Genomic DNA, 57,671 nt, shown 5'->3' on the forward strand with positions numbered 1-57,671 from the left:
TTCGAAGACGACGAGGTTTTCACCGGTGACCCGGTTAACAACCGCGAGAGTTTCGAGAGTTGAATGCCCTGCGAGGGCGGCGAGGCCGTGTGGCCCGCCAACGAGGCTGTTTAAACAATATCCGGCCGCCGGTGTCAACACCGTGTTTGAAATTTCTTCGAAGAATTTCGCTGGATGCAAAAAACTGCGAGAATTCAGCGGCTTAGCAGAAACGAAGAGTCTAACCCGAGGCCGCCTCCCAATCTATGCTCAAGCTGCCAGACCTCAAACGCGCAAACCCGTCATTCCGATCCCTGCAGAAGATGGGGACCCCAGGGCCTGATTTCCAGGCCTTGCCTTGACCACGCCCCGATTGTCTCACAAACGTGTTCAGGTGTACGCCGCCGCGCCATAAGGGCTTTTGCCCATTTCACGGTCCGGCGGCTGGTCGTCTCGACATGCGTTCAACGGCGTTTTTGCCTGCCTTCCAGGGTCTCGCACCCGCGAAAGCGCGCTAATCCGCCAAATAGCTTGTAAGAGAGACCTCGCGGGGCTGTGGGGGACCTGCCGGGAGTGCTTCAGACGAGGAAGAAGATTTCGGCCGCGACCGAGGGGGCTTTTGCCGCCGACGACGATGCGCGCCTTCTTCCCACCAACGCCTACGCCGGGCGCGGCGGCAGTTTCTTTCAGCACATCTACGAGACCGACAACCATATCGAAGCGCCGGCCGGCGGACGCTTTCGCTGGATCTTGAGCACTTGCCTCGCCGCCGCCATCGGCGCTGTCGCCATTCTCATCGTCGTCTACGGCTCTTCCGACGACGGGGATCGCACCGGCGACGGCCTTCTCCCGGCACTAAAGAGCTTGGGCGAAGGCGCACTCGTCCCGCAGGTCGCACTCACGCCTAAAAATGCCGACGGCCTGAAATGGGTCATGCCCAAGTCCGATCGCCTGCAGCTCACGACCGGCGCGCTCTCGACCCGCTACATCATCCACGAGTCCTCCAAGAGCCGGCGCGACAGCCGCGAATACGTTCGCCAGAAGCCCTATGCCCGCATCGTCGCGCGCCTGGCGCCTGTACCGGCAGACAAAAAAACTGAAATTCCGGCCTTCAATCCGTTCAAGCTCTACGGCAGCGGCCTGCCTTCCGAACTCGGCCAGGATCCCGACGAGAACGCCGGCAGCGGCCTGTCCCGTTCGGACGTGACGACGAAGGTCGTCGAGCTTCTGGGCGGTATCCTACCGGAAGAGGACGGCCAGGAACTCGATACACAAGAAGTCCAGGACATCATCGAACGGGGCACCAGCGGCACCGAAAACCTCGTCGAGGGATCTGGCCTGCCTCTCGACGGTGTCGCCGGCGCCGGACCCGCCATGCCAGCCCAGGGCACCGACTCCTGGCAGCCGAAAGCCGCAACGGCGGACAATCTCAACACAACCGACATCTTCAAGTCGACGGAGGCCCAGGACGAGCCCTCGGACGATCTCGAAGGCGGCCAGGTCCTCGTCGTCAAAGTCGGGCCGCAAGACACGCTCGCAAAAATTCTCTCGCGCGCCGGCGCCCCCGACTGGGACGTCAACGGCATGATCGACGCCGGCCACAACATCTTCTCGGAAAATGCGCTCGTTCCCGGCCAGGAAGTCCGCATCACGCTCATTCCGTCTTTGTCCGATCCGAGCAAGCTCGAGCCCGCGCGCTACTCGATCTTCTCCGACGGGCACGATCATCTCGTCACCGTCAGCCGCAGCGCCGCCGGCGAATTCGTCGGCTCATCGCAGCCGCCGTTCGACACCGAGCTGCAGCACATCGTCAACAACGACGGCGACGATCCGCAGAATGCCAGCCTCTACGCCAGCATCTATCTCGCGGGCCTGACGCAGGATCTGCCTGCTGAGACGATTTCGAAGGTGCTGAGCATCAATGCCTTCGACACCGACTTCCGCCGCCGCGTGCGGCCGGGCGATACGCTCGAAATGTTCTTCGACATGAAGGACGATCAATCGGTCGATGGCCCGCCGGGCGAACTGCTCTATACGGCGATGTCGAGCGGCGACAGCGTCTACAAATTCTATCGCTTCCGCTCGTCCGACGGCGTCGTCGACTACTACGACGAGAGCGGCAACAATTCGAAAAAGTTTCTCGTCCGCAAGCCGGTGCGCGGCGACGACGTGCGCCTCACCTCAGGCTTTGGCGTCCGTTTCCACCCCTTGCTCAACTCGCGCAAAATGCACACCGGCGTCGACTGGGCCTGCGCTCCGGGAACGCCGATCATCGCCGCCGGCAACGGCACGATCGAGGAAGTCGGACACAAGGGCTATTACGGCAACTACATCCGCGTCCGCCACGCCAACGGCTATCAGACCGCGTATGGCCACATGAGCCGCTTCGCGAAAGTCACGCCCGGCATGAAAGTCCGCCAGGGCCAGATCATCGGCTACGTCGGCTCCACCGGCCTATCCTCGGGTCCGCACGTCCACTTCGAAGTACTCGTCAACAATCGCTTCGTCGATCCGATGTCGATCCAGGTGCCGCGCGAGAGAAAGCTCGACGGCAAGGATCTCGCGGAATTCCAGAAGGAACGTGCCCGCATCGAAGACCTGATGCGCCGCGCGCCGGTCATGACTCAGAACAAATAACGCGCTTGTCCGAATGGCATGGCGGAACTGGACGCGTTCGCTCGCCGCAGAGCATAAGCGCACGCAAAATCGCCAGAAACCATTTGTGAATTCCGTGCTGCAAAGCTGAGTCGCCACCGATTCTCGAATCGCTGAGAATGCTGGCGGAGTTCAACGAGCGTCCGCGGGGGACGAAATCACTGAGGGAACAAGAACAATGAAAACGTTAGCAGGATGTGCGGTCCTCGCCGCGGGACTGATCCTGGCGCCGGTCGCAGCCAGCGCAAACGAGCGCGTCACCGACGCGGCTTTGGGCGGATTGGCGGGAGCCGTCGTATTCGGTCCAGTCGGCCTCGTCGCCGGCGGCGTCATCGGCTACACCGCGGGCCCCAAGATCGCCTGCAAGATCGGCGCGAAAGACTGCCGCCGCCGCAAGTATCGCCGCGACCGCGCGCGCAACTAATTCAAACTCCGCAATCGGCGGCCAGCGCGCAGCGCAGTCGCCGATTGTACATCGCAAAGCATCGGCGAAGAGCTATCGCCGATCGCGATCAAAAACTTTTCAATTATTGCTGGCCCGCTTGGTGTCCGCCTTCAGGAACGCAATGATCTTCGCGCGCTCGCCAGCATCCGAAAGCCCGCTGAAAATCGCGCCCATGTTGTTGCCCGGTATGACCGCGTTCGGATTTGCGATCCACTGATCGAGCGTTTTCGGGTCCCACGTGATGCCCGAACCTTTGAGCGAGTCTGAATAGGCAAAGCCCGGAACGGTCCCAGCCTTGCGCCCCACGACGCCATACAGCGTCGGACCCAATCGATTGTCACCCTTGTCGAACGAATGGCACTCGCGGCAATGACCGTTGAACGCGAGTTCGAGATCGTCGTCGGAGCCGCCTTGCGCGAGGACCGACGCGGCCGAGGCAAGGCTCACGAGCGCGACAGCCGTTGCGGCGAGCACCGCGCCGGCCTGAAGAGACATCTTTTTCATGCGACCTGCTGAGAATGTTTGAGAAGAACTGACGCCAGCCGAAACTTAAAAACAATCCTCAGTGTTCCGCACTAATCCTTTACAAATTGGTCAAGTCTTGCCTCGAACGCACTTGTGAAACTTCGATCAGACGCGTGCGCAGGCGCGTTGCGCGCGGCATCAGCCGGCTTGATGTCAGCCTAGTTGGAGGTCAGCGAGGCTGCTCTGTCCGCCGGTCCAGCCGGTCGCGGTTGCGATGTCACGTAAGCCGCCACGTCCCATGCCTCCTGGACGCCGAGACTGGGGTTGTGCGCTTCCGTCGTCCGGTACGGCATGTTCGCACGAATGAAGGCCGCGGCTGTTGTGAGACGGCTCATGCCCGCTGCCGAATTGAAAGAGTCATCGCCCCAGAGTGGCGGCACCAGGAAGCCGACCTGCGGCGCCGAATTGCGCTGGCCCTGCCCGTTCGCTCCATGGCAGCTGGCGCACGAGTGCGCGTAGACTTTCTCGCCGCGCGCACGGTCCGGCGGCTCAGGCGCCGGCGCGACCGGAAACAATCCCATCCCGGTGACTCGCACGCCTTCCGGCGAGCCTTCTCCTATGAACCGCATGTAGGCAAGGAGCGCCTCCATCTCGCGACTGCTTTCCGGCAGCGGCTGCCCGTTCATGCTGCGGGTCATGCATCCATTGATGCGATCCGTAAGCGTCAGAACCTCGTCATTCACCATCATCGGAAACGATGCGAACGTGGAGACGAACGGCGCAGCGAAGGCCTTGTTGCCGGCCTTCAGATGACATTGCGTGCACGCCAGATCGTTGCCGGCGTAACGCAGCGAAGGATCCGAGGCACTCTTGCCAATCAACCGCGGCGTCTCCGTTACGAGCTGCCAGCCATATTGGATCAGCTGATTTTCAGGCGTAGCGGGAAGCTTGAAGACATCGCGCGCCGCGTACCAGTTCGCCGGCCAGCCCCACAGGATGTATCCGCCCCCGAGGCCGATCAGCCCTGCCGCCAATACGGCGAGCAGTAACATTCCTTGAACAGTCCGTCTGCGCATTCGCCCCCCGTCATGTGTTGAGAGACTAAATACCCTCCCAAGCGTTAACGGCCACGAAATGCTTGGCCATAACGGCAGTCCGCACGGCGGCCGGTGGCGAGCGCTTCGTCGATCGCAACAAAAACATCGGCTCTCACGAAATGCGTGTTGCCGTGCACAAACAGAAACACGCAGTGCACCAAACAAAAAAGAAGCTGCGCGGCCTCCCTGCGCGCGTGCCGGAACATCCCGGGCCGATTTGCCAAGCCTGCCATTGATAAAACGCCGCAGGAAGGCGCCCGTTACATGCCGCCGGAAACGGACAGTGATCCGATGCTCACTGTAACGACCGTCGGCGTCATGACGATAAAACAACGGATGTTAGGGAGAAAACGCAATGACCAAAAAATGGGTCGCTTTCGCCTCGGTATTTCTTTTCTCGGGAACGGCCGCCCTGGCCGAAGGCTGGGCCGACAAGTTCAAAATTCTAGACGCTGATGGCAGCGGCTCGATCAGCCGTCCGGAATATGATGCGAACGTCGCGAAGCTGAAGGTCGATCCGGCGCCCACCTTCACGGCGATGGACACTGACGTGAACAACAGCATCGATGAGGACGAATGGAAGTCGGCCGAAAAGATGGTCATAGCCTTCCCGAAGGGATGTAAGTCGGCCACGTCTTCCTGGTGTGAGAAGCAATACTAAGCCGTCCGTCCCCGGCGGCAGGCGACGCGAAGCGCGGTCGCCGGGGACGATCAGAAAGATTGCAAAGGCCCGCGCGCGTGACCTGCTTCCCCGGATGGGAGTTCGCACACGATCGATCGAGCCGCAGCTTGAGACGTCTATCTGACGAGAAAGAAAAACATTCCCAAGAGGAGCACTGCGATCGATGCGAGACACAGTCTCGCGATGCGCAGCGCGCTTTTATAAAAGCGCACATGCTCGTCGAAGTCTTGGGCATTGGGGACATGCCCCAAAGCGCCACGCCGCTCACCCTCACGGATCAGAATACCCAGAGCAGAATCAGCCATGAACCATCTCCCCAATGAAAATTGGCCGGAATGCTTCGTGCTTTTCGCGCAGAGAATGCCTGGAGTTCACACGGCGGAGTAAGCGAGTCGAAATTCTGGAAATTGCTTCTGCAGTGCAGTGACTGATGCGCTCGCCCCGTCGTTTAGCGTCCAGATTGCCAGTTTCCGGGCCGCCGTTCAACGCGCTCCGCAGAGGCTCGCAAGAAAATTCATTGCCCGCTGACCCGAAGGGTGAACTCCGAACAGCAAAACCGCCTTTTGTCAGTGTTGTACGATGCGCGGAGTTGCACTTTTCACGGAGCAAACGCGATAGTTTCTTGAACGGGTGCAACCGGCTTCGCGGACCGCAGACATAGCGCATAGTGCCCATTGTCGTGGATCCCGGCCTCGGCCGGGATGACGGGGTTGTGGCTCTGGCGTGGGCCATGGCGACATCCCCGCTTTTTCTTTGCGTGAGGTCGCACGGGACCAATCCTATGTATCAGACCCATTCTGATCATCAGCTTGTGACGGAGCGTGCCGATGCTTGGCGCGGTTCGAGTTTCTCTGCGCTTCTTTTCGGTCGCTCCGATCACAAGCTGCTGCCGCTTGTCCCTGCTCGTCTCCGCACCGTCATCCCGGCGGAGGCCGGGATCCACGACAAGCTTCAGCAAGCGCCACATCAGCTCACCGCTCCAGGCGATCCACATCACTCGGCAGCGGGATTATTTCTCCCGTGGCAGGGTCGAACAGGTTCCGCCACTCAGGATTTCCCATTTCGATCAGTCGCACCTTCCAAGCGCGCTGCCATTCCTTCAACTGCTTCTCGCGCGAAATCGCTTCCGGCATCGTTTGGAAGAACTCGTAGTAGACGAGGTGCTTCACCCCATATTGCTTGGTGAAGCCGCCAACCAGTCCCTGATCATGTTGCGCCATTCGCAGGTGCACGTCGCTCGTGACGCCGATGTAAAGAATGCCGTTCGGCGCGCTGGCAAGAATGTAGACGCACGGCGCTTTGGTTTGACTTGCCATCTTGGAGTTTGAGATTCCCGCCAGTCCGCTTGCAATCGTTACTGAACACCGATCTCAGTGCAAGCTACTTCGCGTGCCGCAGGCCTCGGACCCATCACGCGCATGCGGCCCATTCCGAGCGGACAGCAAACACCGCGCACACTGCTCGTTGTCGTGGATCCCGGCCTTCGCCGGGATGACGTTTGAGGGACGAGCCGGGACGACAGGAAACGCGCGAAGATTGACGCCAGAGACCGCGCTATCGTCATCGGGTGAGATTCAGAAGGAACCGACAAGGCGGACCGTTGCGAAAGCGGGAAAGTCGCTATGGCGCTGTTTACCAGCCAATGAACCGTCATCCCGGCGGCGGCCGGGACCCACGACAAGCTTCAGCAAGCGCTATGTCCGCTCACCGCTCCCCGCGATCAGCGTGCCCATTTAAGAAAGATCGAAGCAGCAATGCTTCCCCGCCGGCTGCGCGGAGCGCAGTCGCCGGGGATCAGACTTTTATCTTGGAAGAATCAGCAGGCCCGCGCGGGCGGCCGACACGACTTCGTCGAGCCGGCCGGCAGCGCCGTCAAATTAAGCCGCTTCCTTCGCGGGCCAGCCGTTGATGGTCAGCGATCCATCGCGCACGGAGATGTGCACCGTGTCGCCGTCCTTCACGGCACCCGCCAGGATCTGCTCGGCGAGCGGGTCCTGCACGTTCCGCTGAATGACGCGCTTTAGAGGCCGCGCGCCGTAAGCGGGATCGTAGCCGCGATTGGCGAGCCACTGCCGCGCCTGATCGTCGAGTTCGATCTTGATCTTGCGGTCGGCCACGAGCTTCCGCAGACGGTCGATCTGGATATCGACGATCTTGGCCATCTCGCTCCGCTGCAAGCGGTGGAACAGGATGATGTCGTCGAGACGGTTCAAGAACTCCGGCCGGAACCGCGAGCGAACCTCCGCCATCACCTCTTCGCGCACCGTCTCGGTATCCTCGCCTTCCTTTAGGTTGACGAGATATTCCGCGCCGATGTTCGACGTCAGCACGATGAGCGTGTTCTTGAAATCGACCGTGCGGCCCTGCCCGTCCGTCAGGCGCCCGTCGTCGAGCACCTGCAGCAGCACGTTGAAGACATCCGGATGCGCCTTCTCGATCTCGTCGAACAGGATGATCTGATACGGCCGTCGCCGCACCGCTTCCGTCAGCGCGCCGCCTTCCTCGTAGCCGACGTAGCCCGGAGGCGCACCGATCAAGCGGGCGACCGAATGCTTCTCCATGTATTCCGACATGTCGAGGCGGATGAGCGCCGTGTCGTCGTCGAACAGATATCCGGCGAGCGCCTTCGTCAGCTCCGTCTTGCCGACGCCGGTGGGGCCGAGGAACATGAACGAGCCGATGGGCCGGTTCGGATCCTGCAGCCCGGCGCGCGCACGGCGAACCGCGGTGGAAACGGCAACGACCGCTTCGCGCTGACCGATGACGCGCTTCGACAGAGCGTCTTCCATCTTCAGAAGCTTGTCGCGCTCGCCTTCCAGCATCTTGTCGACCGGCACACCCGTCCAGCGCGACACGACGGCCGCGATCTGATCCGGCGTGACGGCCTCTTCGACGAGAGCGCCCTTGCCTTGCTCCTGCTCGACCTCCTGCAGCTTCTTTTCGAGTTCCGGAATGCGCCCGTAACGCAGCTCACCCGCGCGCGCGAGATCGCCCTTGCGCTGCGCCTGTTCGAGGGCGTTGCGCAGGTTGTCGAGCTCTTCCTTGATCTTCTGCGCGGAGCCGAGCTTGCTCTTCTCGGCTTCCCAGCGCGCCATCATCGCCTTCGATTTCTCTTCCAGATCCGCGATCTGCTTTTCGATGCGCCCGAGACGATCCTTCGAAGCGGCGTCCGTTTCCTTCTTCAGGGCTTCCCGCTCGATCATCAGCTGCATGAGATCGCGATCGATCGCGTCCAGCTCTTCCGGCTTGGAATCGACCTGCATGCGCAGACGCGATGACGCCTCGTCCACGAGGTCGATCGCCTTGTCCGGCAGGAAGCGGTCCGTGATGTAGCGGTGCGAGAGCGTTGCCGCCGCGACGAGCGCACTATCTGTGATGCGCACGCCGTGATGCAGCTCGTACTTCTCCTTCAAGCCGCGCAGGATCGAGATCGTATCCTCGACCGTCGGCTCGGAAACGAAGATCGGCTGGAAGCGCCGCGCCAGCGCCGCATCCTTCTCGATGTGCTTGCGGTATTCCTCAAGCGTCGTCGCGCCGACGCAGTGCAGCTCACCGCGCGCGAGCGCAGGCTTCAAAAGGTTGCCGGCATCCATCGAGCCTTCCGTCTTGCCCGCGCCGACAATGGTGTGCAGCTCGTCAATGAAGAGGATGATGTTGCCGCCCTCGGCTTCGACTTCGGAGAGCACGGCTTTCAACCGCTCCTCGAACTCGCCGCGATATTTGGCGCCAGCGATCAGCGCGCCCATATCGAGCGCAAGCAGCTTCTTGTTCTTGAGGCTCTCGGGCACGTCGCCCTTGACGATGCGCTGCGCCAGGCCTTCCGCGATCGCAGTCTTGCCGACGCCGGGCTCACCGATGAGAACCGGATTGTTCTTCGTGCGCCGCGACAGCACCTGGATCGTGCGGCGGATCTCCTCGTCACGGCCGATGACCGGGTCGAGCTTGCCCGATGCCGCAGCCTCCGTGAGGTCGCGTGCGTAGCGCTTCAGCGCGTCATAGGCCTGCTCCGCCGATGCCGTGTCGGCCGTGCGGCCTTTGCGGATGTCGTTGATGGCGGCGTTGAGCTTGTCCGGCGTGACGCCCGCGTTGCGCAGGATCTTGCCCGCATCCGTCGACGTGTCGAGCGCGAGTGCGAGCAGCAGCCGCTCGGCCGTCACGAACTTGTCGCTCGCTTTGTCGGCAAGCTTCTCGGCGGAATCGAAAAGCCGCGCCATCTCGGGCGCGACGTAGACCTGGCCCGAACCGCCGGTCACCTTCGGCTTCTTGGCAAGCTCGGCTTCCGTCTCGCGCAACGCCTGGCGTGAGTCGCCGCCTGCGCGCGAAATAAGCCCGCTCGCCAACCCTTCGGGGTCATCGAGCAGCACCTTCAAAAGATGAGCGGGAGTGACTTGCTGATTGTTCTCGCGCAGCGCCAGCGATTGGGCCGATTGCACAAAGCCCTTGGCGCGGTCCGTGTACCGTTCAAAATTCATGTCGCGTCCTCCAGCACATTCCCCCCGCCCTATGAGGCCCGGAAAGAATGCCATGCGATTTGATAATTAGCATCCGGTGCGAACAAAGACCCAATGGTAGGCATCCCCGCCGCCCCGTATGTTCCTTGCGATATAGGCGCGGGCGGTCCCCGGAAAAGGGGCTCTGGAATGAAACCTCAGGGAAAATTTGCGGCATGGCAAAGGTTGGTCCAGCAAGGATTGAAGCTCTTTATCGCTACCCGGTTAAGGGTTTGATGCCGGAACGCCTCGAAAGCGTTTCTTTGGCTCCCGCCGAGACCCTGCCCTTCGACCGCGCCTACGCCATTGAAAACGGACCCGGTCCCTTCGATCCCGAAAACCCGCGCCACCTTTCGAAAATCCACTTCGTCATGTTGATGAAGAACGAGGAATTGGCGACGCTGCACGCCGAGTTCGACGACAACACATCGACGCTCGTGCTCGCCAAGGCCGGCGTCGAGATTGCCCGCGGTGATCTCTCGACGGATGAAGGCCGCGCCGCGATCGAGGACGCCATTGCCAAGGTCGTGACCTCAGGCATTCGCGGCCGGCCACGGATTGTCTCGAGCCCCGGCCATAGCTTCTCCGACGTCGCCGCGAAATGCGTACACATCGTAAATTCCCAGTCGATCGAAGCCTTGAGCGCCATGATCGGAGCAAAACTCGATCCGCGCCGCTTTCGGCCGAATTTCGTCATCACCGGATTAGAGCCCTGGAGCGAACTCGGCATGATGGGCACGAGGCTTCGCAGCAGCAGCGGTACGGTGCTCGAGATCTTCAAACGCACCGAGCGCTGCGCGGCGACGAACGTCAATCCCGAGACGGCCGCGCGCGATTTGAAGATTCCGTCGTTCCTGTCGAAGACGGTCGGCCACACCGACTTCGGCGTCTACGCCCGCGTCATCGACGGCGGCAACGTCGCCATCGGCGACACTCTCGAGATCATCGACTGAAAGTCCAAACTGTCATCCTCGGCTTTATGCCGAGGATCCATTGCGCAGCATGCACCGTCGAAGCGGATCGATGGATCCTCGGGACAAGCCTGAGGATGACATTGCGTTGGCCTGTGCTGCGGATTCCCAACACCGACACCCCGACGAAGAATGGGTCCCGGGTCTCGCACGGCCGCTCGCCCGGGATGACAATCTTGACCCCTCACCACTTGTTATCCCGGCCGAAGCGTAAGCGGAGAGCCGGGACCCATAGCACCATGCCCAGGCACCGTCATCCCGGCGGAGGCCGGGATCCACGGCAACGGGCAGCACGTGTCCTGCCAGTGACCCGCTCCGAACGAACCGCACCCGCACAAAAAAAACGCCGGCCACGGAAGACCGCAGCCGGCAAAAATGCGTAACGCGAATGATCGCGTTTCTTATTCCTGATCTTCGTTCGCAGCGGCGGGCGGCCCGACGGGAGCCTCGGCAGGCTCTTCGCGGCGCGGGCGGCGGACGGGACGGCGAAGGAATGCAGGTTGCTCCTGCTGATCGACCGGAGCAGCGGCTGCAGGAGCACGTTCTGCGCGTTCCGCACGCTCGGGACGTTCAGCCCGCTCGGGCCGCTCGGCGCGTTCCGGACGCTCGGTCCGCTCAACGCGCTCCGCACGCTCGACGACAGGCGGCTGCCCACCGGCGCCCGGCTGCTGAAGGTTGTTGCCATTTGCGGCTTCGCGCTCGCCACCATGCGCGCTGCCGTTCGGCGGCTGATAACGCTCGCGCCGGCGGAAACCGCCCTCGCCCTGGTTGCCGTCGCCATGCGGACGCCGGTCGTCGCGGAAGCGGCCTTCGCCGCCACCCTGACCGTTCCGCTCATAGCGATCGCCACGATCGCCGCGGAAATCCTGCCGGTCACCACGGTCGCCGCGATCACCACGGTCGAACCGCTGCTGGTCGCCGCGGTCGCGGTCGCCCCGGTTGTTGTTGAAGCGCTCATGCCGCGGCGGGCGGTTGTCGTAGCGGTTCTGATTGTCGAAATTGCGCGGCTGCGGCTGCTGCTGCGGGAAAGCGGGCTGCGCATCCGACTGCGCGCCACCCTGACCAAGTTGCGGCTGCACGCCGAACTCGTCACCTTCCTCATCGCCGAACTCATCGCTGTCGGCGCCTTCCGGCCCGGCAAGCGAATGCGTACGCGCCGCGCCGTTGCCCATCGGGTCGCCGCCCTGCTGCGCCATCTGTTCGCGATAGCTGAGGATGATGCGGTTATAATGCTCCGCGTGCTGCAAGTAGTTTTCTGCGAGCACCGGATCGCCAGACGACAGCGCGTCACGAGCCAAGGTTATGTATTTCTCGGCGATGTGCGAGGGCGTGCCGCGAATCTTCACGTCCGGGCCCGAGCTCTCGAAGCTGCGCATCAGGGGATTTTGCGATTTGCGGTTATTATTGTTGTTGTTGTTGCGACCGCGACCGCGACGGTTCTGTTGACCTTGCCTCATGGGCTCCCGTTCATGCTTGTTGATACGTTGCCAACGGCGCACGCTGATCGATGTGCGGCGCCATGGATCCTCCGACCCAATTCAATAAGTCGATTCAAAAGTCATCACTGCCCCACGGACCGCAGTCCCGGCTCTTGCCCCACTGCCTCGGGCAAAATCGCAGTAATCCCGTTCATCAACCCTGCAAAAGATACTAGAGCCGCCTAAAGGAGCTTTGTCAGCACACGTGCCGGGTAGGATAAGCCCGGCACTCGCCACTCAAGGACTAACGGGTCCGAGAACGTTTGCGCTGATGATCTGAGATGGGAAGGCCGGGCTATCGCCGCTTTAGCGGCACGTCTGCTCCGGACGCATCCGATCAAACTCTTCACCCGCATACTATCCCGGAAACAAGTTTCCGCAAATAGAAATGATCGGTTGGGTTAGAGATGTATCTCCATTGCAACAGCGCGAACATGGCCCCCGAGGTCGCGGCGGCGAGCCAAGGGCTGCGCGCCGGCATCGGAGAATACGCCTTCTACGGCGTCTGCCTGGGTCGATCCGACTTCCACGACAACTCTGAGTGGCCGCGGTAAGTTCAAGGTTTGGCGGGCAATTTCACGGTAAACGTCCAATCCGTCAGGCCCGCCATCGAGCGCAAGACGTGGATCGAAGTCCTTCACCTCCCGCTCGAGGCCCGCGATGTCTTCCGCCGGTATATAGGGAGGATTGGACACGACGAGGTCGAACGGCCCCTCACAACCGGAGAGACCAGATGTCGCAACGAATTCGATCCGGTCCGCAACGCCCAGTTTGCGGGCGTTTTGGCGGGCGACATCGAGTGCGGCTAAACTGACATCGGTTGCCACCCCGGTCGCTTCCGGAAGCTCGGCGAGCAATGTCGCGATGAGAATGCCCGACCCCGTGCCGATGTCGGCGATGCGGATCGGACGCCCCGCCAGCCCGCTCGATTTGACGACCTCCAGCGCGAGATCGACGATCGCCTCCGTATCGGGCCGCGGATCGAGAACGTCAGGCGTGACGATGAATTCGCGGCCGTAGAATTCGCGCTTGCCCAGAATGCGCGACACCGGCTCATGCGCGAGCCGGCGAGTGGCCGCTGCGCTGACGATCTCCGCCGCCTCTCCGAGTGGCCTGGATGACGCCGAGAAGAGCTGCGCGCCATCGAGGCCGAGAAGCCCCTGCAGCAGAAAACGCGCATCGCGCTGCGGACTGTCCAGACCGGCCTCAGCGAAGGCGCGCGCCATCGCCGCCGACGCGTCTGCGATGCTCTGCTCCGGCGCCAAGCGCAACGGCATCTTACGCCGCGCTCAGTTCCGCGAGCATCGTCGCCTGATGGTCGGTGATGAGCGCATCGATCAGCGTATCGAGAGCTGCCCCCGTCATCACCTCATCGAGATTGTAGAGCGTGAGATTGATGCGGTGATCGGTAACCCGCCCTTGCGGGTAATTGTAGGTGCGAATGCGCTGCGAGCGATCGCCCGAACCGACCTGCGATTTACGCGCGTCCGATCGCTCGTTGGCAGCCTTCTCGCGCTCCAGTTCGTAAACGCGCGCCTTGAGAACGGCCATCGCCAAACGGCGATTTTGGTGCTGTGATTTCTCCGCCGACACGACGACGATGCCGGTCGGCAAGTGCGTCATGCGCACGGCGCTTTCCGTCTTATTGACGTGCTGGCCGCCTGCGCCGCCCGCCCGCATGGTGTCGATGCGGATATCTTCCGGCTTGATGTCGATGTCGAGTTCTTCGGCTTCCGGCATGATTGCGACCGTCGCGGCGGAGGTATGAATGCGCCCGCTGGCCTCCGTTGCCGGAACGCGCTGCACGCGGTGTACGCCAGATTCGAACTTCAGCCGCGCGAACACGCCCTGTCCCGTGATCGAGGCAATGATTTCCTTGTAGCCGCCGAGATCGTTTTCGGACGCGGAAATGATTTCCGTCTTCCAGCCTTTCAGATCGGCGTAGCGCGTGTACATGCGGAAGAGATCGGCCGCAAAGAGCGCGGCTTCGTCGCCACCCGTACCGGCGCGGACTTCCAGAATGGCGCTCTTCTCGTCCGCCGCGTCCTTCGGCAGGAGCGCGATCCGAAGCTGCTGCTCGAGACCGGCGATGCGCTCGGCGAGTTCCGCCCGCTCCGCATAGGCGAGATCGACCATGTCCTTGTCGGCGCCGGGATCGGCAATCATTTGCTCGAGGTCCCGGTCTTCCGCCTCGGCTTTGCGCAGCGCCTCGATCTGCGCCACGACCGGGCTCAGCTCCGAATATTCCTTCGTCAGCCGCACGTAGTCGGCTTGCGACACGCCATGGTTCAGCTGATCCTGAATGGCGGCGTAGCGCTCGGAAAGGCGGTCGAGTTTATCGTTCGGCAGTGCTGACATGTGTCCGATGATCTTCGCCGGTAGGGCAGGCCGCCGGGAGTTGGGGCCATGGATTAGGAATTGCAGGCCGCGCACGAACGCGGGAGCGCTCAGCGCGCTAACGCCGCGAGCCGATCGCCCGTATTTAATACGAACCGCCGCTGATCTGCAATTTATCCCCCCGGCGCGATCGGGGATCTTCGACCTCGACATACCGGAGGCCGTCGCGAACAGGGCCGTAGTGCTCTTGGAAATAGCTGCTGACCCAGCGCACGCCCGCCCCGAACGGACCGGAGACGGTGGCGAAAATTGAGGAATGCATCATCAGCAGAAGCAGGCCGAGCGGCAGCGACAGGGCATAAAGCGCCCGTTGCGGCCGTTGCCGGACTTGGTTCAGCGCCACCTCGGGCAGCCGCTTCGCATGGTCTGCGATCACCGACCCCGCGCGCGCAAGATTTCCGGCGGCCTGGATACGGGCCGGCCGTGCGGGCTGCGAACGCACCTGGGGCCGAGCCTCGGCCCTTGCCCCGGACGGGTCCTGCCAGGCGGCACGAGATCCCGCATATGAGCCGGCAGAAACCGGGGCCTGTTCGCTGAAATGCGCGACAGAGTGCGCGCCAACCTGCGGAGCAAAAGGTGCTGCAGCGTGCGAAGCGAGAGGCGCGGGCGCGGGTGCCTGAATGGCAGGCGCCCGATGCGACTGCAAAGGCTGCGGCTGCAAAGGCTGCGGCTGCAAAGCCTGCGGCTGCGCGTAGGGAAACGGCTGTGGCTGGTACGGCGCCGGGGGCTGATAGGCCACTTGCGGCTGCGCTTCGAACGGCGGCTGGTACGGCGCGTGGTATTGATCGGCGTGGAAGTGATGGGGCTCCCACTGCTGCTCTTGCAGGCGCTCGGTGATCGTGGGCTGCCTCGGCTCGGGCGCGGCCTGCGCGATGAAGGCGATGAGGCCGCTGACGGCATTGAGCGCCGGCCGGCCGTTTACGTCCGCCATCGACGCATAAGTCATGATGATCGCGGCGGTCTCTTCCCACTCCGGAAGATCTTCGACTCGGCCCGTTTCGAGCGCCTCGATGACTTCGGGTTGAACCTGCAGATAGTCAGCCGCCTGCGGCAGCGTCAGGCGCAACGCGCGCCGCAAATCGGCGAAGAACTGGCCAATGAGCGCCCGGCTTTCAGCAATTTGCTGATGTTGAGACGAATGTGACGGTGCCGCGGTCACCCGCGCACGCCCACTACCCCCGACCGGTACGGTCTCTACAAAGCCCCGACGCATACAACAACCGGCATCACGCACCGCCCCCCCCAACTGTTAAGTATACTGTTGGCTAAAAATCCTTGTTTGTCAAAGGACGCGCGCAAAATTCCACCGGCGATCGTTAACCGTCGATCGCGACGCGCTCGCTTTCAGCGAATTGGGCCAAGGACATGCGCACGTCTTTCGCACCCTCCTTCAGAATTTCGTCGACGAAGGCCGTGGCCTTGGCCGCATCGAGCGAGAGCACCATCGACTTGACGGGGCCGATCGACGCCGGCGCCATGGACAGCGACCGGAAGCCGAGCGCGATAAGCGCCATCGCTTCCAAGGGGCTGCTCGCCATTTCACCGCACAGCGTCACCGGCACGCCGTAACTGTCGGCCGTTCGGACCAGCGTCCTGAGCGCCCTGAGGGGCGCCGGCGCCAGCACATCGAAGCGGCTCGCCACGCGCGCGTTCGTGCGGTCGGCGGCAAAAAGAAACTGCACGAGGTCGTTCGAGCCGACCGACACGAAATCCACCCGCGGCAGAAAGGCGTCGAGCTCGAAGAGCAGCGCCGGCACCTCGAACATGGCGCCGACAAGCACCTTCTCGGGCAGCTCATGCCCGTGCTCCGTCAGAAAGGCCTTCTCACGCTCGATCAGCGCCCGAATGGCGCCGAGTTCGAAGCTCGCAGACACCATCGGGATCATCACGCGCAGCTCCCGGCCCGCCGCCGCCTTGAGCAGCGCGCGCATCTGCAGCCGGAACAGCTCGGGCCGGTCGAGCGCCATGCGTATGGCGCGCCAGCCCATCGCCGGGTTCTCTTCCTTGGGCTGGCGCAGGTAAGGCAGAACTTTGTCGCCGCCGATGTCGAGCGTACGGAACACGACCGGCTTGCCGCGCGCCTCTTCGAGCACCGAACGGTAGAGCTGCGTCTGCCGGTCGAGACGCGGAAACGCCTCCGACAGCATGAACTGCAGTTCGGTCCGGTAGAGGCCGATGCCGTCTGCGCCCGACTCCTCCAGATGCGGCATGTCCACCAGAAGACCGGCATTCATCATCAAGGCGATCGGAACGCCGTCCTTGGTGACCGCCGGACGGTCGCGGAACGATTGAAAGCGCTTCTGTCGCCGCGCCCGGAACCTCACCTTGTCGGAATAGGCCGAGATGAGTTCGCCCGTCGGGCGCAGATGAACCTCGCCCGTCACTGCATCGACGATGGCGGCGTCCCCCGCAGACACCCGGTCGACGACGCCGGTCGCCTGACCGATCGCGGCGATGCCCAACGCCTTCGCGACAACCGCCACGTGGCTCTGGCTCGAACCATCTTCCACGACGAGTCCGCGCAACCGGCTGCGGTCGTAATCGAGAAGCTCGGCTGGGCCCATCGTGCGCGCGACGAGGATCGTATCGGGTGGCAGCCCGCCGCCGTCTTCCGAACTCTTGAGGCGGCCCGCGAGCACGCGCAGGAGCCGGTCGGAAAGATCGTCGAGATCGCGCTGCCGCTCGCGCCAATAGGTGTCGTGCTGGCGCAGCATGCGCGTGCGCATGGCGTTCTGCACGCGCTCGACCGCCGCTTCCGCGGTTAGGCCGCCCTCGACGGCTTCGCGCAGGCGCCGGTGCCAGCCCTTGTCGTGCGCGAACATGCGATAGGCCTCGAGCACGTCGCGATGCTCGCCCACGTTCGACAGATGCTCGTGCTCGAACATCTCGTCGATATTCGCCTGCAGCTTGTCGAGCGCGAGATCGAGACGTTCAAGCTCGATCGCGGGATTTTCCGCCATCAATTGGGTGACGACGATGCGCGGCTCGTGCAGCACCACGTGGCCGAGCGCGATGCCCTCAGACAGCGGCTCGCCCTCGATCACGATCGGCTGCGAGCGCGAAGCCTCGATCGCCGCGACCGTACCCGCCACCGCGCCGGAAATGAGGTTTTCGGCAATGACCATCGCCGTCGCCTGCAGGACTTCCACGTCCTCGTCGGAATATTCGCGCGGCGTGCGATTCTGAATGACGAGGACGCCCAAGACCTGCCCCGACCGCGCGATCGGCACGGCGAGCAGCGAGTGGTAAATTTCCTCGCCCGTTTCAGGACGATACGAGAAGGCCGGATGGCTTGAGGCTTCCGGCTCGTTGACCGTGGTGCCGAGTTCAGACGCCCGCCCGACGAGGCCCTCGCCCCGCTTCAGCCGGGTTGTATGCACGGCATCGGGATTGAGGCCTTCGGACGCGAAAAGCTCGAGCGACCCGTCTTGCCGTTTGAGATAGATCGAGCAGACCTCGGCGACCATCACGCCCGCGATCTGCCGAACGATGCGGTCGAGCTTGTCCTGGCCTTCCCCGCCGTCGGCCATGATCTCGCGCAAATGGCGCATGATCACCCGGAGCGATGTTTCGCTCGGTAAGGGCCTTGGATCGTCGCGCCGCGCTATCATGACCTTGCCAACCGTCCCGCCGGCAGACTTGCTGCCGCAGATTGATTCATATCCGCAAAGAGACGGGGCTTGGAAGGCCGCCCCGCCTAGTCGTTGTCGAGCCCGTAGGCCGAGTGCAACGCGCGTACCGCAAGCTCAGCATACGCCGCTTCGATCAATACGCTGACTTTGATTTCCGATGTCGAGATGGCGTGAATATTGATGCCCTTCTCGGCCAGCGTCTTGAACATCTGCGATGCGACACCCGCGTGACTGCGCATGCCGACGCCGATCACCGAAATTTTTACGACGTCGGCCGAGCTGTTGATGTCGAAGTGGCCGATGTCGGCCTTCGCCTTTTTCAGCACATCGAGGGTACGGGGCAATTCGGCCGCCTGCACCGTAAACGTCATATCGGTATGCTTACCGTCCGCGCCGACGTTCTGCACGATCATGTCGACGTTGATGTTCGCATCTGCGAGCGGCCCGAAAATGCGCGCCGCAATGCCCGGCCTATCGTCGACCTTGAGCAGGGTAATCTTGGCTTCGTCCTTGGCGTAGGCGATGCCGCTCACGACTTGCTGTTCCACGATCTCATCCTCATCGCATACGATAGTTCCGATATCCTCGATATTGTCCGGGCTGAAGGCCTTCATGGCATCCGGCGCGACAAAGCTCGAAAGGACACGCGTTTTGACTTTGTAGACCATGGCGAGCTCGACCGATCGGGTCTGCAGAACCTTCGATCCGAGCGACGCCATCTCGAGCATTTCTTCATACGAGATCTTGGCGAGCCGCCGCGCCTTCGAGACGATGCGCGGGTCGGTCGTGTAGACGCCGTCGACATCGGTATAGATGTCGCACACGTCGGCTTCGAGAGCGACGGCAATCGCAACCGCGCTCGTATCGGAGCCGCCGCGCCCAAGCGTCGAAATGCGGTTCTCGACCGGCTCTATGCCCTGGAACCCGGTGACCACGGCGATCTCGCCGCCGGCGATGGCTTTTTTGATTTGGCCGCCGGGAATATCGAGGATGCGGGCCGCACCATGGGCGACGTCCGTCTTGACCGGAACCTGCCAGCCGCTCCACGAGCGGGCCCTGAGCCCCATCGATTGCAGCGCGATCGCCAGAAGGCCCGCGGTGACCTGCTCGCCCGTTGCGACGACGGCGTCGTATTCGCGCGCATCGTAAAGAGGCGAGGCTTCCTTGACCCAGGAGACGAGCTGGTTCGTCACCCCGGCCATGGCCGACACGACGACGGCAACCTTGTTTCCGGCGTCGACCTCACGCTTCACGTGCCGGGCCACGTTCTGGATTCGCTCGATATTGGCGACGGAGGTCCCGCCGAATTTCATCACTACCGTCGCCATCGGCGAAGTGCTTCCCTAAGCAAACCCGCTCGGACCCTAACGGGGGCCGAACGCGTATTAAATTTGGATTGAGTCCGGCGCTTCTTAGCGGCTCGCGAGCCCCCCTGCAACTGCCACGGCCTGTGGCATCGGACTATCACTTGACAACAGGGACGCCCGGCTGACGAGTAGGGGCAAGGACCGGAGAAGATAATGATTGCGCCGCAACCGTCGGAACCACAATCGGGAGCCTCGAACCCTGGCGCTCACGACCGCACGCTCGATAGCGAAGAGGTCGAGCGCTTTTCGCGCCTCGCGTCCGAATGGTGGAACCCGCAAGGCAAGTTCCGCCCGCTTCATCAGATCGGGCCTCCCCGCCTGTCCTTCATTCATGATTGCGCCGTTCAGCAGTTCGGCCGCGACGCCAAGGCCATGCGGCCCCTCTCGGGCCTGACGGCGGTCGATATCGGCTGCGGCGGCGGCCTCGTCGCCGAGCCCTTGGCCCGCATGGGCGCCACCGTGACGGCCATTGACCCTTCCGAGCGCAATATCGCCATTGCCAAGGCGCATGCCGAACCCCAGGGCCTCGAAATCGATTATCGCGCCGTCCTCGTCGAAGATCTCGTCGCCGAAGGCCGGTCATACGACATCGTCGCCTGCCTCGAAGTCGTCGAGCACGTGCCCGACCCTGCCAAGTTCATCGCTGAATGCGCCGCCCTCGTCGCGCCTGGCGGCCTCGCCGTATTCTCCACGCTGAACCGCACGTTCAAAGCCTGGGCGCTCGCCATCGTCGGCGCCGAGTACGTTCTAGGCTGGCTGCCCCGCGGCACGCACCAGTGGGACCGCTTCATCACGCCAGAGGAACTCCGCCGCTACGCCGAAGCGGGCGGCCTGACGAACGCGCATCTGGAAGGCATCTCCTACAATCCGCTGCAGGATGCGTGGTCACGAACGCTCGACACCAGCGTTAATTACCTCATGTCGGCACCAAAGCCGCGCGCGGCCTGACGGCACAAGAAAGACCGAGTACGGACGGACGAACGCGACAGAGCACTGAACGGGGCGGAGCTTCTAAGGGGACGGCAATCATGTTTCCGATCGACGACGACGACACGGCAGTACGAACCGTCCCGGTCGTGACCTACGGCCTGATCGCCGCCAACGTCCTTTTCTTTCTGGTTGAACTCAACGGCGGCGAACGCTTCATTCAGGAGTGGGCGTTCATTCCGCTCCGCTTCACCGTGCACCCTTCCACGGAATGGCCGACGATCTTCACCGCCATGTTCATGCACGGCGGCTGGATGCACCTGCTCGGCAACATGCTCTACCTCTACATTTTCGGAAACAACGTCGAAGACCACTTCGGCTCGGTGAAATATCTCGTGTTCTATCTGACAGCCGGCGTCGCCGCGACCTTCGCGCAATACCTGTTCAACGAAGGCTCGAGCATTCCCAACGTCGGCGCGTCAGGCGCGATCGCCGGCGTCTTAGGCGCCTACATACTGATGTTCCCGGGCTCGCGCGTCGACGTGCTTGTCGTCCGGCAGATCATCTCGATGCCGGCCATCGTCGTCATCGGCTTCTGGATCGTCCTTCAGCTGTTCAGCGGCTTCGGCTCCATCGCCTACACCGACGAAACGGCCGATACGGGCGGCGTCGCCTACATGGCCCACGTCGGCGGCTTCGTAGCAGGCTTTGCCATTGCCCTTTTGTTCAGAAAGCGCGGCCCCTCGACCATGGCCTGACGGCCAGCTCCGCTCAGAGGGAGACCTGCAGGTCTTTCCACAACACCATGCGCTTTCTGAGATCGAGCTTGCGGCCGTCGACAGTGAACGTGCCGTCGCCATTGTGATGCAGCGTTCGCCGCTCCTTGCGCTTGTCGTCGAAGCGGATCGCGACGGGCTCGAGAACCCATAGATTATACTTTTTGACGAAGCCCGTATCGGCGACGCGACACTCGATGTTGGCGAGGCACTCTTTGATCAGTGGTGCGCCGACTTCCCGCCCAGGCACCTGCGTCAGCGCGAAACGCTCGAACTTGTCCTCGTCGCGGCCTGAGCAGTTACCGATATCGACGACAGTTTTGGCGAGATCGACGGTTGGGATCGCGATCACGCACTCCTTGGTGCTGCGCAAAGCCTCGTAGCTGTAATCCCACGGCCCGATGATGCAGCCGATGAGCGGCGGATCGTGCTGCATCACCATGTGAAAGCCCATGGTCATGACGTTTGCGCGGCCCTTGGACGACGTCGTGACGAGCACGATGGGACCAGATTCCAATAGCAGATAAGCTTTCGATGGATCGGCAGCTTTCATCCAGCGCCCTCTAATTGCCCGGGCGCAAAACCGAAGAAGCCGAAACCGAGTTCCGGCTTGGCGGGCGACGGGCGAAGCGCGCGGTTACGCGAGCAACCTTAGTTGTCGTGTGACCACCCGAATGAGACCCCGTCAGGAGGCCGCGATGCGCCGTCAGCCTGTGCGACATAGAGCATCACGAGCTTTGCGTTAATCGCTTGATGCAATGCGAGGCAAGAATGTCGCGAACTCGCTTTCCTTCCGAAATGGCCTTGCGCGAATGAGTTGCGTATCACGCGAGCGGAGAAATGGTAAATGCCGGCGAGATAGTAGCCATTTCCAAAGCGAACTCGCGCATCGCCTTTTCAAAAGCAAATCGGATGCGACTGCGGGCAGGCGGTCATCGCCGTCGGCCAACGAGCAAAGGTCGAGATGCAACTGCTTCCCCGCGCACCGCACCGGATCTCCGATCAGCCACTGGCGGCGCCGTTTTGACCGACCCTAAGGACCGGGCCGCGGGCTTGTATTTTTCTGGTATTTCGAACTAAAAGCGCGCCACACATAAATCGGGAAATCGCGCTTCCGAGGCGAAGTCCGACGCGATCTACCTACAAAAATTTTGCACTGCCGCGAGATGTGAGGGGACGAAGCTCTATGAAAATTTGTGTTGTTGGAGCGGGCGGAATTGGCGGCCTGCTCGCCGCACGTTTGGCGCAGCATGGCGAAGAAGTCACCGTTATTGCGCGTGGTCCGCATCTCGCAGCAATCCGCGCGAATGGCTTGAAGCTCATCGAAGAAGATGGCACCGAGAACGTCTCGCGCATTGCCGCAACGGATAAGATCTCCGAAGCCGGCGAGCAGGATCTCGTCATCCTCGGCATCAAGGCCCATCAGGTCGCTGCTGTTGTGCGCGATCTTCCCGCGATGTATGGTCGCGACACCGCCGTGCTCACCGCGCAAAACGGAATTCCCTGGTGGTACTTCCTGCGCGTCAGCGGTCCGCATGAAGGCCGCCGTCTCGAATCGGTCGATCCTGGCGGGATCATCGCCGACAACCTCCCGGCCGAGCGCGTGCTCGGCAGCGTCGTTTATCCCGCAGCCGAGATAACCGAGCCCGGCGTCATCAAGCATATCGAAGGCAATCGCTTTTCGATCGCCGAAATCGACAATTCGAAATCGGACCGCATCGTCCGCATTTCGGAAACGTTGCAAAGGGCCGGTTTCAAAGCGCCGGTTGCCGGTGACATCCGCGCAGAGATCTGGACGAAGCTCTGGGGCAATCTGAGCTTCAACCCGATCAGCGCCCTCACCCACGCGACGCTTGAGGACATCTGCAAGTATCAGCCGACCCGCGACGCCGCAGCGCGCATGATGCGCGAAGCGCAATCGGTTGGCGAAGCGTTGGGCATCCGCTTCCGCATTCCGCTGGAGAAGCGCATAGCAGGCGCCGAAGCCGTCGGAGCGCATAAGACGTCGATGCTTCAGGACATCGAGGCTGGACGCGGCATCGAGGCCGACGCGCTCATCGGCTCCGTAATTGAACTTGGCCGCATCGCCAATGTTCCAACACCGCAGATCGAGACGGTTTATGCCTGCGTGACGCTGCTCTCGTCGACGTTGGCAAGCCAAGGCGGCCGCCTGAAGATAGAAAAATACTAAGGACGACGCGCGCAGCTGGCGAGGGACTGGAGACAAAGAGAAAATGGCAACGAGTACGACCCTGCACGACCTGCTCAAAGCGGGCGACGATCAAGCGCCCGCTATCAGAGCTTCGGGCGCTAAGCCCCTCACGTTTGGGGGCTTCCGCACGCTCGTGCTGCGCACGATCGCTCGCCTGAACGAGTTCGGCATCGGCCGTGGCGATCGCGTCGCGATCGTGCTTCCGAATGGCCCGGAAATGGCCACCGCATTCGTCGCGACTGCTTCGGCTGCGACCGCGGCGCCGCTCAACCCCGCCTATCGCGCCGACGAGTACGACTTCTACATGTCGGACATCAACACGAAGGCGCTGATCGTCGAAGAGGGCAGCACCTCGCCGGCGATCGCGGTTGCTGAAAAGCGCGGCATTCTCATCATCACCCTGCAGTCCGATCCCGACCACGGCGCCGGCGCTTTCACGCTGTCCGCACCAGCTGGACGCGAACAGCCCGAGAATGCCGGCCCCGCACAGATCGACGATACGGCGCTCATCCTGCACACGTCCGGTACGACGTCGCGCCCCAAGATCGTGCCGCTCACGCACCGCAATGTCTCAGCATCGGCGCAAAACATTGCAGCCGCATTGAACCTGTCGAGCGAGGACCGCGCGCTGAACGTCATGCCGCTCTTCCACATTCACGGCTTGATCGCGGGCACGCTCGCGCCGCTATCCCGCGGCGGCTCGATCTTCTGCACGCCGGGATTCAACGCGCTCAAGTTCTTCTCGGCCATGGATGAGGCCAAGCCCACCTGGTACACGGCCGTGCCGACGATGCATCAAGCGATCGTCGCCCGTTCGCATAACAACAGGGAAATTATCGAGCGCAACAAGCTGCGCTTCATTCGCTCGTCGTCCTCGTCGCTGCCGCCGCAGGTCATTACCGAGCTCGAAGCAGCCTTCGGCGCACCCGTCGTCGAGGCCTACGGCATGACCGAAGCCGCGCACCAGATGGCGTCGAATCCGATTGGTGGCACCCGCAAGCCCGGCACCGTCGGCATCGCGGCTGGCCCCGAAGTCGCGATCATGGATCCTGACGGCAATCTGCTGCCGACGGGCGAGACGGGCGAGATTGTCATCCGCGGCGAGAACGTCACGGCCGGCTACGAGAATAACGACAAAGCCAACGGCGAAGCCTTCACCAACGGCTGGTTCCGCACCGGCGACCAGGGCCACATCGACGCCGACGGCTACATCACGATCACTGGCCGCCTGAAGGAGATCATCAACCGCGGTGGCGAGAAGGTATCGCCGCGCGAAGTCGATGAAGTTCTCATGGATCACCCGGCCGTTGCCCAGGTCGTGACCTTCGCCATGCCGCATGACAAGCTCGGCGAGGAAGTCGCCGCAGCGGTGGTCCTGCGCGAAGGCAAGCAGGCGACAGAACGCGAGCTGCGCGACTTTGCGAGCGAGCACCTCGCGAACTTCAAGGTGCCGCGCAAGATCCTGCTTCTCCCCGAAATTCCCAAGGGCGCGACGGGCAAGCTGCAGCGCATCGGCCTCGCTCAGAAGCTCGGCCTCGTCTGAGGCCGAAGCAAACCCCTCAACGAAAAACGCCCGGCTCGATGCCGGGCGTTTTTTTATGTCTTCGATTTGCCGTTGAAAGGAGCGCTTAGCGCTCCGTCGATTCCAACTGCCGGCTCATCGCCAGCGCCAGCAGCGTGCAGACGGCGCCCGAGAGCAGGTAGCCACCTGCGGCCATCAGGCCGAACTCGCTCGACAGCCAGAGCGCGACGAGCGGGGCAAACCCAGCGCCGAAGAGCCAGGCGAGGTCCGTCGTCAACGCCGAACCGGTGTAGCGGTAGGCCTTGGCAAAGTTCGACGCGACCGCACCCGAGGACTGTCCGAACGACAGGCCGAGCAGGATGAAGCCCGACATCATGAAGACGATCTCGCCGAGTTCGCCGCCGTTGAGAAGCTGAGGCGCGAAACCGCTGAAGGCAGCGATCGCGGCAGCCGTGGCGGACAGCAGGTTCCGGCGGCCGACCCGGTCGGCGACATAGCCCGAGAGCACGATCGTCACGAGACCGACGATAGCGCCGATCAGCTCGATGACGAGAAAGCGCGACGGGCTCTGGTCGGTGTAGAGGAACACCCACGACAGCGGGAACACCGTGACCATGTGGAAGAGCGCGAAGCTCGCGAGCGGCGCGAAGGCCCCGATGACGACGTGGTGCCCTTCCGCGCGCAGGGTCTCGCCGATGGGCTTGGGCTCGAGCTCTTTCTGCTCGAAGTGTTCGGTGTATTCCGGCGTCACGACCATACGAAGCCGCGCAAAGAGCGCCACGACGTTGATCGCGAAGGCGACAAAGAACGGATAGCGCCAGCCCCAGCTGAGGAAGTCTTCAGATGAGAGGTTGGACGCGAAAAAGGCGAAGAGAGCAGCAGCCACCATCAAGCCCAGCATCGGGCCAAGCTGCGGGATCATGGCGTACCAGCCGCGCCGCTTTTCAGGCGCGTTCATGGCAAGCAGCGCCGGCAGGCCATCCCACTCGCCGCCGAGCGCCAAGCCCTGGCCGATCCGGAATGCCGCAAGCAAAGCAGCCGACACCCAGCCGATTTGGGCATAGCCGGGAAGGAAGGCGATCGCGACCGTCGAGCAGCCGAGAAGGAAAAGGGTGATCGTCAACTTCACGCCTTTGCCGTACGCGCGGTCGATACCCATGAAGATAACGGTACCGATGGGCCGGGCAACGAAAGCGAGCGCGAAGATCGCGAACGAATAGAGCGTGCCGGTCAGTGCATCGAGGTGCGGGAAGACGAGCTTCGGGAAGACCAGAACGGAGGCGATGGCGTAGACGAAGAAGTCAAAGAACTCCGACGTCCGCCCGATGATGACGCCGATGGCGACTTCGCCCGGGTCAACTTCGCCGTGCCGGGCATTTACGATTCTTGCGTCCCGTTCGAACGTGGCTGGAACTCCAGTCATCGGCCGTTTTTGCTCCTTGAACCATGCCCGGCTCTGCGCGCAATAAGGCCGCGAGCCTCTAAAGCTAGCTTCTTGTCCCGGTCGTACCAGCTATGGCATTGGGCAAATTGTCCAATGTGCCGGATGCCGCAGCAGCGAAGCACAATCTTTTTCCGTTCAAACCCTCGAGACGGCATTGAGCAACATTAGCGCGTGTGCGCGCACTCAGCCAGCTGCGATACGGAGAAAGCCCCGACTTCAGCGGCGCGTCGGAACATCGTGCCGGCAGAACCACGCCACCGGCCTATGATGCCGACTCATGCGCATTTCATCGTTGGCAGCTAGCCACCGGAAGCGCGTTTACCTGAGCCAGGAAGAGTGGATCCTGGAATTGGGGAAGGGCCAAGCTGATTGCCTGCAGGTCCATCGCGCAAGTAATCGCGATGATGCGCATTTGGCCGATCAATCGGAACGACCGGCTTGGTGCGATAGGACTTTTCTGTTTCGCGCTGAATGCGAAGGCTCTCCGGCTCCCAATCGGCATAGGCGAGCACGCCTAACGTGCCCATACCGAGGACCGCGATAAGAAAAGCGATCCAGCCCCTCTTTCGATCAAATACTGGCATTTCATGAAGCTCCTCGCTTCTGAGTTCCGCCCCCCTCCAGCGGGTCCTCCCCGCATTCTGAATTCGTTGAATTCCCCGCCGCATCACCCCATCAAAAAACATAGGTATTCACGCGCCGCCGGGGATACCGATTACGGTTGCACATCAAAAATATGTTCACGAAGGGTCAACTAGTTTTTGACAGACTGCTCGCAACACGCTGAAAAATAGCGAAAACTTTCTTTCATTCTCAATTCAAACCATTTCCATCATGATACTCATGTCAAAACTCGATCCGACCAACGGCAGCGACAGACCTCCTGCCAGCAGTGCATTGATTCTGACGTTGCTGTGTGCCGTGATCATTGGCCTCGCGACAGGTGCGATCTTTTTAGTCCGCTGACGGACTTCGCCTCATAAGCGCGCCCAGATCGACTGAACCCCCAGGGTTGTAGCGGCGCTCCCATTCCCTATTTGAATTGAGGGGCGGGAGTGAGTGCATCGCGGGCAAAAGGAGCTGGAAGAATGAAAACAATCATTTTTGCCGCCGCTATTTCAGTGAGCTTGGCGGCGCCTGCCTTTGCTCAGGTGACACGGGTTACGCCGCCATCGGGCAATTCGAATTCGATCATCCGCACGCCCGATACTGGCTCCTCCGGTGGCGCTGGAGCGGGAGCCTCGGGCAACGTCGGTTCTCCGGGCCCCACCTATCCGAACCGCCTTCGCGATTACAACAGCCCCTCGACGCAGTTCGGTATCGGCACTAGGCCGCTCAACTTGCCCCGCCGCTAGCGCGGGCCGGCTTCGGCGATCCCCTGAATTTGATTTGCCACTTCTCTCGTCTGCCGCGAATTATTTGTCAGCAAATTGAGAGCTGATGTATTCAGGAACTTCGACCTTTGGTCGTAGGTTCACCGAGTCCCGGCAGGTGCCTTATGCCTTGATGGCCACCGATCCTACATCGGCAGCCGCGCGCTTCTCGAGGTCAAGGTGGAGTGAAGAACGTTGGCTAGACACACGTTCGGATACCGAGGCTGAATCATGGAACCCAGCGCGGCATCGACCACCGCTCTTGACCTAGCGCGCTTTCAATTCGCCTTCACAATCGCTTTTCACATCATCTTCCCCGCGCTGACAATTGGGCTTGCGAGCTACCTCGTCACGCTGGAAGGCCTGTGGCTCTGGAAGAAGATTCCGAAATATCGCGAGCTCTATCATTTCTGGGCGAAGATATTCGCGATCAATTTCGCCATGGGCGTCGTCTCCGGCATCGTCATGGCCTACCAGTTCGGCACGAACTGGAGCTTCTTCTCGACCTTCGCCGGCGGCGTCACCGGACCGCTCCTCGCCTACGAAGTTCTGACCGCCTTTTTTCTCGAGGCGGGCTTCCTCGGCGTCATGCTGTTCGGATGGAACAGGGTCGGCCCCGGCCTGCATTTTTTTGCAACCATCATGGTGGCTCTCGGCACGCTCATTTCGACGTTCTGGATTTTGGCCTCCAACAGTTGGATGCAGACGCCCACCGGCTTCACCATCGCGGATGGCCGTGTCGTGCCGACCGACTGGTTCCAGGTCGTCTTCAATCCGTCCTTCCCCTATAGGCTGCTGCACATGGTCGTGGCTGCCTATCTATCGACGGCCCTTTTCGTCGGCGGCGCCGCCGCTTGGCACATGCTGAGAGGCCGCTCGACGCCCGCCATCCGCACGATGTTCTCGATGGCAATGGGGCTGATCGTGGTGCTAGCGCCAATCCAAATGATCATCGGTGATCTCCACGGATTGAACACGCTCAAATATCAGCCGGCCAAGATCGCAGCGATTGAAGGGCACTGGGATAGCGTGCCCGGCCAGAGCGTCTCGCTGAACCTCTTCGGTTGGCCGGACATGGCAGCGGAAAAGACGCTTTACGCTGTCGCCGTTCCCTATCTGGGCAGCCTGATCCTCACGCATGAACTCTACGGCCAGGTGCCGGGCCTGAAACAATTTCCACCGGACGACCGGCCGAATTCGACGATCGTGTTCTGGTCGTTCCGGATCATGGTGGGCCTCGCCATCCTCATGCTTGTCTTAAGCTTGTGGGCGCTTTGGCTCAGATGGAAAGGCGAGCTCTTTTCATCCAAGAACCTCCTTCGTTTTGCGGTTCTGATGGGACCGGCCGGCCTCATTGCTGTTCTTGCCGGATGGATCACCACCGAAGTCGGACGCCAGCCGTGGGTTGTCTATAACGTGATGCGCACCGCGCACGGCGTCTCCAACCATTCGGTTGCCGCACTCACGACGTCGCTGGCGATGTTCGTCATCCTCTACATTATCGTCTTCGGCGCTGGCGTGATCTACATGCTCAAGATCGTGGCGCGAGGACCCGACGAAGAGGGCCCGCCCGAGGATGCGATCGACAATCCGTTGCATCGTCCGTCGCGTCCGATCTCCGCCGCTGAGAACGATGCCGCCGTTGAACCAGCTGAAACTGCAGGAAAGTGAGCGCCATGGGTGTCGATCTTCCGCTCATCTGGGCACTCATCATCGGCTTCGGACTGATGATGTACGTCATCATGGATGGCTTCGATCTGGGCGTCGGAATCCTGTTTCCGTTCGTCCCCGCGCGGGAAGATCGCGACCTGATGGTGAACTCCGTCGCTCCCATCTGGGACGGCAACGAGACGTGGCTCGTACTTGGCGGCGCCGGATTGTTGGCGGCTTTCCCGCTCGCCTATTCCGTCGTGCTGAGCGCCCTGTATTTGCCGATCATTGTGATGCTCATCGGCCTGATCCTGCGCGGCGTCGCCTTCGAATTCCGCCTCAACGCCGAAAGGGCTCCCCGCTACCTGTGGGACACAATGTTTGCGGCGGGCTCCTACATCGCAACGTTTTGCCAAGGCCTCGTCCTCGGCACGTTCATTCAGGGCTTCAAAGTCAGCAATAATGCCTACGCGGGGGGCGCGCTCGACTGGCTGAACCCGTTCAGCATCTTCACGGGCATTGCATTGCTGTTCGCCTATGCGCTCCTCGGCGCGACGTGGCTCATCATCAAGACCGAAGGTCCATTGCAGGAACGTATGATCGCGCTGGCGCGGCCCATCATTCTCACCGTGTTCGCCGCCATCATCATCGTCAGCATCTGGACACCGATCCAGCATCCCGAGATAGCGGCGCGATGGTTCTCGTTCCCCAACATCGTCGTCTTCTCGCCCGTGCCCGTCCTCGTCATCCTAGCGACGCTCGCACTGCTTTGGTCGCTAAGACCGGACGCGCACGCGCTGCCGTTCGTCCTGGCGTTGGTTCTGGTCTTCCTGGGCTACAGTGGTCTGGTCATCAGCCTCTGGCCCAACATCATCCCGCCTTCGATCTCGATTTGGGACGCAGCAGCACCACCGCAGAGCATGGGCTTTGCACTGGTGGGAACGCTCTTCATCATTCCCTTCATCCTTGTGTACACGGCATGGGCTTACAGCGTGTTCCGCGGCAAGGTGAGACCTGGAGAAGGCTACCATTGAGACCGCAAGGCTCCGGCACGGGTTCAGGCGACGGAAAACCGTCCTGGCTGCGCCGCGTCGGCTGGATGGTGCTGTTGTGGGCTGCCGGCGTCGCGACGGTGGGCCTCGTCGCGATCCTGATCCGCATTCTCATGAACGCGGCCGGGCTTAAGGTTTGAGGAGCGGCGGAGCGGCTTTAGATCGGGCTCTCTTCCGTCACCGGCTGCGCCAGATGCGCGAAATCGCCAGTCAGGCGCTGATAAAGTGCACGCTTGAACGGCACGATCAGCTCCGGCACATCCTGGAGCGGCGCCCACTTCCAAGTATCGAACTCGGCTTTCGTGCCTTCCTTCGGCGAAATATCGATCTCGCTGTCATCGCCGAGAAAGCGCATCGCGAACCACTTCTGCCGCTGACCGCGATACCGGCCCTTGAGCGCAATGCCGAGCAGCCCCTCGGGCAACTCGTAGCTCAGCCATTGGGGATGTTCGCCCACCACCTCGACATTGGTGACGCCAGTTTCCTCGCGCAGCTCACGCAGCGCCGCGATCCGCGGCGGTTCGAACTTCTCGATGCCGCCTTGGGGCATCTGCCAGATGTCCCCGTGGTGAGGAGCCGCCCACTTCGGACGCCGCCGGCCGACCCACACCAGACCATCCCGGTTGATCAGCATGATGCCCACGCAGACCCGAATGGGCAGCGTGTTCCGGTCGAGCTGGGGGAGATCTGGCAACGTGGTCATCAGTCTGACCTGGACCTGTGGATAACTTCCGCACCCAATGTGCGCCTCGATTCGTCAATCGTACAGAAAATCATAGCAGTCCTATGACATTACGCTGTCATATTGAGGATGGAACGCAACAGCTGCGGTTTTGTCCACAGCTGGGGACACTTCAGACGCTCAGCGGTCGTCAGCGGTGGCGAGCGGAGCAAACTCGGCAAGCACGTCCCGGTAGACCTCCCGCTTGAAGGGCACGATGAGGTCGAGGAGATCGCCCGCGGGCGCCCAACGCCACTCGATAAATTCAGGTTCCCCTTGCGCCGGCACGATGTTGATTTCGCTATCCTCGCCCGTGAACCGGTACGCGAACCACTTCTGCTTCTGCCCGCGGTATTTCCCGCCCCACGCGTAGCCGATGAGATGGTCGGGAAGGTCGTAGGTCACCCACTTCGAAAGCTCGGCGATCTCGATGGCCGAAACGATGGACGTTTCTTCAAACAGCTCGCGCCGCGCAGCGGTCGCCGGATCCTCGCCCGCATCGATGCCGCCCTGCGGCATCTGCCACCACGAACCACGCCCCTCCGAGTCGCCCGGCGTGTCGGCACGGCGGCCCACCCAAACGAGCCCCTCGCGGTTGATCACCATCAGGCCCACGCATGGCCGGTAGGGAAGCGCATCCGCGATGGCTTTCTTCGACTGGTCCGGCATGTACCCACCCCTTGTTGAACGATGCCCTGAATAGCATGAAGGGCGCCGCATGGGCGCCCTTCAGAAACCCAACTCTAGAACGCCTCGCGTTAGTTCGGCGTCACTTTCTTGTCATCGTCCCCAGCAGGGGCCGGCGCCTTGTTGTCCGAACCCGCCTGCGGAGCGGCGTTGCCGGCAGGCGTCGACGACGACGTCTCAGGACCCTTTGCAGTGCCGTGCAGGAAGTTGATCGCGTACTGCAGCTGCGTGTCCTTCTCGGGCTCCTTGGCGACGTAGGATGCCGAACCCGACGGGCTGGCGAGATCATCCTTGTCGCTGCCGTCCGGGTTCTTGAGGTGGCCACGAAGGCTCGCTTCGCCGCGCGGCTTCTCGGCGGCAATCTTGTCCTTCATGTCGTCCGGCACGGCTTCCTCGATCGTGATGTCCGGATCGATGCCCTTGGCCTGGATGGACCGGTTCGACGGCGTGTAGTAGCGGGCCGTCGTCAGGCGGATGGCGCCGTTGGCACCGAGCGGAATGATCGTCTGGACCGAGCCCTTGCCGAACGAACGCGTGCCGATGATCGTCGCACGCTTATGGTCCTGCAGGGCACCGGCAACGATTTCCGAAGCCGAAGCCGAACCGCCGTTGATGAGCACGACGATCTTCTTGCCGTCCGAGATGTCGCCCGGACGCGCGTTCGCCCGCTGCGTTTCCTCGTTGTTGCGGCCCTTCGTCAGAACGATCGCGCCCTGCTCCAGGAAGTCATCGGACACGGCAATCGCCTGATCCAGGAGACCGCCCGGATTATTGCGCAGGTCGATGATGTAGCCCTTGAGGTTCGGACCGATCTGCTTGTCGAGCGTTTCGACCGCCTTCACCAGGTTGGCGTGCGTCTGCTCGTTGAAGGTCGAAACCTTGATGTAGCCAATATCGCCTTCCGCATGCGACTTGACGGCGTTGATGCGGATCACGTCGCGCACGACTTTGACGTCGAACGGATCGTCCTTACCCTTGCGCACGACCGTCAGCATGATCGGCGTGTTGACCGGGCCGCGCATCTTCTCCACCGCCTGCTCCAGTGTCAGGCCGGAGATCGCCTCGTTGTCGAGATGCGTAATGAGGTCGTTGGCCATCAGGCCGGCCTTGGCGGCGGGCGTGTCGTCGATGGGCGAGACGACCTTGATGACCCCATTCTCCATGGTGACTTCGATGCCGAGGCCGCCGAACTCGCCGCGCGTCTGCACCTGCATGTCCCGGAAGTTCTTCGGGCTCATGTAGGACGAGTGCGGATCGAGCGAGGCGAGCATGCCGTTGATCGCCGCTTCGATGAGCTGCGTATCGTCGGGCTTCTCGACGTAATCGGAACGAACGCGCTCGAGCACGTCGCCGAACAGATCGAGCTGCTTATAGAGCTCGGAATTCTGCGAAGACGTCGCCGAGTACGTTTGCGTGACATTCAGCAGCGTGGTCGCGCCTGCTAATCCCGTCATCAGCAGGAATGTCCAGAATGCATAGTCTGTCTTGCGCATTAGCCTTGTACCTTCTGCTGACCTGATGCCCACCAGGGATCGGGATCTATAGGACGCCCATCTTTACGAAGTTCAACATATAAAACAGGACCGCTAACGGGGGCCGCAGTAGACGCTTTTTGCCCACCGCTCATCGTACCGACGGGCTCCGCGCTCAGCACGAACTGCCCCGGCTGGACGTCGATCTGAGACAAACCTGCAAGCAGGATATGATAGCCATCGCCCGCGTTAATGATCAAGAGTTGCCCGTAGCTGCGGAACTCGCCCGCATACACGACCCAGCCGTCACTCGGTGACGTGACCTGCGCCGATGGCCGCGTTTCTATAACGATGCCTTTCGACTGGCCACCGAATTGCGTCTTTTCCCCGAACTTGAGGGCGCGCCGGCCTTGCGCCGGTAACGGCAGCTTGCCCTTAGCCTCGGAGAAGGGAATAGCGGGCTTGATCCGGCCCGGGCTTCCCGGCACGAGCGATCCGCCGCCCGGCTCGAGTTCGACCATGGCGAGCTTCGTGTTGCCCGAAGCAGGCTTTGTCGCTTCCGGCGTCGGCGTTTTCGCAGCCGACAATGCCGCCGGGATCAGGCCCGTGGCAGGAGCCTGGCTGCTGGCAAGCGTCGCAATGGCGCCGGAGGCCTTCGGCAGTTCCGCGTCTTGGGCGGGCGGCGGCGGCGTAATGATCTGCGGGCCGCCAGCCTTCGGCTGCCCCTGAGTTGCACCCGCCGGCTGCCGCGCCTTCAGTTCCTCATTGTACGCGCCAAGACCGGTCTGCTGCGTCACCGTCGTGTCGAGACGATTGATCAGCTCCGACAGGTTGGTGACGCTCTTTGTGATATCAGCGGTTGCAACGCGTACGGACTGAAGCTCCGATTGACGATCAGCCAGCGTCGCCTTCTTGGCTTCCATCAAACTGGCGAGACGCGTGCGCGCTTCATTGAGACGATCCGTCTCCGCCTGCAGGCGTGCGCCTTCCGTGCGGATATTGCCCATGACGCGCTGCAGATCGGCGAGCTTTGTTCCAAGCGTCGTCGCCTTGTCGCGCAGATCGGGATAGGCAGACGACAGCAGCATCGCACTGCGCACCATGCCGAGCGCATCCTCACGTGCCGTCACGAGCACGGGCGGCGGATTGCGGCCCATGCGCTGCAAGGCGGCGAGCAGACCCGAGATCTGACCATGCCGCTGCGCGAGCGAGCCTTGCAGGACGCGTTCCTGTTCTTCAAGTTCCGACAGCCGCCCCTCGATGGACGTCATCTGCCCTTCGCTGCGCTGAATGAGCGCTGCAGTTTCCAAAAGACGGCTGTTCAGCCGCTCACGCTCGGCGCTGAGTTCGGAGACATCCGATTGAATGCGCAGCTCCTGGGCGGCATTCGCATCGAGCTCACGCTTTTTCTCCTCGAGCACCTTCCTGGCGGCCGTCGGATCGGAGGGCAGCTTCTCCTGCGCGGTGAGATGGAGGGGAACAATGGCCGCTGACAGCAACAATACGCCGGCCAACGCGCGGTGGACTACGCTGTTCGAGCGTAGCCGGCTGGTCCGCGACGACAGTAGGTTCTTAAACACGGTGCCTCGTTTAATAGGCGCACATCGCAACGGAGCGCGGCGTCGGCATCGGCCGAACCGGCCCGGCGAATGATGCGGGCGAAAAATTAAGGGAATTGCTGCGCAGAGCAAATTTCAAATGCGTAATGCTTTGCTGGCTGTTCATCGGACCGCCTGCGCGCGGCACCAGCTTAACCACTTCAACATTGCCGCCCTGAAGTGAAAGGCGTAAGCAAAACTCCAATGTTGGCTTTGGACACAAGTAATGGAAACTCTTCTCTATCATGCCACTACAGTTGCTGTTTTTGCCGTCATCATCGTTCTGCTGCTAGGCCTCTGGAACATGATGAAGGGTAAGAACCCGAACCGAAGCCAAAAGCTGATGCGGTGGCGCATAGGCCTCCAGTTTGTCGCGATCGCCATTATTCTTGCCTACGTCTTTGTGACCCACTGAAGGCGGGCCACTGCGACTGACGCGGGCGTTTTATCCTAAACGAGCCAAACCAGGTTTACTCACCAATGGTCGTACTCAACCGCATCTATACAAAAACCGGTGACGCCGGCACGACCGCCTTGGGAACGGGCGAACGCGTCCCCAAAACCTCTCCCCGGATCGCCGCCTACGGCACAGTCGACGAAACCAACGCCGCAATTGGCTTGGCACGGGCCCACTTAGCGGGCTCGTACGGGGACGTGGACGCGATGCTTCTTCGCATCCAAAATGACCTCTTCGATCTCGGTGCCGATCTCTGCGTGCCCGACAGGGGCCAAAAATTGCCCTACGAGCCGTTGCGCATTTCCGACGCGCAAGTGGAGCGCCTGGAAAAAGAGATCGACCAGATGAATTCCGAGCTCGAGCCGTTGAGGTCCTTCATCCTACCAGGAGGTTCCCTCGCTGGGGTTGCGCTTCACGTCGCACGGACGGTTTCGCGCAGGGCCGAACGCAAAATGGTCGAATTGGCAGCCCTTCCCGACGAGCCGGTGAGCGCGCCGGCCCTGAAATACATCAACCGGCTCTCGGACTTCCTTTTCGTCGCCAGCCGGTACGTCAACGACCGCGGCAAAGCCGACGAGCTGTGGGTGCCCGGGAAAAACCGCTGACGGAAGGAAATGGGAGGCGAAAGGGCGAGAATTTTAAGACTTGCGGGCAGTGGCGGACTGTCCAGTAGGACGGGCCCTGAAAACTTGGGTCACCGCGACGCACGCGCCGATTGACTTGAGAAAAACCCACCCGTAGCTTCGCACTTCGCAGCTGCGAGAGCTCTTTTCTGCCAACCGGGCAGGCCGTTCGCTCGGTTTGCACGCTAAGGCGGCCGTCGCGCTGCAAGAACCGCGTTCGTCCGAAGCGCGGGAAACAACAACAAGGGAGCGCCGGGCATTCTGGCGGATGAGATGAAGATCGTTGTCCCGGTCAAGCGCGTTGTCGACTACAACGTCAAAATCCGCGTCAAACCGGACGGCTCCGGCATCGACTTGGCAAACGTCAAGATGTCGATGAACCCATTCGATGAAATCGCCGTCGAAGAAGCTGTTCGCCTCAAGGAAAAGAGCGGCGCTAAGGAAGTCGTCGCCGTCTCGATCGGACCGGCCAAGGCGCAGGAAACGCTCCGTACAGCGCTCGCCATCGGCGCCGATCGCGCCATTCTCATCGAAGTCCCCGAAGGCACGACGGTCGAGCCTCTTTCGGTCGCCAAGCTTCTCAAGGCACTCGTCGAAACCGAAAAGCCCGATCTCGTCATTCTCGGCAAGCAGGCAATCGACGACGACAGCAACCAGACGGGCCAGATGCTCGCGAGCCTGCTCGATTGGCCGCAAGGCACGTTCGCCTCGAAGGTCGTCCCCGAGGCGGGCTCCGTCACCGTGACCCGCGAGGTCGATGGCGGCTTGGAAACGATCAAGCTCAACCTGCCGGCCGTCGTCACGACCGACCTGCGCTTGAACGAGCCGCGCTATCCTTCTCTGCCCAACATCATGAAGGCCAAGAAAAAGCCGCTCGACGTCAAGAAACCGGAAGACTTTGGCGTCGATATCGCGCCGCGCCTCAAGGTTCTGAAAACAAGCGAACCGGCATCACGCAAAGCCGGCGTCAAAGTTGGCAGCGTTGCCGAACTGGTTGAAAAGCTGAAAAGCGAAGCGGGGGTTTTCTAATGTCCACACTTCTCCTCGCGGAGCTTTCCGAAAACGCTCTGTCTCCCGCAACCGCCAAGGCATTGTCCGCGGCGAAGGATCTTGGCGGAGACGTTCACATCCTGGTTGCAGGCTCGGACGTTGGTAGCGCCGCCGAATCCGCAGCCAAGCTTGCAGGTGTCTCCAAGGTTCTCGTCGCGGATGCGCCTCACCTGGCCAAGGGTCTGGCTGAGGAAGTCACCGCCGTAATCCTCTCGATCGCCAAGGACTATTCCGCGATCGTCGCGCCTGCGACCGCCTACGGCAAAAACATCCTTCCGCGTGTCGCCGCCAAGCTCGACGTCATGCAGATTTCCGACATCACCAAGGTCGTCTCGCCCGACACGTTCGAGCGCCCGATCTATGCGGGCAACGCCCTGCAGACGGTGCAGTCCGGCGATCCGACGAAGGTCATCACCGTCCGCACGTCTGCCTTCCCCGCCGCTGGCGAGGGTGGCTCAGCTGCCATCGAAAAGATCGCCGTTCCGGCCGCCGTCGGCCTGTCGGCGTTCGAGAATGCCGAGCTTTCCAAGTCCGACCGTCCGGAACTCACGTCCGCCAAGATCATCATCTCCGGCGGCCGCGGCATGGGCAACGGCGAGAACTTCACCAAGTACATCGCGCCGCTCGCTGATCGTCTGGGCGCCGCCATGGGCGCCTCGCGCGCAGCCGTGGACGCCGGCTTCGTTCCAAACGACTGGCAGGTCGGTCAGACCGGCAAGGTTGTGGCCCCCGATCTCTACATCGCGGTCGGCATTTCAGGCGCTATTCAGCACCTCGCCGGTATGAAGGACTCCAAGGTCATCGTTGCGATCAACAAGGACGCCGAAGCACCGATCTTCCAGGTCGCCGACTATGGCCTCGTGGCAGATCTCTTCCAGGCCCTGCCCGAACTCGACGCCGAACTGCAAAAGGCTGGACGCTAAGCCAGCTTTCACCTCCGAAGGACACCCGTTCATGCCGCAAACGCAGAAGCTGATGGAAAAAGGCAAGGTCGGCGTCAAACCTGCCCGCACGATCAGCAAAGTCGGCATCATAGGCGCAGGACAGATGGGCAGCGGCATCGCGCATGTCGTTGCCCTATCGGGCTACACGGTCGCCATCAACGACCTGAAGCGCGAGTCCTTCGACCGCGGCATGGAGGTGGTCAACAAGAACATGGCCCGGCAGATCGCCAAGGGCCTGATCAAGGAAGAAGAGCGCGACACCGCGCTCGAGCGCATCAGCTTCGCACCGGCATTGGAAGACTTCGGCGACTGCGACCTCGTCATCGAGGCCGCAACCGAAGACGAGAGCCTGAAGCACAAGATCTTCGCAGCACTCTGTCCGCACCTGAAGCCGACCGCGCTGCTCGCTTCCAACACTTCGTCGATCTCGATCACCCGCCTCGCCTCGACGACCGACCGGCCCGAAGACTTCATCGGCATGCACTTCATGAACCCGGTGCCGGTCATGGAGCTCGTCGAACTCATTCGCGGCATCGCCACGGGCGACGAGACGTTCGCGACGGCCCGCACCTTCGTCGAAAGCCTCGGCAAGACGACCGCCGTGTCGGAAGACTTTCCGGCCTTCATCGTCAATCGCATTCTGCTGCCGATGATCAACGAGGCCGTCTACACGCTCTATGAAGGCGTGGGCACAGTCGATGCGATCGACAAGGCGATGCGGCTCGGCGCGCACCACCCGATGGGACCGCTGGAACTCGCCGACTTCATCGGTCTCGATACCTGCCTAAGCGTCATGCAGGTTCTCTACGAAGGTCTTTCGGACTCGAAATACCGTCCTTGTCCGCTGCTCGTGAAATACGTCGAAGCCGGCTGGCTCGGCCGCAAGACGAAGCGGGGCTTTTACGATTATCGCGGCGAGAAGCCCGTCCCCACACGGTAAGGCCAGGGCGAAGGAAGCATCAGCTCAGCCCCGCCTCATCATCTAGCCGAATAGATTGCTCAATTTTCCAGTGACGTCGGCCTGCTCGGCCAGCGCCAGCAATGCCGGATAGACGACGAGCCACGACATCGCGCCAACGAAGAGCGTGACGCCGATCGCAATCGGCCACGACATTCCCCAAAATATCTTGTGGCTCCACGCGACGAAGACCAGCACGGCGCCGTAAGTTGCATACGTCAGGACCTGCCAAACGATGTTGAGGTCGATGGCCGCCTGGGTCTTCAAAACGCTAAATCCGATCGCGAACGCAATGAGCGTGACGACGATGCTCACGATCGATCCATAGCTGACGCTCAGCACGCACAGCTTCACGTATGACATCGGTGGCCGTGCCCGCGGGCCGAGTGCGCGGCAAACGTAATATTGAATGGGCGTCAGGATCGCCATGCCTATGTACTGCACGATCTCGTTCGTCACGACCGTCGCGCTGTTGGCCGTATTGGGAACGTTGAACAGCAGGGCGAACGCCCTCGGCACGATGACGTAAGCGAGAGTCATCTGCGCACCGACTAACGCCGTCAGGAGACCCCAGTGCGAACGGTATACCGGATCGTCCGTCAGCCGGATGATGGTCGCGACAGGGTGGACTAGAAACGAAACGACGACCGAGAAAATTCCAGTGTCGCGTTGGGAGTTCAAGAACTCCGACTTGATCGCGCCCCAGCCCTCCGGCCCAGCGAGCGCCGGGGCGGCGGCACCGCACCCGCTACAGAATTTCCCCTGCAATGGCGTGCCGCAATGGGTGCAGAATCCGGAACTTGCCGCTTCGCTTCCCGCCATGCCGAGCACCCCCGTGCTGTCCCGCAGATTCTTCTATCATGGCCGAACACCCGCAGAAACTGGCGCCGCAAGCCGTTCGGAGTTATGCAGCAGTTCACAATGTTCAAATGAAGAGTCGACGATGGCTGACAGCTCACGTGTAGCGATGGTGACGGGCGCGGGATCAGGGATCGGGCGCGCCGTTGCCCTGAAGCTTCAGGCGGCAGGATATGACGTCGCCCTGCTCGGACGGCGCGTCAGCGAGCTGGAGAAAACCGCAGCAGACGCAGCACCCGGTGGCGGCAGCTTCCTGATCACGCCGGCCGACGTGATGTTCGAAAATGCCGTCCACGGCGCTTTTCAAAAGACGCTGGAGGTCTTCGGCCGCCTCGATCTCCTCTTCAACAATGCCGGCACGTTCACCCAGGGCGTCCCGATCGAAGATCTGCCCGTGGAAGAATGGCGGCGCGTCGTCGACGTCAACCTGACCGGCCCGTTTCTTTGCGCGCGCGAAGCCATCCGCATCATGAAAGCGCAAACGCCGAAGGGCGGGCGGATCATCAACAACGGCTCCATCTCGGCGCAGGTGCCGCGTCCCTACTCCGCTGCCTATACGGCGACGAAGCACGGCATCACCGGCCTCACGAAATCGATCTCACTCGATTGCCGCGCCGACAACATCGCCTGCTCGCAAATCGACATCGGCAACGCCGCAACCGATTTGACGGCCAAGATGGCAGACGGCATTTTGCAGGCCGATGGCCGCGTGATGGTCGAGCCGCGGATGGACGTCTCGCACGTCGCCGATGCGGTGCTCTACATCGCCAACTTGCCACTCGATGCCAACGTGCAGCAGATGACGCTGATGGCGACCACGATGCCCTTCATCGGACGCGGCTAGCCTATTGCGTTGGCTGGGCGGGCGCCTCGGCGGTCGCCCACAAAAGCCAGAGCGCGACGAGCAACAGGCCGATCGCGAGCACACGTCTCACGACTTGCATCTGCGCCGTGTTCGCGAGCAATGGCCGCGCGCGCGCTGCCAAGGCGACGATCCCGCCATGGACGACCGTCGCCACCACGACGTAGGCAATCGTCAGCGCCATCGTTTGCGCCACAAGCGGCTTGTCCGGATCGATGAACTGCGGCAGCACCGCGATATAGAAAACCGCAGCTTTCGGGTTCAACACGTTCGTCAGAAAGCCGCGAAAATAATACCGGTGGGAACTCATGTTCCCGCTGGCATTGCCGGTCTCCGTCGCAGGCTCTCCGCGCCAGACATCGTACGCCAGCCACAGCATATAGAGCGCGCCTGCCCAGCGGATGATTTCATACAGCAGTCGCGATTGCGAAACCGCCGCCGCCACGCCCAGCGCTGCAAGAATGCCGATGAGCAGCAGACCGGAGGCGACGCCGGCAACCGCCGTGAAGCCCGCCCGCCGGCCGTCGGCCAGCGTCACAACAGCGAGATAGGTCATGTTCGGACCGGGCGTCAGCTCGACCAGAAAGGCAAGCCAGATGAACGCGAGCGGCACTCCAAGAACGGTAAGTTCCTGGAGCGCGCCGGTCATCACGATGAACCGGGGATCTTAGGCAGAGAAATCTCATCGACGAGAAACTTCGTGAGATCACGCGTAAGATAATGGACGTGCTCGGGAAGCTCGCGCCACTCCCGGATTTTCAATTGCGCGGGATGATCGATGTAGTCGGAATGTACGAGCACCGTTGTCATCCCGAGGCTCGACGCGGGCACAAGATTGTGCGGCATGTCTTCGAACATCGCCGCCTGCGCCGCCGGAACTGCGTGCAGCTTCAGCATGCGGTCGAACGCTTCCCGCTCGGGCTTCGGAACGAATTCCGTCGCCGCGATATCGCAGATATCTTCGAAGAGATCGAGGACGCCGAGCTTTCGCGCCACGTTCTCTGCGTGAACGCGCGAGCCATTGGTGAAGATGAGACGGCGGCCCGGCAGCTTCTTGATCGCGGCGGCGAGTTCCGGCAACTCCGGCACGACGGAAAGATCGATGTCGTGCACGTACTCGAGGAACGGGCCGGGCGGCAGCTTATGCACGCGCATCAGCCCGGCGAGCGTCGTTCCGAACTGCCGGTAATAGGCTTTCTGCAAATGCCGCGCATGCTCGCGCGGAACGCCGAGCTTCTTGGCGATGAACTCGCTCATGCGCAGATCGACCTGCGCGAAGAGATTGCAGGATGCCGGATAAAGCGTGTTGTCGAGATCGAAGATCCAGGTATCGACGTGACCGAACCCACGCTTGGCCACAGCCTCGATCAGCTTTGGCAGACTGGATGCGTTCACGACTGAAGCCATCAGGCTTTGCCCCGCTTGCGCTCTGCGCGCCTGACGAGTGTACCGACGCCGTGTTCGGTGAAGAGTTCGAGAAGGACGCAGTGCGGCACGCGGCCGTCGATGATGACGACACCTTCGACGCCCGCTTCCACGACTTCGATGCAGCCCTCGATCTTGGGGATCATGCCGCCCGAGATCGCGCCGCTCTTGATCATCGCGCGAGCGTCCTCGATCGAGAGACTTGGAATAAGCTGCTTGTTCTCATCAAGCACGCCGGTCACGTCCGTCAGCAACAGCAGACGCTTGGCCTGCATGCGCGCGGCAAGCGCCGAGGCGAACGTGTCGGCATTGACGTTCAGCGTCTCGCCGCCCCGCCCGATGGCGACGGGCGCAATCACCGGAATGAGATCGGACTTGGAAATGACCTCGACGATGTGCGGGTTGACCTCCACCGGGTCACCCACATAGCCGATGTCGATCTCCTTCATCTCATTCGATTGAGGATCGGGCATCTGCGTGATCTTCTTGGCGACCATCAGGTTGGCGTCTTTGCCGGAGATGCCGACAGCCTTGCCGCCCTGCTGGTTGATCGCGGAGACGATCTCCTTGTTGATCTTGCCCGACAGCACCATTTCGACGACCTCGACGGTCGGCTTGTCGGTCACGCGGAGGCCGTTGATGAAGTCCGATTTGATCGCGAGCTTCGACAGCATACTGCCGATTTGCGGCCCGCCGCCGTGCACGACGATCGGATTGATGCCGGACTGCTTGAGGTAGACGATGTCCTGCGCGAAGGCCTTGAAAAGCGCCTCGTCGCCCATGGCATTGCCGCCGAATTTTATGACGACGGTCTTCTCATCGTAGAGAATGAGATGCGGTATCGCTTCCGCAAGGATCCGCGCCTGTTGATGCGCGCTCAAAGGCTTTTCGGCCGGCGCAGCAGCAGCATTTTCCGAATGACTTTTCGTTGACGTCACGCGCGCCCCCTTTGCCCATTCGATCGCGCCGGCGGGGAGCCGGTCGCCTCGTGGCGGTCTTATAGCTTCTCGGCAAAATGCCTCAATGAATTTCCCGGTCTTTGCCACATCCGGGCGCTACTGCCGCAGGCTGTCACGGCCAGTTGGGGACTAAAGTCATTCTGCCATCCTTCGGCGTCATGGCCTTGCTATAACCTTGCTATCAGCATGTACTTTCGGCACGTTAAGGCAATGAGTCCTGGCCAGTTCTGCCCGTCTTGGCCTTCAGTTCAGGAGACGTCGTGGGCGTGACGGCCACAGATTTTGCACAAATTCCGATGTCGTCCGATCTCGCCGCCACACTGGCGCGGGGAGCCGACTTCGCAGGCTCCAGCGGCGCGGCCGAGGTTTCGCTTGAGCATGTGCTCGCCGCCCTTTGCGACGATCCTGACGCCTCAGCCGTGCTGGACGCCAGCCAGATGGATGCGGAACGGCTGAAGGCAGATGTGGTCGAGCGCGTCCTGGCCAATACCGCGCCCGCCTCCGAACCGCACGATTCCCTTGGCGTATCGAAAGACGTCCGCCGCATATTGGAAGCGGCCGCAGCTGCTGCGCGTGGAAGCCGCCGCCGCGACATCAACGGCGCCATCGTGCTCGCGGCCATCGTGGGTGACGGCCAAAGCCTGGCAGCACAAATTCTCGAAGCGCACGGATTGACGTTCGACAACGCCATCCGCGCCCTGCAAGCCGCACTCGCCGCACCGCGCGAAGCACCGGCTCCAGCACCCGCGCCACCGCCTGCCCAGCAACAGCCGCAGCCGCATCAGCAGCAGCCCGTCGCGGACGATGTGCTGGCCCGCGCCCGCGAACGCGTGCAATCGCGTTCAGCGCCATCGTTGCGCGATATCATGAACGATATGCCGCGGCCCGCGCCCCCGACTCCGCAATATCCGGCTCCCCCGGCCGAAGCACACCCCGGGCCGATGCCAGATTTCGGCGAGCCGCAACCCTCGCTCGACACCGGCCTCACGGCTGACCCTCGGCTCGGAGCCGATCCATATGCGCCGGCTGGCAGCCACGGTTCAGCTCCGGCGTCACCGGCCTCCTCGGATCCGGGCCCGCACTTCGGCGGCGAAGGCGAACCGCAACAGCGCCGCGAGCCGAGTTTCGGCGACCGCGACCTGAGCGCGCCAAGTTTTGGCCAGCCGTCAGGGCCGCAGGCACCTGAACCATCGCTGCGCAATCCATCCGCGCCCGAGCCATCATTGCCGGTTCCACCTCGCCCCCAGCACGGACCAGCCCCAGCGCCTGAGCAGCATTCCTATCCCGCTGGCCCGGCCGCGCCTGAGGCGAGCCCCGCGCCGCCTTCGGAGATTTTCTCAGGGCTGCCGCCGCGGCCTCAGCCTTCGCGCGTCCTGCCGCCGCCGATCCCGCCCGGCGCACCGATCGGAGCCCCCCTTGGTTCGCCAATGGGTCCGCCGCTGGGAGCGCCGGCGCCAAGCGGCCCGGCCGGCCCACGCATGCGCGGTCCCGTGCCGCCCAATGCGCCGATGGGTCCTGCGACGCCGCTGAATGCGCCTCTTGGGCCACCGCTCGGCATGCCCGGCCAACGACCCAATCCTGGTCCGGGCCCCGCGCAAGCTCCGGGCCTCGGACACGATACCTCATTCCGCTCGGGTCCGCCGATGGGCGCGCCGCCACAGCAGCGGCCTGCGCCCGACGGCAAGCCGCGCCGCAAGGTCAAAGGCGCGAAAGGTCCCGCCGTCGAAGCCGGACAGCTCGCGGAAAACATTCCCCGCACGATGCGCGTGGGTAAAACTTCGCGGGCCGAAATCCGCATTGCCAAGGCCTCCGTAAAAGCCCTGACCGAAGGGCTCGATGGCGATGGCAATGTCTGGCAGCACTCGGTCGCCGTCACGAAAGCGATGTCGGTTCGGCTTCGCGCTCCTGAAGGCGGCTTCTTCATCGAGTCAGCCTCGCCCGAAACGCAATGGATCGAGAGCAATCTCGGCTACGCAAGCGATGACTTCGCGAGCTGGCGCTTTCTGATCACGCCGCAGTCGCGCGGCTGGTCGAGCTTGCAGATCATCGTCTCAGCGCGAACGGTCGGTGCCGATGGCGTTGCCGCCGAAACGGCGCTGCCCGATCAACTTATCGAGGTAAAGGTTCGCACCAACGTCGCGCAAATGCTGAAGCGGGTCGCCGGCTGGACGATTTCCGCCATCATCGGCGGCGCGCTCGCAACATTTGGCGGCGCGGCGTCAGGGCTGATGCAGAAATTTCTGAACTGACGAGAGCGGCGAAGGCCTTAGCCGCCGTGCGATTCGAGAAGCTGCGCAATCGTCCCGCGCAGCTCTTCGAACCCGAGCCCTTTTTCCGATGACGTCGCGATGATGGAGGGATAAGCGGCTGGACGCTTCGCGAGCGCCTTCAGCGTGCGCTCCTTCACCTTCTCCAATTCCGTCGGCTTGATCTTATCCGCCTTCGTCAGAACGGCCTGATAGGAGACGGCCGCGCCATCGAGAAGATCGAGGATTTCATCGTCGGGCGGCTTCAATCCATGGCGCGCGTCGATCAGAACGAAAACTCGGAGAAGCGTTCGTCGTCCGGCGAGATACGCGCGGATGACCTTGTTCCAGGCGGCAACCTTGTCCTTCGGCGCTTCCGCAAATCCGTATCCCGGCATATCGACGAGAAACAGGTCGGCTTCGGGCTCCGTGAAGAAGTTGAGCTCCTGCGTGCGCCCCGGCGTATTCGACGCCCGCGCCAGCCGCAGCTGTCCGACGAGCGCGTTGATGAGGCTCGATTTGCCGACGTTTGAACGCCCCGCAAACGCGATCTCCGGCCTGTCGTCTGGCGGCAGATGATCGAGGTCGGGCGTGCCGCGCGCAAACGTCCAGGCGCGCGTGAAGAGGCGCCGGCCTTTTTCGATTTGGTCAGCCGATAAGGCCTGAACCTCAGTCATGAATGGTATCCGGTGAAGGGCGGCCCCGAAGAGAGCCGCCCGCCTAACTCATTTGCCTGAGCCGCTGCTCGGCTTGAAGAGGCGCATCAATGGAGCAAACGTCCGTTTGATGTTGTCGAGCAGGTGAAACTCGGCGCCGTTCTTCTTGTTGATCAGCATCTGCTGCGCAATCGACAGCGTATTGCTCCATGCCCAGTAGATCACGAGACCAGCCGGGAAGCTCGCCAGCAGGAAGGTGAACATCACCGGCATCCACTGGAAGATCTGCTGCTGGATCGGATCCGGCTGCGGCGGGTTGAGCTGCATCTGGATCCACATCGTGATGCCCATGATGATCGGCCAGATGCCGATGTGCAGGAACTCCGGCGGCGCGAACGGCAACAGCCCGAACAGGTTGAAGAGCGACGTCGGATCCGGTGCGGACAGATCCTGGATCCAGCCGAAGAACGGCGCGTGGCGCATGTCGATCGTGACGAACAGCACCTTGTAGAGCGCGAAGAACACCGGGATCTGCAAGAGGATCGGCCAGCAGCCCGCGAGCGGATTGATCTTCTCCTTGCGGTAAAGCTCGAAGATCTCTTTCTGCTGCCGCTGCGGATCGTCCTTATGCAGTTCCTTGATGCGCTGCATCTCGGGCTGCATCTTCTTCATGCGGGCCATGCTCTCATACTGCCGGTTGGCGAGCGGGAAGAACGCCGCCTTCACGAGCACGGTCAGGATGAGAATGGTGACGCCGAAATTGTGAACGATGCCGTTGATGAACTCCATCAACTGGAAGAGCGGGCGGGTGATGAAGTAGAACCAGCCCCAATCGATCATGCGGTCGAAGCGCAGAATGTGCAGCGCATTCTCGTACCCGTCGATCAGAGAAGCCTTCTTGGCGCCGGCGAAGAGATGCGATTCCGTTCCCTTCCGCATTCCGGGCTGCACGGTGATCGCGCCGCGCAGGAAATCGGTCTGGAACGCATCCTTACCGCCAGGATCACGGGCCGGAAGCGCCGAGTATGTGGCGCGATATGGCACCGTTTGATCCGGAACGAGCGCAGTCGCCCAGTATTTATCCGTGACGCCCAGCCAGCCGCCGATGACGTTGTCGAACGTCGTCGGCACGCCGTTCTTCAAGGCGTTGGCGAAGGTGAATTCCTGCAGGCCGTGATCGCCGGAAACGCCGACGAGGCCCTCGTGCAGAACCGAGAAAACCATGGACGGCGGATGACCGCTGCGATGGACGCGCGCGTAGGGCATCAACGTCACTTCGCCGCCGGTCTTGTTCTCGAACTCGTCGACGACTTTGAACATGTAGTCCTTGTCGACCGACATGGTGCGATGGAAGACGATGCCCTGGCCGTTGTCCCACATCAGGCTGACCGGGGTTTCAGGCGTGAGCGTCGAACCGCCGACGACCGTCCAGTTGCTGTCCCGATCCGGAACCTTCACCGCGGAACCCGCCTGCGGCACCCAGCCGAATTCAGCGAAATAGGGATCCGCCGTGCCAGCTGGCGACAGAAGCGTGACCATCGGGCTGTTGGGATCGAGCGTCTCGCGATATTTCGTCAGCACAAGATTGTCGATGCGCCCGCTCTTCAGATCGATCGAGCCTTCGAGCGACGGCGTCGAGATCTGGATGCGCGGCGATTCTTTCAAAATCTCTTCCCGCGTGAGCGGCTTGGCGGGCGGCGGCGAGACCGTGCCGGGAACTGTCGCAGACGGAGGCGCGACCGGCGCGTTGGCGACGTTAGGCGGAACCTCCGACGTAGAAGTGCCCCGGTTCTGAGCCTCGAGTTCCTTGCTGTATTCCTGGCGCGCCTGCTCGTGCTGGATTTGTGGACGGGCAAAGAAGTACTGCCATCCCATCAGCACCAGGACCGATAGCACCACGGCGAGCATTAAATTGGTCTGGTCTTTGGGATCGTTCGGAGAGCTCATCAAATCCTCGAGGGCGCGGCGCCACTGGCAGGGGCCTCATTCAGGCCGAAGCGATGGCGGAAACTGGTCATAAAAGGAAGGGGACACCCAGTCACGCTGAACCTTTTTTGTCAGGTCTGGCGGGCCGGCTACGGTGCAGCGCCGACATGGCTTGGCCAATGTCGCCAAGAATGAGGGCATAGGGCCGGTCTAGAGCGGCGTGGCGGGCCACCACGACATAGTCGCAGGCACCGAGCTGTCTTTGCTTGAGATCCGCCGCAAACGCCGCCTTAAGGCGGCGGCGAATACGGTTACGCGTGACCGCGTTACCGATCTTTTTCGTAATCGTGAAGCCAAAACGCGGACCATCGCCCGCCCGCTTTGCATCTGCGGGGCGTTCGCGCATTTCGATCAGAAATGCCGGCGTGGATGATCGCCGGCCGCCGCGCACAGCAAGAAATTCTGAGCGCGCCTTGAGCGTGGGCAGGATGGGAATGACAGCCTCCAAAGCCGCAAAGCGACAGCGGGGGCCTTCGCGCTAGACCTGACTAGGCCGAAAGACGCTTGCGGCCCTTCGAACGACGGCGAGCCAGAACTCTCTGACCACCGGTCGTCAGCATACGCTTGCGAAATCCGTGGCGGCGCTTGCGAACAAGGCGGCTCGGTTGATATGTGCGCTTCACGGAACTCTCCGTCCAAGTCTCTTGAGGCCGTCCAACGAGGACCGGCATATTGCTTACTTATCCGAGACTTACCAATACACATCGCTCCGGGCTCAAGACCCTGGCACAGTGCAGATATCTCGGGAATTCGCGCCCTTATAGTCGCGCCCATGTGGCAAGTCAACGAGGCGTGAGCAACCCGCCCCCTAGCAAGACGCGCCTTCGATGAGAACAGCCTCTCGGCAGGGGATAGCGGCCGATAACGGCCACAAAAAGCACCGCCCGCATATTAAACTACATCAATATCACGTTGAAACGACGCGCGGGGGCGCTCGGCGGCCCTGGCGAGCCTGATCCCACTCCCATTTCCGGAACGCGCTCAATGCCCAAGGACAAGGCCGTAGACACGCCCCAGGCCCAGACCATCGAAACGGACTTCTGCGTCATCGGCGCTGGCGCCGGCGGGCTCGCATTGGCCATGGCCGCGACCGCCTTTGGCCAACGCGTGGTCCTGATCGAAAAAAATAAAATGGGCGGCGACAGCCTCAACTACGGAGGCATTCCGGCCAAAGCCCTGCTCGCTGCGGCCAAACGCGCCCACGCCATGCGAACCGCATCATCATTTGGCATTCGAGGTGTCGAGCCGCTGATCGATCCGGTGGCCGTTCACCATTACATCACCGACACCGTTGCCGAGGTCTCCCAGAATGCTTCGGTCGAGCGTCTCTCGGGTCTCAACATCCGCGTCATCACGGCCGCAGCCAAGTTCATCGGTCGCTCGACGGTTGCAGCGGGCGATTATCGGGTCACCGCGCGCCGCTTTGTGATTGCCACCGGCTCATCACCCGTGATCCCCGCCATTCCCGGGCTTGCGGATGTTCCCTTTTTCACGACGCAGACGATCTTCGAGAACAGGACGCTTATTCCCCACCTGATCGTCATCGGAGCGGGATCCGCCGGCCTCGAGTTCGCCCAAGCCTATCGCCGCCTCGGCTCGCGCGTGACCGTGCTCGACGTGGGCCAAGCCTTGAGCGGCGAGGATCCCGAACTCGCCGTCGTGCTCCTCACGCGGCTTGCCCGCGAAGGCATCGCGATCCGCGAAGGCGTGCAGATCAAAGGCATCTCAGGCGGTCCTGGGAAAATCGCCGTCGAGCTACAGACGGGTGATGACTCGGAGATTCTCGAAGGCACGGCGCTCCTCGTGGCCGCGGGGCGCAAAGCCAACATCGCCGACCTCGGCTTGGATGCGGCGAGCATACGCGTTGCGCAAAATGCCATCAAAGTTAACGGCGGATTGAGAACGACAAACTGGCGCGTCTACGCGATCGGCGGCGCGACCGGTGCCCCAAGTTGCGCGCACATCGCCAGCGAGCATGCGGGCGTCGTGTTGCGCAGATCGCTCTTCCGTTGGCCGTTCCGGACGAAGGGCGAGCACGCGCCGCGCGTCGTCTTTACCGACCCCGAACTCGCAACGATCGGCCTCAGCGAAACGGAAGCGCGCACCAGCTACGGCAGGATTTTCGTGCTCCGGTGGCCCTACCACGAGAACGACCGGGCCCAGATCGAACACGAGCCCGACGGGCACATCAAAGTCATCACCTCGAAGCACGGAAAAATTTTGGGCGCAGGCATCGTCGGAGCGGGCGCCGGCGAATTGATTCAGATGTGGTCGCTCGCCATATCTCAGGGCCTCAACATCAAGGCCATGACCGAATGGGTTTCACCCTATCCCACGCTTTCGGAGATCAATAAGAAAGCGGCATTTCGTTACTTTGCAACGGCTCCGAGCAGCCCATCTCTGCGCAAAGTGATCGCGTTCCTTGCCAAGCTCGGCTAATGATCTCCGCCCATGGAGAAGTTCGATCCGGTGCAACGCGCAATTACCAACGACGGCGCTCCCAAGACTGACGGCCTGAAGGCGAAGTCCTCCGTCGCCAGCGCGCCGTGGCACGCGGTAAAGCAGCTTTGGGAAAGCCGCAGTCTTCCGGCAAAGCTCATCATTTTGACGGCCGCATTCGTGCTGCTCGCTGAAGCTCTGATCTTTTTGCCCTCAATCGCAAGCTATCGCGTGACCTGGCTGCAGGAACGGCTGACGGCAGCGCAGCTTGCCGCTCTCACCTCCGATGCATTCCCCGGCGGACAGATCCCCTCCGCTCTGCGCGCCGACCTTCTCCGTACCGCACAAGTCCGGGCCATTGCTTCGCGCAGCCAAGGCGAGCGGCGCCTGGTGTTTCCGCCCGACGGTGATCTGACGATCGACTACGTCTATTATCTGCCGCCCGAGCCCGACACGTTTTGGGACGGCCTGACGACGCGTCTTGAGCAGGCCAAGGATGCCGTGGCGACGCTTATGTCGGCTGATCGCACCATTCGCGTTGTCGGCCACAGCGGCCCCGATCGCAACGACCTGATCGAGATTGTCATTCCCGAAGCGCCGCTCAAGGCGGCGATGATCCGCTACGGGATGAACATCCTGTGGCTGTCCATTATTCTATCGCTGCTGACGGCGGGCGTCGTTTATTTCGCGCTGAGCCGTCTCTTCGTGAAGCCGCTGACGCGCATCACGAGCAACATGCTGCGTTTCGCGGAAGATCCCGAGGACCAGAACCGCATCATGCCCGAGACTGGGCGCAGCGACGAGATCGGCGTGGCCGAACGCGAGCTCGCCAGCATGCAGCGCCAGCTCGCCAATTTGCTCACGCAGAAAAACCGCCTTGCGCAACTCGGCATGGCCGTCTCCAAAATCAACCATGACCTGCGCAACATGCTCGCCAACGCGCAGCTGATATCGGACCGGCTTGCCGATCTGCCCGACCCGACCGTTCAACGCTTTGTGCCCAAGCTCATCGCCTCACTCGACCGCGCGATCCAGTTCTGCAATTCGTCCCTGCAATTCGGCGGCGTTTCCGAAGCGGCCCCGCGCCGCGAATTGATGCAGCTGAAGCCGCTCGTCGAAGAGGTTGCCGACAGCCAGGGCCTGCCGCGCGAGGGCGCCGTCGCCTTCGTCATTGAAATGGACGCTCTTTTGCGGATCGACGCCGACCGCGAGCACCTCTTCCGCGCCTTGAGCAACCTCATCCGCAACGCCGCGCAGGCGATCGAAAGTGTTGAAGGTAAAACCGACGGCGAGATCCGCGTCGCCGCCCATCGCGAAGGCCGCAAGGTAGTCGTCGATGTGATGGATAATGGCGCCGGCGTTCCGCAAAAAGCGCGAGAAAACCTGTTCAAGGCCTTCCACGGCTCGACGAAGAAGGGCGGCACGGGGCTCGGCCTCGTCATCGCGGCGGAGCTTGTACAGGCCCACGGCGGCTCGCTGACGCTGGTCGAGAGCAAAGCAGGTGCCCATTTCCGAATCGAGCTGCCCGACCGCCCCGTGAATTGATTTCTGCCGGGCTTGTGCTGCCGCCCGTCAGACAGAAGGCCGCAACCCTCTGCGCGCCCTCCAGATTCGAGATCTCCGCGCCACTTGCAGGGAGCGCGGCGTCTCGTCCCTCACACTCTTCTTCGAAGCACTTGCGCTCGGCTGCGTGACCCACTAGAGAGGGTGCTTCGCCGCCCGGCCACGACGCCGGCGGGGCTTCAGCCCCAGCGGTGGACAAAGCGCCGGTAGCTCAGTTGGATAGAGCACCAGACTACGAATCTGGGGGTCGTGGGTTCGAATCCTTCCCGGCGCGCCACATCCAAAAAAACTCGATTGATTCAGCCGCGGGAGCGGCACCAGACCGGACGAAGATGAGAACTCTTCGTCAAGGCCCGATCTGCGATTAGCCTCCGAGGTCCTGTCGCGGTGCCGGCATTCCGCGCCTCAGCGGACACGGCATCGACGTCATCCGAACGATGCTTCTGACCCGAACGAATATCGGCCGATAGAGTGTCTGAGACATCGCCGAGTGAGGCCCGGGGGTTTGCTATCGCGCATCGAGCTTTCGACGGACCGCCTCAAGCTCTTCCATGCGCGCTTTGACTTCGGGCCAGCGTAGCGCGCTGAGCCGCGCGATCATCGCCTCAAGTAGAGCGGAGATGGGTGCAAACGAATCCCAGTTCGAATTGACGGCGATCCTCAATGCGAACACGTGCTCCGCAACCGCCGACAACGGCGACAGCCATTCGTCCGTAAACAAAATGATCTTCGCCCCACGCTTTGCGTCTGCCGCCAAGACGTCTTTCGTCAAGGGCGAGCGCAGGCGCGCTTCGAACTCAAACCAGCTTCAGCAGGCGGCTTTACGCGCGCTTTGACGGCTAGGTCCGGGGCAGCACTCGTATGCGAGTTGGGCCTACTCACGAGGGGTGAGAATTCTCATCCGTCGCCTGTCCCGGACGCTGCGCGGAGTTCTCGTGCATCCGCGAGCCCCACGAGCCAATTGCAGTTGCCAAGCAGCAACAAACGGCTTGGCGTTCCTGCACCACTGAACTAAATGACGCTTCGTTCGTTTTCTGAACAAAGATCGATTCAAATCTGTTTTAATATACTCATGCTGCACAGGCTCATTCGCTATCTGGTGACCTCAACAGTCCTGCTGACCATGGCGGTCGCGGGCCTGCCGGTCTTCGTTTGCGTGAGCCAAGCGCACGGGGCGATGATCGAGTTCGGTGGAACGCACCTCGATAAGAACGAGGCGAATGCCAGCCACCACACATTATTTGTTCACGTCGAAGATTCAGCTCAATTTGTTCACGTCGAAGATTCAGCTCACTCCGACCCCTGCGTCGACTTCCGCCTGGAACGCGGGACGATCGTCCAGGAAAGCCGCAGCCATCAGCAGTCCTCGAACTTCGACGCGATAGACAGCACGCCGCCTTACGCTGTCACCCTGCCGTCGCGTTTAGAATCCGGGACTACCGGCTTCGTCTATCAGGCAGCCCCGCCAGACATTTCCCCTACACTGCGCGAGCGTCGAACCATCGTTCTTCGGATTTAGAGCCTGCATTCAGTGCGCCCCGCCGATGTGCGGGACGGCCGCTGGATTGCTCAATCCGATAGAACAATGATGGAGAATAAGAATGACGCGCGCCGCCGCGAGGCATGGCGCTGGTGAGCCCGTTTGGCTTAGCGGCCGAAAGACACCAGCACAGCAAGACTTCAATTTCGTTTGTTCACGCCCCAAGGGCCGTAGCCACTCGACCAAGAAACTCACCTTGGCTCTGGCACTCGGCTTGTGGCCGCTGCTGGCGGCGCCCGGCGTCAGCGCCTCGATCGGCACCTCACCGGAACCGGAGCGTCCTGGCCTGCGAACCGCGAACATGATCCTCGCCGACGCTCACACGTACCGGCATTGTCACAACCTCTCCCGGCGCACGTATTGCCACAGGGAGGGCAGGTTGCCTCAGAACTGGCCGCCCAATTCGAATACGCCCCACCGGGGTAAATCGAAGAAGGCGCCATGCTCCAGAGGCGCGCCTGGCTGCTCGCTCGACAAAAGATTCGAGCAAGGCTGAAGCACGGGCAAGCTGTGCGAAGCGGAGAACAGGCGAGCCTTGGACATCCCATCCGGCTCTGCGAACTCCGGCCGTCCAGCTTAGCCCCTCCTCATCAGCGCCAGGCCGGTTCGATGCCGTTCTCAGCGCGTCTGCAAGTGGACCACTCACCATGAAGCGACTTCGTCTCATCGCCGGCGGAATGAGCGCGGGCATCCTGATCGGCGCGCTGTCACTGTACGCGATGATGCGCGTCACTGACCACGGCCACGACCATGACCATAAGGCCGGGATCGAGCACACGGAGTCCGATGCCGGACACGAACACCAGCACGAGCATCCTGACGGTGCCTCAGGCCATACGCACGGTAAGAATGAAGCAAACGGCCACCACGCCGGCGAGGGCGAACACGCACACGATCACCACGGCGGGCACGGCGAAGACGAGGAGGAGCATGAAGGCAAGGTCGCATTAGGTCCCGCGCAAATCGCGGAAGCTGAAATCAGCGTCGCACCGGCCAATGCGGGGCTCATCAGAAAACGTCTTCGCGTTGCAGGCACCGTCATTCCGGATCGCAACCGCGTCGGACGCGTACCCGCCAAGGTGATCGGCACAGTAGCTGAGTTGAGAAAGCGGCTGGGCGACGAGGTAGCGGCCGGAGAGGTCATCGCCGTGCTCGATAGCCGCGAGGTCGCCGATGCCAAAAGCGAATACATCGCCGCGCTCGTCAACTATCGGCTTCAGGAAACGCTTCACGAGCGCGAGAAGACGCTTTGGGAGAAGCAGGTCTCCTCGGAGCAGCGCCTTCTTCGCATGCGGGCGACCTTCGAGGAAGCGACTGTCCGCCGGGACGTCGCGCGCCAAAAGCTCTCCGCCTTGGGCGTGAGCGACGAAGCTGTTGCCCGGCTCTCACAATCCGGCCAACCGCCAACAGGCCTCGAGCGCTATGAGATTAAAGCGCCGATGAGCGGCCGTATCGTCGAGCAATTGGTGGACGTCGGCACGCCGATGGGCGGCGAGGGTCAGGCTCACGAACTCTACGCAATCACCGATCTCTCGACCGTGTGGATCGAGCTGACCGTCTCGCCTCAGGACCTCCCGCAAATCGACACGGGCCAGTCTCTGACGATAGAGGCGAGCAACACCGGCGCCCGCGCGACGGGAACGATCATTTTCACCAGTCCGATGCTCAATCTCGATACCCGCTCGGCGCGCGTCATTGCCTCCGTTGAGAATCGCGAAGGCCTCTGGCGGCCAGGGACGTTCGTCACAGCCGAGATCGCCGTTTCAGAATCCGAAGCGCCCATCGTCGTTCCAAAAGCCGCAATCCAGAAAATCAAAGGCGAGGACCACGTGTTCGTGCGGACGGCCGAGGGCTTCGAAGCCCGGCCGGTGAAGGTGGGCCACGACGATGGAACGTCGGTTGCCATTGCGTCGGGTCTTGAAGGCGGCGAGCCGGTCGCAACAGCCAACACCTTCCTGCTCAAGGCCGAGCTCGGCAAAGCCGAAGCCGAGCATGTGCACTGAGACGAGGATCGCACAATGATCGCCAAGCTGCTCGCATTCTCGGTCCGTCAACGTTGGCTGGTCGTAATGCTGTCCGTCGCTGCGGCGGCGTACGGCATTTATTCACTGAAAAAGCTTCCCATCGATGCCGTACCCGACATCACCAACAATCAGGTTCAGATCAATACCTCTGCACCAGCGCTGGCGCCCCTCGATGTCGAACGGCAAATTACCTTTCCGATAGAAAACGCCCTCGCCGGAATCCCGGGCCTCGAATATACGCGCTCGCTGTCGCGCAACGGCTTCTCGCAAGTGACGGCTGTCTTCTCGGAAGCGATGAACATCTATCTCGCGCGCCAGCAGGTGAGCGAACGGCTACGCGAGGCGGAAAGAAATCTGCCCGACGGCGCAACGCCAAAACTCGGACCGATCTCCACAGGCCTCGGCGAGATCTACATGTGGACCGTGCGCTACGCGCCGGAGCCGCAAAAAACAGAAGCCGGCAAGCCCGGCTGGCAGCACGACGGCAGCTACGTCACCCCAGAGGGGCAACGGCTGACGACGGAGCTCGAGCGCGCCGCCTATCTGCGCACCGTGCAGGATTGGATCGTTCGCCCGCAGATGCTCTCGGTTCCGGGCGTCGCAGGTATTGACGCCATCGGCGGGTACGAGAAACAGTATGTCGTTCAGCCGGACCCCGCACTCCTCACAGCGCTCAATCTCTCATTCGCCGACGTGGCGCAGGCGCTCGAACAGAACAATGTCAATCGCGGCGCCGGTTACGTGGAGCGCAATGGCGAGGGCTTTGCGGTGCTCAGCACCGGCAGGCTCACCAATCCTGAGCAGATCGCCAATACCGTCGTCGCATCCCGCGATGGGAGCGCCGTCCGCATCAAGGACGTTGCAAAGGTGACGATCGGCGGTGAGATCCGAACCGGAAGCGCCAGCGAGAATGGCACCGAAGTTGTCGTCGGCACCGCCTTGATGCTCATCGGCGAAAACAGCCGCACCGTATCGGCGGCTGTCGATGCGAAATTACAAGAGATCAGACGCAGCCTGCCGCCGGGCATTGAAGCTCAAACCGTGCTCAACCGCACGCTCTTGGTCGACGCGACGGTAGCAACCGTCAGTAAGAACCTCGCGGAAGGCGCGCTGCTTGTCGTCTTCGTGCTTTTCCTGCTTCTCGGAAATTTCCGTGCTGCCCTCATAACGGCCCTAGTCATTCCGTTGGCGATGCTGCTCACGCTGACGGGTATGGTGCAATGGAAGATCAGCGCCAACCTGATGAGCCTCGGCGCGCTCGACTTTGGTCTCATCGTCGATGGCGCGGTGATCATCGCGGAGAACACGCTTCGGCGTATCGCCGAGCATCAGCGCAAACTTGGCCGCAAACTCGAGCTCCACGAACGGCTGCAAACCGTCAGCAAATCGGCCGACGAGATGATCAAGCCGACGGTTTACGGCCAAGCCATCATCATCCTCGTTTACGTTCCCCTGCTCACCTTTAGCGGGGTCGAAGGCAAAATGTTCGAGCCGATGGCGCTGACCGTCATCATCGCCCTGCTCGCCGCCTTCGTACTGTCGCTGACGTTCGTACCAGCGGCCATTGCCATCGTTCTGTCCGGCCGCGTGGAAGAGAGGGAAAATGCTCTCGTTCGATCTCTGAAACGCGTTTACGAACCGGCGCTGCAAAACGCGCTCACGCGGCCAATAGCATTTATTTCCGGTGCGGCGGCGTTGCTTGCATTAGCAGGCTTGCTATTCACCACGCTCGGACAGGAATTCATTCCCACGCTCGATGAAAAGAACGTGGCGATGCACGCCATCCGCATCCCAAGCACGTCGCTGTCACAAGCGCAGCAAATGCAGCTTGGATTGGAAAAGGCGATCAGCCGCCTTCCCGAGATCGCCTTCGTCTTCTCGAAAACGGGCACTGCCGAGGTCGCATCCGACCCTATGCCGCCCAACGTCTCGGACACCTTCATCATCCTGAAGCCGCAGGAGGAGTGGCCAGATCCGAGCCTCAGCAAG

At 61.9% G+C, this 57,671-nt stretch carries 51 protein-coding genes and 1 tRNA gene (1 of these 52 running past the window's edge); 25 read left to right on the forward strand and 27 right to left on the reverse strand.

Annotated elements, in window-relative coordinates; translation table 11 throughout:
* Window positions 1-552 precede the first annotated feature (552 nt).
* Entirely contained in the window at window positions 553-2,616 is a 2,064-nt protein-coding gene (locus tag VFG26_RS00005) for a M23 family metallopeptidase (protein WP_325020930.1), read from the forward strand.
* Window positions 2,617-2,812: 196 nt separating this feature from the next.
* Entirely contained in the window at window positions 2,813-3,058 is a 246-nt protein-coding gene (locus VFG26_RS00010; protein WP_325020931.1) for a hypothetical protein, read from the forward strand.
* A 99-nt stretch (window positions 3,059-3,157) separates the two neighbouring features.
* Here VFG26_RS00010 and VFG26_RS00015 read toward each other — a convergent pair whose 3' ends face one another.
* The 3 genes from VFG26_RS00015 to VFG26_RS00025 form a co-directional block, all read right to left on the reverse strand.
* A complete protein-coding gene (locus VFG26_RS00015; protein ID WP_325020932.1) occupies window positions 3,158-3,583 on the reverse strand; it encodes a c-type cytochrome in 426 nt (141 codons plus the stop codon).
* Window positions 3,584-3,762: 179 nt separating this feature from the next.
* On the reverse strand, window positions 3,763-4,620 hold the full coding sequence (locus VFG26_RS00020) for a c-type cytochrome (protein WP_325020933.1): 858 nt from the start codon (window positions 4,618-4,620) through the stop codon (window positions 3,763-3,765).
* Window positions 4,621-4,664: 44 nt separating this feature from the next.
* The gene (locus VFG26_RS00025; protein WP_325020934.1) at window positions 4,665-4,874 is read right to left on the reverse strand and encodes a hypothetical protein; all 210 of its coding nucleotides are present in this window, start codon (window positions 4,872-4,874) and stop codon (window positions 4,665-4,667) included.
* 122 nt (window positions 4,875-4,996) lie between these two features.
* Here VFG26_RS00025 and VFG26_RS00030 point away from each other — a divergent pair, with 122 nt between their 5' ends.
* Complete coding sequence (locus VFG26_RS00030; protein ID WP_325020935.1) at window positions 4,997-5,302, forward strand: hypothetical protein; 306 nt, start codon at window positions 4,997-4,999, stop codon at window positions 5,300-5,302.
* Window positions 5,303-5,439: 137 nt separating this feature from the next.
* Here the strand turns inward: VFG26_RS00030 and VFG26_RS00035 are convergent, their stop codons facing one another.
* The 3 genes from VFG26_RS00035 to clpB form a co-directional block, all read right to left on the reverse strand.
* Window positions 5,440-5,628, reverse strand: coding sequence for a hypothetical protein (locus tag VFG26_RS00035; RefSeq protein ID WP_325020936.1), 189 nt, complete (start codon window positions 5,626-5,628; stop codon window positions 5,440-5,442).
* A gap of 666 nt (window positions 5,629-6,294) precedes the next feature.
* Window positions 6,295-6,639 carry a GIY-YIG nuclease family protein gene (locus VFG26_RS00040; RefSeq protein WP_325020937.1) on the reverse strand — a complete coding sequence of 115 codons (345 nt, stop codon included), beginning with the start codon at window positions 6,637-6,639 and terminating at the stop codon, window positions 6,295-6,297.
* 561 nt (window positions 6,640-7,200) lie between these two features.
* Window positions 7,201-9,795, reverse strand: a complete 2,595-nt coding sequence (gene clpB, locus VFG26_RS00045; protein WP_325020938.1) for an ATP-dependent chaperone ClpB — start codon at window positions 9,793-9,795, stop codon at window positions 7,201-7,203.
* 194 nt (window positions 9,796-9,989) lie between these two features.
* Here clpB and VFG26_RS00050 point away from each other — a divergent pair, with 194 nt between their 5' ends.
* Entirely contained in the window at window positions 9,990-10,766 is a 777-nt protein-coding gene (locus VFG26_RS00050; protein ID WP_325020940.1) for an MOSC domain-containing protein, read from the forward strand.
* Between the two features lie 419 nt (window positions 10,767-11,185).
* On the opposite strand, the gene VFG26_RS00055 is transcribed toward VFG26_RS00050, so the two are convergent.
* The 6 genes from VFG26_RS00055 to VFG26_RS00080 all read right to left on the reverse strand — a co-directional run bounded on the left by VFG26_RS00055 (window position 11,186) and on the right by VFG26_RS00080 (window position 19,619).
* Window positions 11,186-12,241: a DUF4167 domain-containing protein gene (locus VFG26_RS00055; protein WP_325020942.1), complete on the reverse strand. Its 1,056-nt coding sequence runs from the start codon at window positions 12,239-12,241 to the stop codon at window positions 11,186-11,188.
* Between the two features lie 422 nt (window positions 12,242-12,663).
* Window positions 12,664-13,539, reverse strand: a complete 876-nt coding sequence (gene prmC / locus VFG26_RS00060) for a peptide chain release factor N(5)-glutamine methyltransferase (RefSeq protein WP_325020944.1) — start codon at window positions 13,537-13,539, stop codon at window positions 12,664-12,666.
* 1 nt (window position 13,540) lies between these two features.
* Window positions 13,541-14,620 carry a peptide chain release factor 1 gene (gene prfA / locus VFG26_RS00065; RefSeq protein WP_325020946.1) on the reverse strand — a complete coding sequence of 360 codons (1,080 nt, stop codon included), beginning with the start codon at window positions 14,618-14,620 and terminating at the stop codon, window positions 13,541-13,543.
* Window positions 14,621-14,744: 124 nt separating this feature from the next.
* Entirely contained in the window at window positions 14,745-15,818 is a 1,074-nt protein-coding gene (locus tag VFG26_RS00070; RefSeq protein ID WP_325020948.1) for a helix-turn-helix domain-containing protein, read from the reverse strand.
* 157 nt (window positions 15,819-15,975) lie between these two features.
* The gene (gene ptsP, locus VFG26_RS00075; protein ID WP_325020950.1) at window positions 15,976-18,270 is read right to left on the reverse strand and encodes a phosphoenolpyruvate--protein phosphotransferase; all 2,295 of its coding nucleotides are present in this window, start codon (window positions 18,268-18,270) and stop codon (window positions 15,976-15,978) included.
* Window positions 18,271-18,356: 86 nt separating this feature from the next.
* Window positions 18,357-19,619: an aspartate kinase gene (locus tag VFG26_RS00080; protein WP_325020952.1), complete on the reverse strand. Its 1,263-nt coding sequence runs from the start codon at window positions 19,617-19,619 to the stop codon at window positions 18,357-18,359.
* Between the two features lie 192 nt (window positions 19,620-19,811).
* On the opposite strand from VFG26_RS00080, the gene ubiG reads away from it, so the two are divergent.
* Together ubiG and VFG26_RS00090 are read left to right on the forward strand one after the other, a co-directional pair.
* Window positions 19,812-20,606 (forward strand): bifunctional 2-polyprenyl-6-hydroxyphenol methylase/3-demethylubiquinol 3-O-methyltransferase UbiG, encoded by a 795-nt coding sequence (ubiG, locus tag VFG26_RS00085; protein ID WP_325020954.1) that lies wholly within the window; start codon window positions 19,812-19,814, stop codon window positions 20,604-20,606.
* An 80-nt stretch (window positions 20,607-20,686) separates the two neighbouring features.
* Complete coding sequence (locus VFG26_RS00090; RefSeq protein ID WP_325020956.1) at window positions 20,687-21,343, forward strand: rhomboid family intramembrane serine protease; 657 nt, start codon at window positions 20,687-20,689, stop codon at window positions 21,341-21,343.
* Between the two features lie 13 nt (window positions 21,344-21,356).
* Here the strand turns inward: VFG26_RS00090 and VFG26_RS00095 are convergent, their stop codons facing one another.
* Window positions 21,357-21,914 (reverse strand): flavin reductase family protein, encoded by a 558-nt coding sequence (locus tag VFG26_RS00095; protein WP_325020957.1) that lies wholly within the window; start codon window positions 21,912-21,914, stop codon window positions 21,357-21,359.
* Between the two features lie 633 nt (window positions 21,915-22,547).
* Between VFG26_RS00095 and VFG26_RS00100 the strand changes: the two genes are divergently transcribed.
* Window positions 22,548-23,552, forward strand: coding sequence for a 2-dehydropantoate 2-reductase (locus VFG26_RS00100; RefSeq protein ID WP_325020959.1), 1,005 nt, complete (start codon window positions 22,548-22,550; stop codon window positions 23,550-23,552).
* A gap of 43 nt (window positions 23,553-23,595) precedes the next feature.
* Window positions 23,596-25,116: an acyl--CoA ligase gene (locus VFG26_RS00105; protein ID WP_325020961.1), complete on the forward strand. Its 1,521-nt coding sequence runs from the start codon at window positions 23,596-23,598 to the stop codon at window positions 25,114-25,116.
* An 85-nt stretch (window positions 25,117-25,201) separates the two neighbouring features.
* Here VFG26_RS00105 and VFG26_RS00110 read toward each other — a convergent pair whose 3' ends face one another.
* On the reverse strand, window positions 25,202-26,518 hold the full coding sequence (locus tag VFG26_RS00110; protein ID WP_325020963.1) for an MFS transporter: 1,317 nt from the start codon (window positions 26,516-26,518) through the stop codon (window positions 25,202-25,204).
* A gap of 1,109 nt (window positions 26,519-27,627) precedes the next feature.
* On the opposite strand from VFG26_RS00110, the gene VFG26_RS00115 reads away from it, so the two are divergent.
* From VFG26_RS00115 to VFG26_RS00130, 4 genes are all read left to right on the forward strand, one after another.
* A complete protein-coding gene (locus tag VFG26_RS00115; protein WP_325020965.1) occupies window positions 27,628-27,894 on the forward strand; it encodes a hypothetical protein in 267 nt (88 codons plus the stop codon).
* Window positions 27,895-28,143: 249 nt separating this feature from the next.
* A complete protein-coding gene (locus VFG26_RS00120) occupies window positions 28,144-29,583 on the forward strand; it encodes a cytochrome ubiquinol oxidase subunit I (RefSeq protein ID WP_325020966.1) in 1,440 nt (479 codons plus the stop codon).
* Window positions 29,584-29,588: 5 nt separating this feature from the next.
* Window positions 29,589-30,596, forward strand: a complete 1,008-nt coding sequence (gene cydB, locus VFG26_RS00125; protein WP_325020968.1) for a cytochrome d ubiquinol oxidase subunit II — start codon at window positions 29,589-29,591, stop codon at window positions 30,594-30,596.
* Window positions 30,593-30,754, forward strand: coding sequence for a DUF2474 domain-containing protein (locus VFG26_RS00130; RefSeq protein ID WP_325020970.1), 162 nt, complete (start codon window positions 30,593-30,595; stop codon window positions 30,752-30,754). The genes cydB and VFG26_RS00130 overlap by 4 nt, the downstream gene beginning before the upstream one ends.
* Before the next feature lie 17 nt (window positions 30,755-30,771).
* Here VFG26_RS00130 and VFG26_RS00135 read toward each other — a convergent pair whose 3' ends face one another.
* From VFG26_RS00135 to VFG26_RS00150, 4 genes are all read right to left on the reverse strand, one after another.
* Window positions 30,772-31,308, reverse strand: a complete 537-nt coding sequence (locus tag VFG26_RS00135) for an RNA pyrophosphohydrolase (RefSeq protein ID WP_325021086.1) — start codon at window positions 31,306-31,308, stop codon at window positions 30,772-30,774.
* Window positions 31,309-31,476: 168 nt separating this feature from the next.
* The gene (locus VFG26_RS00140; protein WP_325020972.1) at window positions 31,477-32,004 is read right to left on the reverse strand and encodes an RNA pyrophosphohydrolase; all 528 of its coding nucleotides are present in this window, start codon (window positions 32,002-32,004) and stop codon (window positions 31,477-31,479) included.
* Window positions 32,005-32,093: 89 nt separating this feature from the next.
* Window positions 32,094-33,515, reverse strand: a complete 1,422-nt coding sequence (locus VFG26_RS00145) for a S41 family peptidase (RefSeq protein ID WP_325020973.1) — start codon at window positions 33,513-33,515, stop codon at window positions 32,094-32,096.
* A complete protein-coding gene (locus VFG26_RS00150) occupies window positions 33,515-35,074 on the reverse strand; it encodes a murein hydrolase activator EnvC family protein (RefSeq protein ID WP_325020975.1) in 1,560 nt (519 codons plus the stop codon). The genes VFG26_RS00145 and VFG26_RS00150 overlap by 1 nt, the downstream gene beginning before the upstream one ends.
* A gap of 244 nt (window positions 35,075-35,318) precedes the next feature.
* On the opposite strand from VFG26_RS00150, the gene VFG26_RS00155 reads away from it, so the two are divergent.
* The 5 genes from VFG26_RS00155 (at window position 35,319) to VFG26_RS00175 (ending at window position 39,106) form a co-directional block, all read left to right on the forward strand.
* On the forward strand, window positions 35,319-35,507 hold the full coding sequence (locus VFG26_RS00155; protein ID WP_325020977.1) for a twin transmembrane helix small protein: 189 nt from the start codon (window positions 35,319-35,321) through the stop codon (window positions 35,505-35,507).
* 65 nt (window positions 35,508-35,572) lie between these two features.
* On the forward strand, window positions 35,573-36,154 hold the full coding sequence (locus tag VFG26_RS00160; protein WP_325020979.1) for a cob(I)yrinic acid a,c-diamide adenosyltransferase: 582 nt from the start codon (window positions 35,573-35,575) through the stop codon (window positions 36,152-36,154).
* Between the two features lie 291 nt (window positions 36,155-36,445).
* Complete coding sequence (locus tag VFG26_RS00165; RefSeq protein ID WP_325020981.1) at window positions 36,446-37,201, forward strand: electron transfer flavoprotein subunit beta/FixA family protein; 756 nt, start codon at window positions 36,446-36,448, stop codon at window positions 37,199-37,201.
* On the forward strand, window positions 37,201-38,145 hold the full coding sequence (locus VFG26_RS00170) for an electron transfer flavoprotein subunit alpha/FixB family protein (RefSeq protein WP_325020983.1): 945 nt from the start codon (window positions 37,201-37,203) through the stop codon (window positions 38,143-38,145). Before VFG26_RS00165 ends, VFG26_RS00170 begins: the two co-directional genes overlap by 1 nt.
* 31 nt (window positions 38,146-38,176) lie before the next feature.
* A complete protein-coding gene (locus VFG26_RS00175) occupies window positions 38,177-39,106 on the forward strand; it encodes a 3-hydroxybutyryl-CoA dehydrogenase (RefSeq protein WP_325020985.1) in 930 nt (309 codons plus the stop codon).
* Window positions 39,107-39,148: 42 nt separating this feature from the next.
* Here VFG26_RS00175 and VFG26_RS00180 read toward each other — a convergent pair whose 3' ends face one another.
* Complete coding sequence (locus tag VFG26_RS00180) at window positions 39,149-39,946, reverse strand: zinc ribbon domain-containing protein (RefSeq protein ID WP_325020987.1); 798 nt, start codon at window positions 39,944-39,946, stop codon at window positions 39,149-39,151.
* Window positions 39,947-40,067: 121 nt separating this feature from the next.
* On the opposite strand from VFG26_RS00180, the gene VFG26_RS00185 reads away from it, so the two are divergent.
* A complete protein-coding gene (locus VFG26_RS00185) occupies window positions 40,068-40,826 on the forward strand; it encodes an SDR family oxidoreductase (protein ID WP_325020989.1) in 759 nt (252 codons plus the stop codon).
* A gap of 1 nt (window position 40,827) precedes the next feature.
* Here VFG26_RS00185 and VFG26_RS00190 read toward each other — a convergent pair whose 3' ends face one another.
* Genes VFG26_RS00190 through argB form a run of 3 tightly spaced genes read right to left on the reverse strand, consistent with a single transcriptional unit; the run spans window position 40,828 to window position 43,207 of the window.
* A complete protein-coding gene (locus VFG26_RS00190) occupies window positions 40,828-41,493 on the reverse strand; it encodes a LysE family translocator (RefSeq protein WP_325020991.1) in 666 nt (221 codons plus the stop codon).
* A complete protein-coding gene (locus VFG26_RS00195; RefSeq protein WP_325020993.1) occupies window positions 41,493-42,251 on the reverse strand; it encodes a pyrimidine 5'-nucleotidase in 759 nt (252 codons plus the stop codon). The genes VFG26_RS00190 and VFG26_RS00195 overlap by 1 nt, the downstream gene beginning before the upstream one ends.
* Window positions 42,251-43,207: an acetylglutamate kinase gene (gene argB / locus VFG26_RS00200; RefSeq protein WP_325020995.1), complete on the reverse strand. Its 957-nt coding sequence runs from the start codon at window positions 43,205-43,207 to the stop codon at window positions 42,251-42,253. Before argB ends, VFG26_RS00195 begins: the two co-directional genes overlap by 1 nt.
* A gap of 287 nt (window positions 43,208-43,494) precedes the next feature.
* Between argB and VFG26_RS00205 the strand changes: the two genes are divergently transcribed.
* On the forward strand, window positions 43,495-45,477 hold the full coding sequence (locus VFG26_RS00205; RefSeq protein ID WP_325020997.1) for a Clp protease N-terminal domain-containing protein: 1,983 nt from the start codon (window positions 43,495-43,497) through the stop codon (window positions 45,475-45,477).
* A 17-nt stretch (window positions 45,478-45,494) separates the two neighbouring features.
* Here the strand turns inward: VFG26_RS00205 and yihA are convergent, their stop codons facing one another.
* The 4 genes from yihA to rpmH all read right to left on the reverse strand — a co-directional run bounded on the left by yihA (window position 45,495) and on the right by rpmH (window position 48,739).
* Entirely contained in the window at window positions 45,495-46,151 is a 657-nt protein-coding gene (gene yihA, locus VFG26_RS00210; protein WP_325021000.1) for a ribosome biogenesis GTP-binding protein YihA/YsxC, read from the reverse strand.
* A 48-nt stretch (window positions 46,152-46,199) separates the two neighbouring features.
* A complete protein-coding gene (gene yidC, locus VFG26_RS00215) occupies window positions 46,200-48,077 on the reverse strand; it encodes a membrane protein insertase YidC (RefSeq protein ID WP_325021002.1) in 1,878 nt (625 codons plus the stop codon).
* Window positions 48,078-48,168: 91 nt separating this feature from the next.
* Complete coding sequence (gene rnpA / locus VFG26_RS00220) at window positions 48,169-48,564, reverse strand: ribonuclease P protein component (protein WP_325021004.1); 396 nt, start codon at window positions 48,562-48,564, stop codon at window positions 48,169-48,171.
* Between the two features lie 40 nt (window positions 48,565-48,604).
* The gene (gene rpmH / locus VFG26_RS00225; protein WP_045834540.1) at window positions 48,605-48,739 is read right to left on the reverse strand and encodes a 50S ribosomal protein L34; all 135 of its coding nucleotides are present in this window, start codon (window positions 48,737-48,739) and stop codon (window positions 48,605-48,607) included.
* Window positions 48,740-49,100: 361 nt separating this feature from the next.
* Here rpmH and VFG26_RS00230 point away from each other — a divergent pair, with 361 nt between their 5' ends.
* From VFG26_RS00230 to VFG26_RS00240, 3 genes are all read left to right on the forward strand, one after another.
* Window positions 49,101-50,555, forward strand: coding sequence for a dihydrolipoyl dehydrogenase family protein (locus tag VFG26_RS00230; RefSeq protein WP_325021007.1), 1,455 nt, complete (start codon window positions 49,101-49,103; stop codon window positions 50,553-50,555).
* 30 nt (window positions 50,556-50,585) lie between these two features.
* On the forward strand, window positions 50,586-52,100 hold the full coding sequence (locus tag VFG26_RS00235; RefSeq protein ID WP_325021009.1) for a HAMP domain-containing sensor histidine kinase: 1,515 nt from the start codon (window positions 50,586-50,588) through the stop codon (window positions 52,098-52,100).
* Window positions 52,101-52,318: 218 nt separating this feature from the next.
* Window positions 52,319-52,395: transfer RNA gene (locus tag VFG26_RS00240), tRNA-Arg, on the forward strand.
* A gap of 231 nt (window positions 52,396-52,626) precedes the next feature.
* Here the strand turns inward: VFG26_RS00240 and VFG26_RS00245 are convergent.
* Entirely contained in the window at window positions 52,627-52,890 is a 264-nt protein-coding gene (locus VFG26_RS00245) for an SIS domain-containing protein (RefSeq protein WP_325021011.1), read from the reverse strand.
* 300 nt (window positions 52,891-53,190) lie between these two features.
* Between VFG26_RS00245 and VFG26_RS00250 the strand changes: the two genes are divergently transcribed.
* The 3 genes from VFG26_RS00250 to VFG26_RS00260 form a co-directional block, all read left to right on the forward strand.
* Complete coding sequence (locus VFG26_RS00250) at window positions 53,191-53,637, forward strand: hypothetical protein (protein WP_325021013.1); 447 nt, start codon at window positions 53,191-53,193, stop codon at window positions 53,635-53,637.
* A gap of 668 nt (window positions 53,638-54,305) precedes the next feature.
* The gene (locus VFG26_RS00255; RefSeq protein ID WP_325021015.1) at window positions 54,306-55,661 is read left to right on the forward strand and encodes an efflux RND transporter periplasmic adaptor subunit; all 1,356 of its coding nucleotides are present in this window, start codon (window positions 54,306-54,308) and stop codon (window positions 55,659-55,661) included.
* A 15-nt stretch (window positions 55,662-55,676) separates the two neighbouring features.
* A protein-coding gene (locus tag VFG26_RS00260) for a CusA/CzcA family heavy metal efflux RND transporter (protein ID WP_325021017.1) crosses the window boundary here: on the forward strand, window positions 55,677-57,671 show its 5' portion. 1,200 nt of this gene lie beyond the right edge of the window; 1,995 of the gene's 3,195 nt are visible here — the first part of the coding sequence; its start codon is at window positions 55,677-55,679; the stop codon falls past the right edge of the window.

This window comes from Hyphomicrobium sp. (genome assembly GCF_035687085.1).
In the GTDB taxonomy this organism is placed as follows: domain Bacteria; phylum Pseudomonadota; class Alphaproteobacteria; order Rhizobiales; family Hyphomicrobiaceae; genus Hyphomicrobium_B.

Coding starts and splice junctions, on each gene's coding strand:
- VFG26_RS00160 (WP_325020979.1), top strand. CDS start 35,573: ATGGTCGTACTCAACCGCATCTATACAAAAACCGGTGACGCCGGCACG.
- VFG26_RS00175 (WP_325020985.1), top strand. CDS start 38,177: ATGCCGCAAACGCAGAAGCTGATGGAAAAAGGCAAGGTCGGCGTCAAA.
- VFG26_RS00010 (WP_325020931.1), top strand. CDS start 2,813: ATGAAAACGTTAGCAGGATGTGCGGTCCTCGCCGCGGGACTGATCCTG.
- VFG26_RS00190 (WP_325020991.1), bottom strand. CDS start 41,493: ATGACCGGCGCGCTCCAGGAACTTACCGTTCTTGGAGTGCCGCTCGCG.
- VFG26_RS00165 (WP_325020981.1), top strand. CDS start 36,446: ATGAAGATCGTTGTCCCGGTCAAGCGCGTTGTCGACTACAACGTCAAA.
- VFG26_RS00250 (WP_325021013.1), top strand. CDS start 53,191: ATGCTGCACAGGCTCATTCGCTATCTGGTGACCTCAACAGTCCTGCTG.
- VFG26_RS00020 (WP_325020933.1), bottom strand. CDS start 4,620: ATGCGCAGACGGACTGTTCAAGGAATGTTACTGCTCGCCGTATTGGCG.
- VFG26_RS00105 (WP_325020961.1), top strand. CDS start 23,596: ATGGCAACGAGTACGACCCTGCACGACCTGCTCAAAGCGGGCGACGAT.
- VFG26_RS00155 (WP_325020977.1), top strand. CDS start 35,319: ATGGAAACTCTTCTCTATCATGCCACTACAGTTGCTGTTTTTGCCGTC.
- VFG26_RS00015 (WP_325020932.1), bottom strand. CDS start 3,583: ATGAAAAAGATGTCTCTTCAGGCCGGCGCGGTGCTCGCCGCAACGGCT.
- cydB (WP_325020968.1), top strand. CDS start 29,589: ATGGGTGTCGATCTTCCGCTCATCTGGGCACTCATCATCGGCTTCGGA.
- prfA (WP_325020946.1), bottom strand. CDS start 14,620: ATGTCAGCACTGCCGAACGATAAACTCGACCGCCTTTCCGAGCGCTAC.
- VFG26_RS00040 (WP_325020937.1), bottom strand. CDS start 6,639: ATGGCAAGTCAAACCAAAGCGCCGTGCGTCTACATTCTTGCCAGCGCG.
- VFG26_RS00110 (WP_325020963.1), bottom strand. CDS start 26,518: ATGACTGGAGTTCCAGCCACGTTCGAACGGGACGCAAGAATCGTAAAT.
- VFG26_RS00170 (WP_325020983.1), top strand. CDS start 37,201: ATGTCCACACTTCTCCTCGCGGAGCTTTCCGAAAACGCTCTGTCTCCC.
- VFG26_RS00035 (WP_325020936.1), bottom strand. CDS start 5,628: ATGGCTGATTCTGCTCTGGGTATTCTGATCCGTGAGGGTGAGCGGCGT.
- VFG26_RS00255 (WP_325021015.1), top strand. CDS start 54,306: ATGAAGCGACTTCGTCTCATCGCCGGCGGAATGAGCGCGGGCATCCTG.
- VFG26_RS00140 (WP_325020972.1), bottom strand. CDS start 32,004: ATGCCGGACCAGTCGAAGAAAGCCATCGCGGATGCGCTTCCCTACCGG.
- VFG26_RS00025 (WP_325020934.1), bottom strand. CDS start 4,874: ATGGCAGGCTTGGCAAATCGGCCCGGGATGTTCCGGCACGCGCGCAGG.
- clpB (WP_325020938.1), bottom strand. CDS start 9,795: ATGAATTTTGAACGGTACACGGACCGCGCCAAGGGCTTTGTGCAATCG.
- yidC (WP_325021002.1), bottom strand. CDS start 48,077: ATGAGCTCTCCGAACGATCCCAAAGACCAGACCAATTTAATGCTCGCC.
- VFG26_RS00180 (WP_325020987.1), bottom strand. CDS start 39,946: ATGGCGGGAAGCGAAGCGGCAAGTTCCGGATTCTGCACCCATTGCGGC.
- VFG26_RS00185 (WP_325020989.1), top strand. CDS start 40,068: ATGGCTGACAGCTCACGTGTAGCGATGGTGACGGGCGCGGGATCAGGG.
- VFG26_RS00120 (WP_325020966.1), top strand. CDS start 28,144: ATGGAACCCAGCGCGGCATCGACCACCGCTCTTGACCTAGCGCGCTTT.
- VFG26_RS00230 (WP_325021007.1), top strand. CDS start 49,101: ATGCCCAAGGACAAGGCCGTAGACACGCCCCAGGCCCAGACCATCGAA.
- VFG26_RS00100 (WP_325020959.1), top strand. CDS start 22,548: ATGAAAATTTGTGTTGTTGGAGCGGGCGGAATTGGCGGCCTGCTCGCC.
- VFG26_RS00055 (WP_325020942.1), bottom strand. CDS start 12,241: ATGAGGCAAGGTCAACAGAACCGTCGCGGTCGCGGTCGCAACAACAAC.
- VFG26_RS00095 (WP_325020957.1), bottom strand. CDS start 21,914: ATGAAAGCTGCCGATCCATCGAAAGCTTATCTGCTATTGGAATCTGGT.
- VFG26_RS00195 (WP_325020993.1), bottom strand. CDS start 42,251: ATGGCTTCAGTCGTGAACGCATCCAGTCTGCCAAAGCTGATCGAGGCT.
- prmC (WP_325020944.1), bottom strand. CDS start 13,539: ATGCCGTTGCGCTTGGCGCCGGAGCAGAGCATCGCAGACGCGTCGGCG.
- VFG26_RS00145 (WP_325020973.1), bottom strand. CDS start 33,515: ATGCGCAAGACAGACTATGCATTCTGGACATTCCTGCTGATGACGGGA.
- ptsP (WP_325020950.1), bottom strand. CDS start 18,270: ATGATAGCGCGGCGCGACGATCCAAGGCCCTTACCGAGCGAAACATCG.
- VFG26_RS00080 (WP_325020952.1), bottom strand. CDS start 19,619: ATGGCGACGGTAGTGATGAAATTCGGCGGGACCTCCGTCGCCAATATC.
- VFG26_RS00115 (WP_325020965.1), top strand. CDS start 27,628: ATGAAAACAATCATTTTTGCCGCCGCTATTTCAGTGAGCTTGGCGGCG.
- ubiG (WP_325020954.1), top strand. CDS start 19,812: ATGATTGCGCCGCAACCGTCGGAACCACAATCGGGAGCCTCGAACCCT.
- VFG26_RS00090 (WP_325020956.1), top strand. CDS start 20,687: ATGTTTCCGATCGACGACGACGACACGGCAGTACGAACCGTCCCGGTC.
- VFG26_RS00050 (WP_325020940.1), top strand. CDS start 9,990: ATGGCAAAGGTTGGTCCAGCAAGGATTGAAGCTCTTTATCGCTACCCG.
- yihA (WP_325021000.1), bottom strand. CDS start 46,151: ATGACTGAGGTTCAGGCCTTATCGGCTGACCAAATCGAAAAAGGCCGG.
- VFG26_RS00030 (WP_325020935.1), top strand. CDS start 4,997: ATGACCAAAAAATGGGTCGCTTTCGCCTCGGTATTTCTTTTCTCGGGA.